52 protein-coding genes and 1 riboswitch (2 of these 53 cut by a window edge) are annotated in these 57,182 nt (G+C 62.6%); of the genes, 35 read left to right on the top strand and 17 right to left on the bottom strand.

Going from position 1 to position 57,182, the window contains the following annotated elements:
• The 5 genes from A4A58_RS14310 to A4A58_RS14330 form a co-directional block, all read left to right on the top strand.
• A protein-coding gene (locus A4A58_RS14310) for a flavin-containing monooxygenase (RefSeq protein WP_068733115.1) crosses the window boundary here: on the top strand, positions 1-801 show its 3' portion. 477 nt of this gene lie to the left of the window's left edge; only the last 801 of its 1,278 coding nucleotides appear in the window; its start codon lies beyond the left edge, outside the window; the stop codon is at positions 799-801.
• A gap of 49 nt (positions 802-850) precedes the next feature.
• Positions 851-1,525: a dienelactone hydrolase family protein gene (locus A4A58_RS14315; RefSeq protein WP_068733116.1), complete on the top strand. Its 675-nt coding sequence runs from the start codon at positions 851-853 to the stop codon at positions 1,523-1,525.
• Between the two features lie 79 nt (positions 1,526-1,604).
• On the top strand, positions 1,605-2,084 hold the full coding sequence (locus A4A58_RS14320; protein ID WP_068733722.1) for a GNAT family N-acetyltransferase: 480 nt from the start codon (positions 1,605-1,607) through the stop codon (positions 2,082-2,084).
• Between the two features lie 207 nt (positions 2,085-2,291).
• Positions 2,292-4,484, top strand: coding sequence for an anthranilate synthase component I (locus tag A4A58_RS14325; RefSeq protein WP_068733117.1), 2,193 nt, complete (start codon positions 2,292-2,294; stop codon positions 4,482-4,484).
• A gap of 120 nt (positions 4,485-4,604) precedes the next feature.
• The gene (locus A4A58_RS14330; protein ID WP_068733118.1) at positions 4,605-5,150 is read left to right on the top strand and encodes an adenine phosphoribosyltransferase; all 546 of its coding nucleotides are present in this window, start codon (positions 4,605-4,607) and stop codon (positions 5,148-5,150) included.
• A 178-nt stretch (positions 5,151-5,328) separates the two neighbouring features.
• Here A4A58_RS14330 and A4A58_RS14335 read toward each other — a convergent pair whose 3' ends face one another.
• Both A4A58_RS14335 and A4A58_RS14340 read right to left on the bottom strand, forming a co-directional pair.
• On the bottom strand, positions 5,329-5,997 hold the full coding sequence (locus A4A58_RS14335) for a hypothetical protein (protein ID WP_068733119.1): 669 nt from the start codon (positions 5,995-5,997) through the stop codon (positions 5,329-5,331).
• A gap of 48 nt (positions 5,998-6,045) precedes the next feature.
• Complete coding sequence (locus tag A4A58_RS14340; protein WP_068733121.1) at positions 6,046-6,801, bottom strand: hypothetical protein; 756 nt, start codon at positions 6,799-6,801, stop codon at positions 6,046-6,048.
• A 308-nt stretch (positions 6,802-7,109) separates the two neighbouring features.
• On the opposite strand from A4A58_RS14340, the gene A4A58_RS14345 reads away from it, so the two are divergent.
• From A4A58_RS14345 to A4A58_RS14360, 4 genes are read left to right on the top strand one after another with little or no spacing between them, the layout of a single operon-like run.
• Entirely contained in the window at positions 7,110-7,589 is a 480-nt protein-coding gene (locus A4A58_RS14345; RefSeq protein WP_068733123.1) for a MarR family winged helix-turn-helix transcriptional regulator, read from the top strand.
• A complete protein-coding gene (locus A4A58_RS14350) occupies positions 7,586-9,652 on the top strand; it encodes an FUSC family protein (protein WP_068733129.1) in 2,067 nt (688 codons plus the stop codon). The genes A4A58_RS14345 and A4A58_RS14350 overlap by 4 nt, the downstream gene beginning before the upstream one ends.
• On the top strand, positions 9,649-9,858 hold the full coding sequence (locus A4A58_RS14355; protein WP_068733131.1) for a DUF1656 domain-containing protein: 210 nt from the start codon (positions 9,649-9,651) through the stop codon (positions 9,856-9,858). The genes A4A58_RS14350 and A4A58_RS14355 overlap by 4 nt, the downstream gene beginning before the upstream one ends.
• On the top strand, positions 9,855-10,751 hold the full coding sequence (locus A4A58_RS14360; protein WP_068733133.1) for an efflux RND transporter periplasmic adaptor subunit: 897 nt from the start codon (positions 9,855-9,857) through the stop codon (positions 10,749-10,751). The genes A4A58_RS14355 and A4A58_RS14360 overlap by 4 nt, the downstream gene beginning before the upstream one ends.
• Positions 10,752-10,754: 3 nt before the next feature.
• Here A4A58_RS14360 and A4A58_RS14365 read toward each other — a convergent pair whose 3' ends face one another.
• Complete coding sequence (locus A4A58_RS14365; protein WP_244499766.1) at positions 10,755-11,801, bottom strand: helix-turn-helix transcriptional regulator; 1,047 nt, start codon at positions 11,799-11,801, stop codon at positions 10,755-10,757.
• Positions 11,802-12,037: 236 nt separating this feature from the next.
• Between A4A58_RS14365 and A4A58_RS14370 the strand changes: the two genes are divergently transcribed.
• The 3 genes from A4A58_RS14370 to A4A58_RS14380 are packed head-to-tail and all read left to right on the top strand — an operon-like array spanning position 12,038 to position 15,964.
• Positions 12,038-14,242: a TonB-dependent receptor gene (locus A4A58_RS14370; RefSeq protein ID WP_068733135.1), complete on the top strand. Its 2,205-nt coding sequence runs from the start codon at positions 12,038-12,040 to the stop codon at positions 14,240-14,242.
• Between the two features lie 4 nt (positions 14,243-14,246).
• A complete protein-coding gene (locus A4A58_RS14375; RefSeq protein WP_244499767.1) occupies positions 14,247-14,711 on the top strand; it encodes a hypothetical protein in 465 nt (154 codons plus the stop codon).
• Positions 14,708-15,964, top strand: a complete 1,257-nt coding sequence (locus tag A4A58_RS14380; RefSeq protein WP_068733140.1) for an MFS transporter — start codon at positions 14,708-14,710, stop codon at positions 15,962-15,964. The genes A4A58_RS14375 and A4A58_RS14380 overlap by 4 nt, the downstream gene beginning before the upstream one ends.
• On the opposite strand, the gene A4A58_RS14385 is transcribed toward A4A58_RS14380, so the two are convergent.
• Positions 15,936-16,904: an ABC transporter substrate-binding protein gene (locus A4A58_RS14385; RefSeq protein WP_433993626.1), complete on the bottom strand. Its 969-nt coding sequence runs from the start codon at positions 16,902-16,904 to the stop codon at positions 15,936-15,938. The two genes, A4A58_RS14380 and A4A58_RS14385, sit on opposite strands and share 29 nt — an antisense overlap.
• Before the next feature lie 396 nt (positions 16,905-17,300).
• Between A4A58_RS14385 and A4A58_RS14390 the strand changes: the two genes are divergently transcribed.
• Complete coding sequence (locus A4A58_RS14390; protein WP_204378179.1) at positions 17,301-18,392, top strand: glycosyltransferase family 4 protein; 1,092 nt, start codon at positions 17,301-17,303, stop codon at positions 18,390-18,392.
• On the opposite strand, the gene A4A58_RS14395 is transcribed toward A4A58_RS14390, so the two are convergent.
• Positions 18,389-19,315: a LysR family transcriptional regulator gene (locus tag A4A58_RS14395; protein ID WP_068733144.1), complete on the bottom strand. Its 927-nt coding sequence runs from the start codon at positions 19,313-19,315 to the stop codon at positions 18,389-18,391. The genes A4A58_RS14390 and A4A58_RS14395 overlap by 4 nt on opposite strands.
• A gap of 110 nt (positions 19,316-19,425) precedes the next feature.
• Here A4A58_RS14395 and A4A58_RS14400 point away from each other — a divergent pair, with 110 nt between their 5' ends.
• Together A4A58_RS14400 and wrbA are read left to right on the top strand one after the other, a co-directional pair.
• Positions 19,426-20,124 (top strand): pirin family protein, encoded by a 699-nt coding sequence (locus A4A58_RS14400; protein ID WP_068733729.1) that lies wholly within the window; start codon positions 19,426-19,428, stop codon positions 20,122-20,124.
• Positions 20,125-20,180: 56 nt separating this feature from the next.
• Positions 20,181-20,780 carry an NAD(P)H:quinone oxidoreductase gene (wrbA, locus tag A4A58_RS14405; protein ID WP_068733146.1) on the top strand — a complete coding sequence of 200 codons (600 nt, stop codon included), beginning with the start codon at positions 20,181-20,183 and terminating at the stop codon, positions 20,778-20,780.
• Between the two features lie 13 nt (positions 20,781-20,793).
• On the opposite strand, the gene A4A58_RS30315 is transcribed toward wrbA, so the two are convergent.
• Positions 20,794-21,012 carry a hypothetical protein gene (locus A4A58_RS30315; RefSeq protein ID WP_139069857.1) on the bottom strand — a complete coding sequence of 73 codons (219 nt, stop codon included), beginning with the start codon at positions 21,010-21,012 and terminating at the stop codon, positions 20,794-20,796.
• Positions 21,013-21,071: 59 nt separating this feature from the next.
• Here A4A58_RS30315 and A4A58_RS14410 point away from each other — a divergent pair, with 59 nt between their 5' ends.
• Both A4A58_RS14410 and A4A58_RS14415 read left to right on the top strand, forming a co-directional pair.
• Complete coding sequence (locus tag A4A58_RS14410) at positions 21,072-21,446, top strand: winged helix-turn-helix domain-containing protein (RefSeq protein WP_068733148.1); 375 nt, start codon at positions 21,072-21,074, stop codon at positions 21,444-21,446.
• Positions 21,447-21,595: 149 nt separating this feature from the next.
• Positions 21,596-22,162, top strand: a complete 567-nt coding sequence (locus tag A4A58_RS14415; protein WP_068733150.1) for a DUF2478 domain-containing protein — start codon at positions 21,596-21,598, stop codon at positions 22,160-22,162.
• Positions 22,163-22,251: 89 nt separating this feature from the next.
• Here the strand turns inward: A4A58_RS14415 and A4A58_RS14420 are convergent, their stop codons facing one another.
• The 3 genes from A4A58_RS14420 to A4A58_RS14430 all read right to left on the bottom strand — a co-directional run bounded on the left by A4A58_RS14420 (position 22,252) and on the right by A4A58_RS14430 (position 25,965).
• Complete coding sequence (locus A4A58_RS14420; protein ID WP_068733152.1) at positions 22,252-22,914, bottom strand: sulfite oxidase-like oxidoreductase; 663 nt, start codon at positions 22,912-22,914, stop codon at positions 22,252-22,254.
• A gap of 29 nt (positions 22,915-22,943) precedes the next feature.
• Positions 22,944-24,179, bottom strand: a complete 1,236-nt coding sequence (locus A4A58_RS14425; protein ID WP_081421889.1) for an MFS transporter — start codon at positions 24,177-24,179, stop codon at positions 22,944-22,946.
• 361 nt (positions 24,180-24,540) lie between these two features.
• Positions 24,541-25,965: an amidase gene (locus A4A58_RS14430; protein ID WP_068733731.1), complete on the bottom strand. Its 1,425-nt coding sequence runs from the start codon at positions 25,963-25,965 to the stop codon at positions 24,541-24,543.
• 132 nt (positions 25,966-26,097) lie between these two features.
• Here A4A58_RS14430 and A4A58_RS14435 point away from each other — a divergent pair, with 132 nt between their 5' ends.
• Positions 26,098-26,943, top strand: coding sequence for an alpha/beta hydrolase (locus A4A58_RS14435; RefSeq protein WP_068733156.1), 846 nt, complete (start codon positions 26,098-26,100; stop codon positions 26,941-26,943).
• Positions 26,944-27,029: 86 nt separating this feature from the next.
• On the opposite strand, the gene A4A58_RS14440 is transcribed toward A4A58_RS14435, so the two are convergent.
• Positions 27,030-27,461: a winged helix-turn-helix transcriptional regulator gene (locus A4A58_RS14440; RefSeq protein WP_068733158.1), complete on the bottom strand. Its 432-nt coding sequence runs from the start codon at positions 27,459-27,461 to the stop codon at positions 27,030-27,032.
• A 156-nt stretch (positions 27,462-27,617) separates the two neighbouring features.
• On the opposite strand from A4A58_RS14440, the gene A4A58_RS14445 reads away from it, so the two are divergent.
• Together A4A58_RS14445 and A4A58_RS14450 are read left to right on the top strand one after the other, a co-directional pair.
• Positions 27,618-28,493, top strand: coding sequence for an alpha/beta fold hydrolase (locus A4A58_RS14445; protein WP_068733733.1), 876 nt, complete (start codon positions 27,618-27,620; stop codon positions 28,491-28,493).
• A 20-nt stretch (positions 28,494-28,513) separates the two neighbouring features.
• The gene (locus A4A58_RS14450; protein ID WP_068733160.1) at positions 28,514-29,515 is read left to right on the top strand and encodes an NADP-dependent oxidoreductase; all 1,002 of its coding nucleotides are present in this window, start codon (positions 28,514-28,516) and stop codon (positions 29,513-29,515) included.
• Positions 29,516-29,525: 10 nt separating this feature from the next.
• Here A4A58_RS14450 and A4A58_RS14455 read toward each other — a convergent pair whose 3' ends face one another.
• Positions 29,526-30,536, bottom strand: coding sequence for a polyprenyl synthetase family protein (locus A4A58_RS14455; protein WP_068733162.1), 1,011 nt, complete (start codon positions 30,534-30,536; stop codon positions 29,526-29,528).
• A 236-nt stretch (positions 30,537-30,772) separates the two neighbouring features.
• On the opposite strand from A4A58_RS14455, the gene A4A58_RS14460 reads away from it, so the two are divergent.
• The 7 genes from A4A58_RS14460 (at position 30,773) to A4A58_RS14490 (ending at position 37,999) form a co-directional block, all read left to right on the top strand.
• The gene (locus tag A4A58_RS14460) at positions 30,773-31,000 is read left to right on the top strand and encodes a DUF2007 domain-containing protein (protein ID WP_068733164.1); all 228 of its coding nucleotides are present in this window, start codon (positions 30,773-30,775) and stop codon (positions 30,998-31,000) included.
• A gap of 4 nt (positions 31,001-31,004) precedes the next feature.
• Positions 31,005-31,781 (top strand): tRNA1(Val) (adenine(37)-N6)-methyltransferase, encoded by a 777-nt coding sequence (locus A4A58_RS14465; protein ID WP_068733166.1) that lies wholly within the window; start codon positions 31,005-31,007, stop codon positions 31,779-31,781.
• Between the two features lie 232 nt (positions 31,782-32,013).
• On the top strand, positions 32,014-32,898 hold the full coding sequence (locus A4A58_RS14470; RefSeq protein WP_068733168.1) for a S49 family peptidase: 885 nt from the start codon (positions 32,014-32,016) through the stop codon (positions 32,896-32,898).
• Between the two features lie 108 nt (positions 32,899-33,006).
• Positions 33,007-33,198, top strand: coding sequence for a hypothetical protein (locus A4A58_RS14475; RefSeq protein WP_068733735.1), 192 nt, complete (start codon positions 33,007-33,009; stop codon positions 33,196-33,198).
• Positions 33,199-33,604: 406 nt separating this feature from the next.
• Positions 33,605-34,537, top strand: coding sequence for a glycine--tRNA ligase subunit alpha (locus A4A58_RS14480; RefSeq protein ID WP_068733170.1), 933 nt, complete (start codon positions 33,605-33,607; stop codon positions 34,535-34,537).
• A complete protein-coding gene (gene glyS, locus A4A58_RS14485) occupies positions 34,537-36,627 on the top strand; it encodes a glycine--tRNA ligase subunit beta (RefSeq protein WP_068733172.1) in 2,091 nt (696 codons plus the stop codon). Before A4A58_RS14480 ends, glyS begins: the two co-directional genes overlap by 1 nt.
• A 271-nt stretch (positions 36,628-36,898) precedes the next feature.
• Positions 36,899-37,999 carry a hypothetical protein gene (locus A4A58_RS14490; RefSeq protein WP_068733174.1) on the top strand — a complete coding sequence of 367 codons (1,101 nt, stop codon included), beginning with the start codon at positions 36,899-36,901 and terminating at the stop codon, positions 37,997-37,999.
• Between the two features lie 265 nt (positions 38,000-38,264).
• On the opposite strand, the gene A4A58_RS14495 is transcribed toward A4A58_RS14490, so the two are convergent.
• Positions 38,265-38,630, bottom strand: coding sequence for a DUF1236 domain-containing protein (locus A4A58_RS14495; RefSeq protein WP_068733737.1), 366 nt, complete (start codon positions 38,628-38,630; stop codon positions 38,265-38,267).
• A 247-nt stretch (positions 38,631-38,877) separates the two neighbouring features.
• On the opposite strand from A4A58_RS14495, the gene A4A58_RS29665 reads away from it, so the two are divergent.
• The 7 genes from A4A58_RS29665 to A4A58_RS14525 all read left to right on the top strand — a co-directional run bounded on the left by A4A58_RS29665 (position 38,878) and on the right by A4A58_RS14525 (position 48,201).
• Positions 38,878-39,036 carry a DUF3096 domain-containing protein gene (locus A4A58_RS29665; RefSeq protein ID WP_081421867.1) on the top strand — a complete coding sequence of 53 codons (159 nt, stop codon included), beginning with the start codon at positions 38,878-38,880 and terminating at the stop codon, positions 39,034-39,036.
• Between the two features lie 118 nt (positions 39,037-39,154).
• Positions 39,155-42,130 carry a pyruvate, phosphate dikinase gene (ppdK, locus tag A4A58_RS14500; RefSeq protein WP_068733176.1) on the top strand — a complete coding sequence of 992 codons (2,976 nt, stop codon included), beginning with the start codon at positions 39,155-39,157 and terminating at the stop codon, positions 42,128-42,130.
• Between the two features lie 362 nt (positions 42,131-42,492).
• A complete protein-coding gene (locus A4A58_RS14505) occupies positions 42,493-43,914 on the top strand; it encodes a cell wall hydrolase (protein ID WP_068733178.1) in 1,422 nt (473 codons plus the stop codon).
• A gap of 350 nt (positions 43,915-44,264) precedes the next feature.
• The gene (locus A4A58_RS14510; RefSeq protein ID WP_068733180.1) at positions 44,265-45,518 is read left to right on the top strand and encodes an MFS transporter; all 1,254 of its coding nucleotides are present in this window, start codon (positions 44,265-44,267) and stop codon (positions 45,516-45,518) included.
• A 72-nt stretch (positions 45,519-45,590) separates the two neighbouring features.
• Positions 45,591-45,743, top strand: a riboswitch (FMN riboswitch).
• 95 nt (positions 45,744-45,838) lie between these two features.
• Positions 45,839-46,333, top strand: coding sequence for a 6,7-dimethyl-8-ribityllumazine synthase (locus A4A58_RS14515; protein ID WP_068733738.1), 495 nt, complete (start codon positions 45,839-45,841; stop codon positions 46,331-46,333).
• A gap of 137 nt (positions 46,334-46,470) precedes the next feature.
• Entirely contained in the window at positions 46,471-47,457 is a 987-nt protein-coding gene (gene acuI / locus A4A58_RS14520; RefSeq protein ID WP_068733182.1) for an acrylyl-CoA reductase (NADPH), read from the top strand.
• Between the two features lie 111 nt (positions 47,458-47,568).
• A complete protein-coding gene (locus tag A4A58_RS14525) occupies positions 47,569-48,201 on the top strand; it encodes a hypothetical protein (protein ID WP_068733184.1) in 633 nt (210 codons plus the stop codon).
• A gap of 5 nt (positions 48,202-48,206) precedes the next feature.
• Here A4A58_RS14525 and A4A58_RS14530 read toward each other — a convergent pair whose 3' ends face one another.
• Together A4A58_RS14530 and A4A58_RS14535 are read right to left on the bottom strand one after the other, a co-directional pair.
• Positions 48,207-49,358, bottom strand: a complete 1,152-nt coding sequence (locus A4A58_RS14530; protein WP_068733186.1) for a M48 family metallopeptidase — start codon at positions 49,356-49,358, stop codon at positions 48,207-48,209.
• A 26-nt stretch (positions 49,359-49,384) separates the two neighbouring features.
• Positions 49,385-49,945 carry a LemA family protein gene (locus A4A58_RS14535; RefSeq protein WP_068733188.1) on the bottom strand — a complete coding sequence of 187 codons (561 nt, stop codon included), beginning with the start codon at positions 49,943-49,945 and terminating at the stop codon, positions 49,385-49,387.
• 355 nt (positions 49,946-50,300) lie between these two features.
• Between A4A58_RS14535 and A4A58_RS14540 the strand changes: the two genes are divergently transcribed.
• Positions 50,301-53,255, top strand: a complete 2,955-nt coding sequence (locus A4A58_RS14540) for an autotransporter domain-containing protein (RefSeq protein WP_068733190.1) — start codon at positions 50,301-50,303, stop codon at positions 53,253-53,255.
• Between the two features lie 195 nt (positions 53,256-53,450).
• Here A4A58_RS14540 and A4A58_RS14545 read toward each other — a convergent pair whose 3' ends face one another.
• The 3 genes from A4A58_RS14545 to smc form a co-directional block, all read right to left on the bottom strand.
• Positions 53,451-53,831: a COG4315 family predicted lipoprotein gene (locus A4A58_RS14545; RefSeq protein ID WP_068733192.1), complete on the bottom strand. Its 381-nt coding sequence runs from the start codon at positions 53,829-53,831 to the stop codon at positions 53,451-53,453.
• A gap of 66 nt (positions 53,832-53,897) precedes the next feature.
• The gene (locus tag A4A58_RS14550) at positions 53,898-54,890 is read right to left on the bottom strand and encodes a small ribosomal subunit Rsm22 family protein (protein ID WP_068733194.1); all 993 of its coding nucleotides are present in this window, start codon (positions 54,888-54,890) and stop codon (positions 53,898-53,900) included.
• Between the two features lie 193 nt (positions 54,891-55,083).
• Positions 55,084-57,182, bottom strand: partial view of a chromosome segregation protein SMC gene (smc, locus tag A4A58_RS14555; protein WP_068733196.1) — the 3' portion only. 1,366 nt of this gene lie beyond the right edge of the window; only the last 2,099 of its 3,465 coding nucleotides appear in the window; the start codon falls outside the window, past its right edge — the gene reads right to left on this strand; the stop codon is at positions 55,084-55,086.

The following is a 57,182-nucleotide window of genomic DNA, read 5'->3' on the forward strand; positions in this document are numbered from 1 at the left end:
ACCGCCGATATCTTTGCTGGCCAGCGCGTGCTGGTGGTCGGTATGGGCAATACCGGCTGCGACATTGTCGTCGATGCGGTCCATCGCGCGGATAAAGTGTTGTGGAGCGTGCGCGGCGGCAATCATTTCGTGCCGAAGTTTCTCGCCGGAAAACCGGCCGACGAAGGCAATCACAAGCCGAAGCGCTTCATCATTCCGAAGAACCTGCGCTCAAAGCTGCACGAGCCGATCCTGCGCTTCATCGTCGGCGCGCCGGAGCGCTTCGGTCTGCCGAAGCCGCAGCACCGGCTCTATGACCGCACGCCGATCGTCAATTCGCTGGTGCTGCAGCATCTCGGCCAGGGCGATGTCGGTTTGCGCAAGCCGGTCCGCGAATTCAACGGCAAGTTGGTCGTGTTTGCCGATGGCCGCTGCGACGAGGTCGATCTGGTGTTGCTTGCGACCGGCTACCGGATCACGTTTCCGTTCCTCGGCGATCTCCGTGCACTCGATTGGCAGGACGCGATCGGTGCGCCGCGGCTGTTCATGAACGTGTTTCCATCGGAGGATAACGGCCTGTATGTGGCCGGGCTGCTGGAAGGCGCGGGCGTGGGCTGGGAAGGGCGTGCATTGCAGGCCCGCGTGATCGCAGCCTATCTCGCGGCCAAGGCCGCGCGGCCGGATGCGGCAGCAGCGCTGCGGCAGGAGATCACGCAATGGTTCGCGCAACCGCCACGGCGGGACGGCGGCGAACACGGACTGTTTGTCGATTTTCTGACCTACAAGCGAGACCTGCAGCGCGCGCTGGCCCGGTTGAGTTGACAGGTGAGGGGTCTATAAGTTGCCCCGAACCATTCCAGCGGAGGACATCATGGGAACATCGATCAGCTTCAAGCGCCCCGACGGCAAGGAAGCCAAGGGCTATCTCGCCAATGCCCAGGCCGGCAACGCGCCGGGCGTCGTCGTGATCCAGGAATGGTGGGGTCTGCAGGAGCAGATCAAGGGCCTGGCCGATCGTCTTGCGCTGGCCGGCTTCGATGCGCTGGCGCCTGATCTCTATAACGGCGTGGTCGTGCCCTATCACGACACGGACGCTGCCGGCAAAGAAATGAACTCGCTCGATTTCATGGATGCCACCACCCAGACGGTGCGCGGCGCCGCGCAGTATCTGTCGCGCAACGGCGCAAAAGTCGGTCTCACCGGTTTTTGTCTTGGCGGCGCTGTGACCATCATCGGCTCGTGCAAAATCCCTGAACTCAAGGCCGCCGTCGCATTCTACGGCATTCCGCCGGAGCAGGCGGCCAAGCCCGCCGATGTGCAGGTGCCGCTGCAGGGCCACTTCGCCAATCGCGATGACTGGTGCACGCCTGAAGTGGTCGACAATTTCGAGAAGGGCCTGAAGGCCGCCGGCAAGTCCGCCGAGTTCTTCCGCTATGATGCCGACCACGCTTTCGTCAACGAACAGCGCGTCAGCGTACATGACCGCGAAGCCGCCGAACTCGCTTGGGGCCGCGCGACGGCGTTCTTCAAGAAGCATCTGGGATAAACGATTGGCGGCGGCCGCGCCCTCGGCGCGTCCGCTCGCCGGCTTGATGCGTGATCGGTGAGCATGTACTCGGATGCCGATGACAGCCGACTTCACCATTTCCGATCTCCGCAACACGCCCCAATTCTTCGACACCGTCGCCGACCGCATCTGGCAGGCGTGGTGGAAACGCCATGGCGTGCCTGACGCCTATATCGTCGAGCGGCTGCGCGAAAACATGCAGGGGACGGACCTGCCGATCGCGCTGGTGGCCCATCGTGGGCCAGACTTTCTCGGAACGGCGTCGCTGCTGGTGTCCGATCTCGACGAGCGTCCGCAATACACGCCTTGGGTCGCGGCGGTCTGGACCGAGCCCGATGCCCGCAAACAGGGCATCGCCCCGGCGCTCATCGAGCGGGCCTGCCTGGAGGCCTTCTCCCGCGGTCATGCCCGGGTCTATCTCTGCGCTGCCCCGCCCCGTCGGGCCTGGTACGAGAGCATCGGCTGGACCCCGATCGAGGACGGCGTCGGGGCGCTCAAACTGACGGTATTCGTCCGGGAGCGGCCGGAGGCCGTTTAGTCCCTTGACCTTACGGGCCGGCCATGGTGATTTGCCCGCCATGAGCACCCCTGTCCGCAACAGACGTCGTTGGTGGCGCACCTCCTGAAGAGGTGGTCGGTGCGATTTGCTTATTTTCAATCGTCGAAGGCCGCCATCGCAGTGCGACGGCCTTTGCTTGTTTGTTCTGTGTGGCGCCCCCTCCGGCATGTTTCCTAAGAGGACACCATGAACAGGACTGTGTTTTCGCTCCCCGCTGACAGCGCCTACAAGACCCGTGCGGGTCTCTCCGTAGCGCGCCATGTCGATTATTTCACCGGCGGCACCGCGCTGGACGATCTGATCGTCCGGCTCGACCAGCGCCGCGGCGTGGTGCTGTCGTCGGGCACCACGGTGCCCGGCCGCTATGAGAGCTTCGATCTCGGTTTCGCCGATCCGCCGCTGCTGCTGGAAACCACTGGGACGGATTTCACGCTGACGGCGCTGAACAAGCGTGGCCAGGTGTTGATCGCCTTCCTCGCCGATACGCTGCAGGATCCCTGTATCGCGCTCGACGGGCGGACGATGTCGAAGCTCAAGGGCCACATCATCCGCGGCGAGGCGCCGGTCGAGGAAGACCAGCGCACCCGCCGCGCCAGCGTGATGTCGCTGGTGCGCGACATGGTCGCGCAATTGTTCTCCTCAGACGATTCCATGCTCGGGCTCTATGGCGCCTTCGCCTATGACCTCGTGTTCCAGATGGAAGACCTGAAGCAGAAGCGCACGCGCGAGGCCGACCAGCGCGACATCGTGCTGTATCTGCCCGACACGCTGCTGGCCTATGACCGCGCTACAGGCCGCGGCGTGCTGATGTCCTATGACTTCACCTGGAAGGATCGCTCCACCGAGGGCTTGCCGCGCGATACGCCCGACAGCGGCTACAACAAGGCGCCGCGTCAGGGCTTTGCCGATCACGCGCCCGGCGAATATCAGCGCACGGTGGAAAATGCCCGTGCCGCCTTTGCGCGCGGCGATCTGTTCGAGGCGGTGCCAGGTCAGTTGTTCGCCGAGCCCTGCGAACGTTCGCCGGCGGAGGTTTTCCAGCGCCTCTGCGTGATCAATCCGTCACCTTATGGCGCGCTGATGAATCTCGGCGACGGCGAGTTTCTTGTTGCGGCATCGCCTGAGATGTTCGTGCGCTCCGACGGTCGCCGCGTCGAGACCTGTCCGATCTCCGGCACCATCGCGCGCGGTGTGGATGCCATCGGCGATGCCGAGCAGATTCGCCAGCTCCTGAATTCGGAGAAAGACGAATTCGAACTCAACATGTGCACCGATGTCGACCGCAACGACAAGGCGCGCGTCTGCGTTCCCGGCACCATCAAGGTTCTCGCGCGGCGGCAGATCGAGACCTATTCGAAACTGTTCCATACCGTCGATCACGTCGAAGGCATGCTGCGGCCCGGTTTTGATGCGCTCGATGCGTTCCTGACCCACGCATGGGCCGTGACCGTGACCGGTGCGCCGAAACTGTGGGCGATGCAGTTCGTCGAGGACAATGAGCGCTCGTCGCGGCGCTGGTATGCCGGTGCGATCGGCGCGGTGTCGTTCGACGGCGGCATCAATACCGGCATCACCATCCGCACCATCCGCATGAAGGACGGCCTCGCCGAAGTTCGTGTCGGCGCGACGCTGCTGTTCGATTCGGATCCCGTCGCCGAAGAGAAGGAATGCCAGACCAAGGCTGCAGCCCTGTTCCAGGCGCTGCGCGGCGATCCGCCGAAGCGGCTGTCGGCCTTCGCGCCGGATGCAACCGGCTCGGGCAAGAAGGTCTTGTTGATCGATCATGACGACAGTTTCGTGCATATGCTGGCGGATTACTTCCGTCAGGTCGGCGCGACCGTTAGTGTGGTTCGTCATGTCCATGCACAGACCGTCCTGAACCGCGAGAGTTTCGATCTGCTGGTGCTGTCGCCGGGGCCGGGACGTCCCGCCGATTTCGGCATAGGCAAGACACTCGATACCGCGCTGGACAAGAAACTGCCGGTGTTCGGCGTGTGCCTGGGCGTGCAGGCAATCGGCGAATATTTCGGCGGCGTGCTGGGTCAGCTCGCGCAGCCGGCGCATGGTCGGCCATCACGGGTGCAGGTGCGGGGCGGACGGTTGATGAACGGTCTGCCCAATGAAATCGTCATCGGCCGCTATCACTCGCTGTTTGTCGAGCAGGACAGCATGCCCGATGTGCTCACCGTGACGGCCTCGACCGAGGACGGTGTCGCCATGGCCATCGAACACAAGACGCTGCCGGTCGGCGGCGTGCAGTTCCACCCGGAATCGCTGATGTCGCTTGGCGGCGAGGTCGGCTTACGCATCGTCGAAAACGCATTTCGTCTCCGTTCTTCTCCCTCCCCCCTTGCGGGGGAGGGAAGGGGTGGGGGGTAGTCACAAACGACGTCGCCCGCGGACCCCCACCCCAGCCCTCCCCGCAAGGGGAGGGGGCTACGGCGCCAGCTGCAATTTGGTACATTCACTTATCGAACTTGAATCCGAGAAATCACCCTGATGACACCCGAACTCGCGCACGATCTCAAAGCCTCTGTCCGCACCATTGTGGATTATCCGAAGCCGGGCATCCTGTTTCGCGACATCACCACACTACTGGGTGATGCGCGCTCGTTCCGCCGCGCGGTGGATGAGCTGGTGCAGCCCTGGGCGGGCCTGAAGATCGACAAGGTCGCCGGCATGGAAGCGCGCGGCTTCATCATCGGCGGCGCGGTGGCGCATCAGCTCTCGGCCGGCTTCGTGCCGATCCGCAAGAAGGGCAAGCTCCCGCACACGACCGTGCGCATCGCTTACTCTCTTGAATACGGCATCGACGAGATGGAAGTGCATGCCGACGCGATCAAGCCCGGCGAGCGCGTGATCCTGGTCGATGATCTCATCGCCACCGGCGGCACGGCCGAAGGCGCGGTGAAACTGATGCGCCAGATCGGCGCCGAGGTGATGGCGGCCTGTTTCATCATCGACCTGCCGGATCTCGGCGGCGCGGCGAAGCTGCGGGCGATGAATGTGCCGGTGCGGACGTTGATGACGTTCGACGGGCATTGATCTTTCTTAACCTCTCCCCGCTCTGCGCGGGGAGAGGTCGGCGCGCAACGCCGGGTGAGGGGCAGGGCACGACCCTTACATCGACTACGGTCTTTGCGGATCGAAGAGCCCCTCACCCCACCCCTCTCCCCGTAAGGGCGGGGCGAGGGAGCTATCATCGCAGGCTTTGGAGTACGCGTTACGATCCCTGCAGCAAAAGTCCCAGCTCGATCTCCCGAAAGCTGAAATAATTCTTCCTGATCCACTGATGCAGCTCGGTGGATGAATCCTGCTCCGAGCGCAGATAGCCGGTGAAGGAGAAGTTCAGCCGGTCGATATAGGTCTTGAGGAACACCGGCAGCGCCGCGATACGCAGCATGCGGCCCTGCGCCAGCACCACCGGGATTTCGCCGCGCAGCACGTGTTCGTTGTCGATCACATAAAGCGAATTGCGGGTGAACTGCTGCTGCAGCATCTCGTAGCCGCGCAATGAGGCACGGTCGCTGTCGCCCATGAAGAACACGATGGGCGCCACGCCGCGGCGTGCGGCTTCCTTGGCGAAACCGATCTCGCCGGTCATTTTGAAGAATTCGTCGAAGGCGAAATAGCCGAGGTCGATCACCTTGGCGACGTCGTCGTTGATGATGAGCCGGTCCATCAGCGACATCTTGCCGAACGTGTCATTGACGTCGGCGGTCTCGGTCAGCTTCGGCAGGAAATCCAGCAGCGACGGTTCTTTCAGGCTGACATCGAAACCGATGACATCGCCGCGCTGCAGCTTCAGGAATTCGCACAACAAGCGCGCGACAAGGGTCTTGCCGACCATCGGTCGCGTCGAGCAGATGATATAAACGGGCGTGCGTCGCATCGGCGCAATATCAGGCGAATCCGACGCCGCTCCAATCGTTAAATGGACTTACTTCTCGCCAGGGCTGCGGGCGCCGGGCTTGTCGTGGACGATGTCGGTCAGCTTGATGCGGTCGAATTCGCTCCAGACATTGGCCAGCCAGTGCCGGACATAGCCGCGCAGCACGAACGAATAGTTCGCGGTCTCGTCATGCGGTCCCTTGTTGGCGACGAATTTCAGGAACGGCACGCTGGAGACTTCGACCTGCTCATAGGCCATTTCGTTCAGTTTCGGGATGGTGATCTCGGTGGCGCCCTTGATCCGGTGGAAATAGGAATTGTAGGTCGCCTGATCCCATTCGAAGAAGCTGGTGTTGTTGATGAAGTTCTTCACCAGGAAATACTTGGCGCCGTCCATGAAGCCGGCGGTCTCGGCGATCTCGTCCAGGGAGGCGATCGACGGGCCCAGGATGTGAAACACGGCAAAGGTGATCTGGCCGGACTTGGCGGCATCGAGGAAGCCGATATCACGCAGATCGGCCAGCGCCCGCGACAGCAGGCCTGCGCGGACGTCGATCACGGTCACCGAGGGTGATGCGCTGTTGAGCGTATCGAAGATCTTCATCTGGTCAGCCGTGGTCGTCATGTCGACGATCTCGGTAATGTCCGAATGGAACCGCTTCAGCGTGCCACGCGGCGACTCGGTGTCAAAAGCGCGCGTCGGGACGTTATTGGCGCTGAAATAATCCAGAACCGTCCGTGAAACCGTGGTCTTGCCGACCCCACCTTTGTCCGCGCCGACGACAATCACTGCTGGCTTCGCCATGGAATTCCTTTGCCGCTTTCAAATGGAGCATCCGCGCGATGGAGATTCGCGCGCCGGAGAACACTACCCGATGCCTGCTTTGGGCGCGAACATGGCAGAAACAAGGGGGATTTCAATCGTTGAAAGATATGGCCCACGGAAATCATTGGGAAATTCTCAATATTTGGCTGCCGGCGTTGTTTCCCACATTAGAACCTCCCGACCAGACTTGCAGGTCCTGGGGTTGCCGCGCGGCGCTCACCACACCGTGATTAATGCGGTGCACAAAATAGATTGCAGGCTAATCGATAGCATCCTATCTAATTTCCATGCCCCACTCCCAAACGCATATCCAGGCCGAGCTGGGCCTCTTGGTTGCGCGATTGGCACGGGTCTGGCGCCGCAAGGCTGACCAGACCCTGTCGGCGCACGGCCTGTCCGAAGCCACGGCCCATCCGCTGCTGATCCTGTCGCGGCCTGGACGGGAGAATGTGCGTCAGGGCGTGCTCGCCGATGAAATGGGGCTTGAGGGCCCGTCGGTGGTCCGGCTGATCGATCTGCTGGCCGCCGAAGGGCTCGTCGAGCGCCACGAGGATCCGACCGATCGCCGCGCCAAGGTGCTGCATCTGACTCCGCTCGGCGAAGCCAAGGCCGAGGAAATCAGGCGGGTGATGCGCCGGCTGCGCGGTGATCTGATGAAAGGGATCGCGCCGGACGAACTCGCCATCGCTTTCGATGTGCTCGGACGGATAGAGCAATCGGCCAATCGCCTGTATGAGGCCGCCGAGGAGGCGGACGCACTGCCATGACCTCCACTGCTGCCCAGCCGCCGTTTCTCGTCCGCCACGCCGATATCATCTTCTCTGTGAAAACCTTTATCGCGGGCATGATGGCTTTGCTCATCGGCTTTGCGATGGATCTGCCGCGGCCCTATTGGGCGCTCGCCACGGTCTATATCGCCTCGCAGCCGCTGGCCGGAGCCACGCGTTCGAAGGCGCTGTTTCGCGTCATCGGCACTCTGGTCGGCGCCTCCGCAAGCGTCGTGCTGGTGCCGAACCTCGTCAATTCACCCGAGCTGCTCAGCCTCGCTATCGCGCTGTGGGTCGGCCTCTGCCTCTATGTCTCGCTGCTGGACAGGACGCCGCGCGGCTACCTGTTCATGCTCGCGGGCTACACCTGCGCGCTGATCAGCTTTCCCTCGGTCAATGAACCCGCCGCGATCTTCGACACGGCTGTCGCGCGCAGCGAAGAGATCATCGTCGGCATTCTCTGCGCGACATTGGTCTCGACCATCCTGCTGCCGCGCAGCGTCGGTCCGGCGGTTGCAGCACGGGTCGATACCTGGCTCGCCGGCGCGCGCAGACTGACGCAGGACGTGCTGGCTGGTCGCAGCGCCGATCCGGCGACCCGCGACCTGCGCCTCAGGCTTGCTGCCGATGCCGTCGATATCGATACGCTGGCCGATCATCTGGCCTATGACCGGCTCGGCGGACGCGAAACCTCGCGCTGGATGCGCGCGCTGCGCACCCGCATGCTGACATTCCTGCCGTTGCTGTCCTCGATGGGCGACCGCATTGACGCGCTGGGCGGGGATGCGCGGGCGCACCATCCGCAATTGATGGCGCTGGTCGACGACGTCTCCGCCTGGATTGCAGACAACGGCATCGCGCGTGAGCCGGCTGACAGGTTGCGCAGCATGATTGCCGTACAGCAGCCGACCCTGAGCGCGTCGTCGTCGTGGAACGAGATCATGATCGCGAGCCTGTTGCTGCGGATGCGCGAGCTCGTCGATATTTCCGCGGATTGCCGGGTCCTCAATCAGGCGATTGCCGAAGGCGGCCGTCCGCCGGGCGCGAAACTTGCTTTTCAGGCCGAAGCCGGCGTCGCGCCGGTGCGGCATGTCGATCACGGCATGGCGTTGTGGTCTGCAGCTGGCGTGTTCGTCACGATTCTGGTCTGCTGCGCCTTCTGGATCGCCACCGGTTGGACGGATGGCGCGACAGCGCCGACCATGGCGGCTGTCGGCTGCTCGTTCTTCGCCAGCATGGACGATCCGGCGGTAGGGCTGCGCGGCTTTGCCAAATGGACGCTGGCGGCGATGGTCATCATCGCGCTCTATCTGTTCGCGATCCTGCCGGCGATCACCGATATCGAAGTGCTGGTCGCCGCGCTGGCGCCGCCGTTCCTGCTGTTCGGCTATCTGATCGCACGCCCCGCGACCTTCTTCGTCGGCATGCTGCTGGCGGCGAATACCGCAACGCTGATGGCCCTGCAGACGACCTACAATGCTGACTTCGCGAGTTTCGCCAATTCCAGCGTGGCTTTCTTCGTCGGCACCGAGCTGTCCGTCATCTCGATCCAGTTGATCCGCTCGGTCGGTTCCGAATGGAGCGTGAAGCGCTTGATGCACCGCGGCTGGGTTGCCATCGCGCAGGCCGCCGAACAGCGCGGCAATCGTGACCGTGCGGCCTTTGCCGGGCTGATGCTGAATCGGATTGGTCTCCTCGCGCCGCGGCTGACGGCGCTGAAAGATTCCGAACTGCGCATGGTGGATAACCTGCGCGAATTGCGCGTCGGGCTGAATATCGTCGATCTGCGCCGGGCGCGTCATCATCTCTCGTCGCCGACGCTCCATGCGATGGACACGATGTTGGACGAACTGGCCGTGAGCTTCCGCAACTACAAAGGCGGCGCGATGTCGGAGCCGCTGCTGGCGAAAGTCGATCACGCGCTGTCTGAGGCAATGGGTGAGCGCGGGGCAGGGCGCGCGGACGCGCTGATCGGCCTCGTCGGCATTCGCCGCGGTCTGTTTCCGACGGCACCGGCCTATCTGCCCGAATCGGGGCTTCATGCCGGGAGTGTGGCCGCATGAGATATGAAATCGATCTGTTCGGTGTGCTGTTGCCATCGCTGATGCTGTGGCTGGTCATCACTTACGCCATCGGCGCGCTGCTGCGTCCGTTGATCGAGCGCTCGGGCCTCTATCGCTATGTCTGGCACCGCGCGCTGTTCGATCTTGCTCTGTACGTCTGCCTGCTGGGCGGCGTGGTCTATTTATCCTCCGGATTGCTGTCATGAAAAACGCTGTGAGTTTCGTTCGTCGTTTCGCCGTCACCGCGCTGGCCGTCGTCGCCGCGCTCGCGGTGGGGCGCTATCTCTGGGTCTATTACATGGATGCGCCGTGGACACGTGACGGCCGCGTCCGCGCCGACGTGGTCACCGTGGCGCCGGATGTGTCCGGTTTCGTCACCGAGATCTTGGTGCGTGACAATCAGAAGGTGACGCGCGGCGATGTCATCATGCGGATCGACCGCGCGCGCTTCGGGCTGGCGCTGCAGCAGGCCGAGGCGGTCGTGGCCGGTCGCAAGGCCAGCCTTGAGCAGGCCGATTTGGATCTGAAGCGCTACAATGACCTTACCACCGCGGCGGTATCGCAGCAGAAGAAGGAGCAGGTGCTGGCGACGCAACTCCTCGCCAAGGCATCACTGGATCAGGCTGTTGCCGATCAGGCGGTGGCGCAGCTCAATCTCGATCGCAGCGAGGTTCATGCGCCCGTCTCGGGCGTGATCTCCAACATGGACCTGCGCCCGGGCACCTATGTCACGGCCGGCAAGGGCGTGATGGCATTGGTCGATACGGCGAGCCTGCATGTCGATGGCTATTTCGAAGAGACCAAGCTGTCTCGGATTCATGTCGGCGATCCCGTCCATATTCACTTGATGGGCGATGCCGCCAAGCTTACCGGCCATGTCGAGAGCGTCGCCGCCGGCATCGAGGATCGCGACCGCGCGGAAGGCAGCAACCTCCTGGCCAATGTGACGCCGACCTTCAGCTGGGTTCGCCTCGCCCAGCGCGTGCCGGTGCGTATCGCGCTGGATCCGGTGCCGGCCGGCGCGACACTGGTCGCAGGGCGCACGGCCACGGTGGAGATCCTGCCGGGCAACGGGACGACGGTGGCGAAGGCGAATTGAGGATCAAGCGAGCGTGTCCGGCTCCGGCGCAGTATCCAGCAGCATGGCCTCGAACCGTGCGCGGATCTCGCGGGGCGTGGCACCGAAGCGCTTCTTGAAGGTGCGGTTGAAATAAGAGAGGTCGCCGAAGCCGACCTCGAAGGCGATGGTGCTGACGGCGCGATCCCCGCGGTTGCCGTCGCGCAGCATATGGAAGGCGCGCTCGAGCCGACGCTCCAGCAGATAGTCCGAGAATGTCCGGCCTTCGGCCTCGAACAGTTTCTGGAAGTAGCGTGCGGTCACGCCATGCGTCGTCGCCAGCCGTTCCAGTGATAGCGTCGGCTGGCTGAGGCTGGCCTCGATATCGGCCTTAAGCGACAGCAGGCTGATGGTCGGCCGATCCTGGCGCCATGCCGCGCGCCGCGCCGGCGCATCGGCCTCATCGATCATGGTGGCGACGAGGCCGTTCATATAATCGATGGCAAGGCCCGTCAGCGCGGCCGAATTCATCGGCAGCAAGCCGCGCATCACCGCGGCGGCGTAATGGCCGAGCGCGATCAGTCCGCCATTGTCATGGGCGATGTGGCGCAACCCGGTATGGCCGTTGCTGGGGAGTAGCAGGCAGTCGACACGGCTCACATCATTCATGATGAAGGTGGTGGCGCGGCCGGGATCGAGAATGATCGCCTCGCGTGGCATGCATGTCTGGCGCTGGCCATCCTGCTGGACGATCACGACGCCGTCCGAGGGGCGCAGCACAAGAATGTCCTGCAGCGAGTCGACGCCAGTCGTGGCGGTATCGTCGTCGGGCATGGTCCAAAGCGGTGCGGGATCGAAACACGACATCAGTCCGAGATGCGGCTGCATCCGCAGGATCGCCTTCGACTGGAACGGCGCTGCGCGAAACGATCCCAGCGAATTGCGCTGCACGGTCTTCCACGGCAGGCGGCTCTCAAGCGGCTTGCGCAGGGTGTCATCGATATCGTCGGCAACCAGCCAGAGCGGCACGAGCGGACAATCGGGAGCGGCATCGACGCAGGATGAGGACCGCGACTGATGCGCGTTTGCCACAGCATCGAATCCAAACCGCTTCGTTCGCTCCAGTCCGACTATCAATTCACCGAGTCCAAGTCATGCAATGGGCTGTGCCGTATCGCTGTGACGATAGACGGAATGCACAGGCGTAAGAAGAGTAAAGCCGCGGCTGGAATTTACATTGATTCCAAACTACTGCGGCCTCGGTCGAATTGACCGGCTCGGTTTCTCCAGTGCTTCGTCGCCACGAACATACGGAAGATTCCGAGCTCATGCGTTACAGCCAGTTCCTTCTCATCCCCGCCGTCGGGTTCATGTCGTCGCAAGCCGTGGCGCAGCAGAGCGCTGGTGTCACGCTCGACGAGATCACGGTAACGGCCGCGCGTGCCCAGCGCTCGATTTCGGATATTCCGCAGACCGTGCAGGTGATCGACCAAAAGGAAATCGACGAACAGCTCAAGCAGAGTGGCAGCGCATCCGCGCTGCTGGCCAAATTGCTGCCGGGCTTCTCGGTGTCGAACCAGACCATCTCCGGCGCTTCCGAAAGCTATCGCGGCCGCGACCTCCTGGTGCTGATGGACGGCGTGCCGCTGACGACGCCGCTCCGCGACGTCTCGCGCGTCCTGTCGCTGATCGATCTAAATTCCGTCGAGCGCATCGAACTGGTCGCTGGTGCATCGAGCCTCTATGGCGCCGGCGCGACAGGCGGTACGGTGAATTTCGTCACCAAGAAAGCGCAGCCGGGCGGTCCGCGCGTCAGCGTCAACACGGCGCTGCGCACCTTCACCGCAGATCCCGGCGGTTCGCTGGCACCCGAGCTGTCGGCCAGCGTCAGCGGCAAGCACACTAATGGCATCGACTATGTGTTCGTCGGCAGCGGCCGCGGCGCGCAGAAGACCTATGATGGCGCGGGCCGTGAACAGCCATCGGACGCCATGCTCGGCCAGGGAGGCGGCGATCGCCTTGCCAGCGGTAATTTCCTGGGCAAGATCGGTTACGATTTCGATGGCGGCAAGCGCATCGAAGCCTCGATCAGCCAGTTCTATCTCGACCAGACGCCGAAATACCTCACCGACTATTCCGGCGCCTATGCGAAGCCGGATTTCACCAAGCCCTATACCGGGCAGAGCGTGCTCGAAGATTCGCGCTCGTTCCAATTGCGCTATAGCGATACCGACTTCGTGCTCGGCAATCTCAGCGTGGTCGGCTTCTATAACGACATCAAGAAGCGCTTCAACTATTCGGAGTTCTCCTATCCCTATAACTCGCTGGTCTATTATTCCGGCAACCCGCTGAGCCCGACCAGCCCCGCCAACCAGACTACGCTGTATTCCGAACGCGGTGGCGTCAATCTGACGATCGATACGCCGCTCGACCGCATCTGGAACGGCGCCAAGGTGACCTGGGGTACCGACGTCGTCCATGACAAGACATGGCAGACACTGACCGATGGACGCGATGTCTTCACGCCGTTGACCCAGGTGACGACCGCCGGATTTGCATTGGTACAAGTCCCGATCACCGATCGGCTGACCGCGCGCGGCGGCGTTCGCTACGAGCATTTCGATCTCAGCGTCGACGACTTCCTGCGTCCGGCCGCCTATGCCGCGATCTCGCCCGTGACGCGCTTCGTTCTGCCGGCGCTCAATGTTATCGGCGGCCAGTACGAATATGCCTCGCCGACCTACAATCTCGGCGCGACCTTCAAGCTGAACAACAAAATCGATCTGTTCGGTGGTTTCTCACAGGGCTATGCGCTGCCGGATGTCGGCGCCTATACGCGCCGCGCCGGCCTGTCATCCACGGCCTTTGCCTGTCCGGTAGCGACGCCGAACTGCCTGCCGTTGGCGCGCCAGACCATCTCCTTCACCTCGATCGCGCCGGAAGCCCAGATCGTCAATAACTACGAGATCGGCATTCGCGGCGGCGACGGCCCCTACAAGGGCAGCATCACCGGCTTTGTCAGCACCTCCGAGAAGGGCGTGACGTTCGATCCGGTTACCAACCTGATCTCGCAGCAGAAGGAAATGATCTACGGCGTCGAATATATCGGCGAGATGGCGATCAACCGGAGTTTCACGCTGGGTACCACGATCGGCTACAAGGAAGGTCGCTACGACACCAACAAGGACGGTGTGCTCGACTCGTGGCTGCCCAACAACCGGATCGGCAGTCCGGTGCGCGGTCTGATCTTCGGCGACTACCGCTTCGACAACGGCATCAAGCTGCGCGTCGAGGGCGAGGGCTATGCCGCTCGCAATCGCGGCATCAACCTGACCAATACGGTCTATCCCATTGAAGGCGGCTTTACGATGAATGCCGCGCTGAGCGGGCCGGTCTATGGTGGCGAGGCCTATGCTGCGGTCAACAACCTGTTCGACGCGGAATTGCAGAACCCGACCGCAACCTCAGTGCGCAACCTGCCGGTCTATTCCTGGGGCCGCACCGTGACGGTCGGCTATCGCAAGACGTTCTAAGGGCGTGATCCCGAAAAGTGGTCGCCGCTTTTCGGATCAGATCACGCTCAAACAAGACAAACCTTCCAAGGCCACTTCCCAGGGAGTTCTAATTGCCATCATGGTGGATCTGGAGATTGATGGGAGCCTGCTGACGCTACGGTTCCTGCCGCCTTACGCGGAGTCGGACGAGCGCGATTATCTGGCCGCGCTGGCCCGGGTCGGCGAGCATGATGCGCCATTCGAACTTCTGACCGTGTTCGGGGGCGGCGGGAAACTGTCCGTCGCCGGTGAGCGGGAGCAGGCGCTGTGGTTCAAGGCGACGCGCGGCCATATCTCCGCGCGCTGCCGTGCTGTGGCTATTGTACGCCCCGGCGCCAACAAGAAGATGGAAGAGACGTTTCAGAAACTCTGGCCGATGCCGCTCGTGGCACTCGAAGACGAGAGCGCCGCGCGAGCCTTCCTCGCCGGACATCGGGGTATCGCATGAACACCGTCGAGCTTCACGCGGCGGATCCGGTTGCGATTATGGGACGCAAGCGGCTGTTCGTCGTGCTCGGCGGGCTGTATCTCGCTCAGGCGATCCCGTCCTACCTGTTCGCGGCGGCCCTGCCGCCGATTATGCGCGAGGCCGGTGTGTCGCGCAGCGAGATCGGCTATCTCAGTCTCTGGTTCCTGCCGCTGCTGCTGAAGTTTTTCTGGGCCCCCGTCGTCGATCGCATTCGTCCCTTCGCGCGGGCGCATCGTGCCGGCTGGGTGATCGTGACGCAGACGGGCGTGATTATCAGCCTGCTGTGTCTGATCCCGCTCGGCGCAACCAATATCTGGGGCATCATCACGGTCGGCCTGTTCGGTTCACTGCTGATCTCGACCCAGGACATCGCCACTGACGGCTATGCCGCGAAATATCTCGCGCCGGAGGATCGCGCCATCGGCAATGCGATTCAGGGCGGCTCGGTGGCCTTCGGTGTCGTGATCGGTGGCACGCTTGGGCTGGTGCTGTATGCGCAGATCGGCTGGACCGGGATGCTGCTGACCATCGCCGGCTTCTCGCTGATCCCGCTCTTTGCCGCCTTCGCGATGCGCGAGGATGAAGCCGAACAGATCGATCCCGCGAAGCCGCGACCTTCGGTGATGGCCTTCCTGCGTCGCCGCGAGGTGCGCAACATTCTCTGGATCGCGCTGATCTACCGGATGAGCGAAGGCCTCGTGAAGGCGATGGAAGGCAGCTACCTCGTCGATGCCGGCGTGCCGTTGACGCAGATAGGCTATCTCTCGGGTGGTGCCGCGACGACGGCGGGCCTCGCGGGCGCGGCCGGTGCGGCATGGCTGCTGCAGCGTTGGGGCACCGGTTGGACGCTGGGCCTGCTGGGCATTCTCCGCACCATCTGCTTCGCGCTGTTTACGGCGCATGCGCTGGGTGTGATCTCGGGCTTCTGGCCGATTTTCGGTGCGGCCGGCTTCCAGACCCTGATCCGCTATATGGAGATCGTTGCGCTCTACAGCCTGTTCATGGCCGCAGCGTCGAAGGATCAGCCGGGCACCGACTTCACGATTCTCGCCTGCGCCCAGCTGATCATCTATTTCATCGGCTCGATGCTGTCGGGCCGCATCGCCGATCTGTTCGGCTATGGGACGCTGTTCAGCGTCGCCACACTGTTGTCGCTGATCGCGGCGATTGCGACGATGCGCATTCTCGCCGCGCAGACATCCGCTAGTTCGAGGCCGGCGCAGCCTGCGTGAAGCTGCGGTCCACCGCCTTGCTGACATCGACCTGCTTCGACAGAATTCCGTAGCGCGCGGCGCGATCCGAGGCTTCCTGGAATTCCTTCACCACGCCATCGTCGATGGCGATCGGTCGTGTGTCCTGCGCCTTGTAGGCGCGCACCAGCACGTCTTCCGGCAGTTTGGTCAGTTCGGCGGTGTTTTTCGCATAGTCTTCGATATGCTCGCGCGACCAGTTACGCGCCTTGTTCAGCCGTTGCAGGAAGTCCGTGACGGCCTCCCGCTTGGTGGCGATGGCCTGATCGGAGGCGATGATGAAGGTCAGCGTCGGCGTGAGACCGGCACCGTCGGCGACCACGCGTGCGTTATCCTTCAGCACGGCGTAGGAGATGTAGGGCTCCCATACGGCCCAGCCGTCGATCGAACCGGCGAGAAGTGCAATCTTGGCATCGACGGGACCGAGCGGCGCGAAGGTCGCGTCGGTGATCTTGTAGCCGGCTTTCTCCAGCGTGGCGTCGATCAGGAACTGGCCCCAGCCGCCGCGTGTGCCGGCGAGGCGCTTGCCCTTGAGATCGGCGGCCGTCTTGATCGGGGAGTCGTTGCGCACGAGGATCGCCTGCGTATCGGCATTGGCGCGCACGCCGCCGATCGCCTTGATCGACGAGCCGTTGGCATAGACCGTCAGGAAAGCGAGGTCGCCGGTGTGGCCGATATCGAGCGCGCCGGCATTGATGGCTTCGAGGATCGGCGCGGCCGCAGGGAATTCCGACCACTGGATCTTGTAGGGCAGATCCTTGGTCAGTCCAGCTGCTTCCAGCAGCGAACGATTGCCACCTTTCTGATCGCCGACGCGCAACGTGATCTGGTCGGCTGCGAAAGCGGACGTAGCAAGCGCTGCGCTGAAGGCTGTGGCGATGAGCGTTGATAGCAAACGGCGCGAAGTAGAAGAGGCGGTCATGGTCATTTTCTCTGATGCAATGGCGTGCATCAAAGCTACGTTCAGTGCGGTTCCAGTCAATGAAATGGCTGACTGAATATGATCGCGCGGAGGCAACGAATGTAGCGTTGCTGGAAGTGGCGTGGAAGTTTTGCACTCTCTCGAAATCTGCTGTGTTTTGGCCCACTTTCAACCTGGGTGCGCATTCCAGCGCAACTCTGCCGCCTTTCCGCCAGAATTCGCTTCCGCGGGGCATTTGGTGCGCCGCAGAATAGCCACGAGCGTCAGCCGAAATAGGGAATGGATTACTCCGAACAGACAAAAACCCTGGCGCTATTTCGCAATCGGGCCGTTTGGAGCGCGACGGATTTGGAAGTCGCCCGGCATTCGGGCCGGGAGCATTTCAAAGTGGGGTGTGTGCTTCAATTGATTTCGTCGCTGACCGTGGGCGGGTCCGAGCGACTGCTGATCAATTTCGCTGCCAGTTGCACGCCGGGAGAGGACATTCCGCAGGTTTTCGTCGTCATCAACGACTTTTTCCATCCCGACCTCGCTGCCGAGCTCTCCGCGACAGGTCATCCGGTCTACTTCCTCAAGCGTCCACCGGGGAACCGCAATCCACGTGTCATTCTAAGCTTACTCAACATCGTCCGCCGTCACGATATTCGTATCATCCATGCGCATGACAGCGGCGCCAAGCACTTCGCCATGTTAAGTAAATTGTATCGTCCGATGAGTGTCGGCTACACGATTCACAATACCGGCCTCGTCAACGCGTGGGACCGCGTAAAGCTTCGGCTGCATCAGCGGTTCGTCGATTGGAACATCGCGATCTCTGCTGCGGTCGAGCGTGAATGTGAAGCTGTCAAACTGAAGCGCCTGTTCAAGGTGCATAACGGCATCCCGCTCGCGACATTCGATAAGGTGGCGCGGCAACGTCGCTTCGGCTCGCCGCTGCGGCTGATCAACGTGGCCCGCATCTATCCGAAACAGAAGGGCCAGGACATTCTGATCAAGGCGGTCAGTCTCTGCGCGGCACGCGGGCTCGACATTCGCTGCGATTTTGTCGGCAGCCCACCGGAGGGCGACGAGTCGACCCTCCTGAGTTTGAAAGCGCAGGCGATCGCCGAAAATGTCGCCGATCGTATTCGCTTTCTGTGTGGGCGCACCGATGTGTGCCGTCCGCTGGACGAGGCCGATATCTTCGTCCTGCCATCGCGTTTCGAAGGTTTCGGACTGGTGCTGCTCGAAGCCATGGCGGTCGGCCTGCCTGTCATCGCCGCGGATGTCGATGGCCCGGCCGAACTGCTGGTGGATGGCTCGAACGGTATCAAATTCAAGGTCGGATCCGCCGAGGATCTCGCCGACAAGATCGCGGCGCTTGCGGCGCAGCCTGAGCTTGCCGCGAAGATCGCAAGGACGGCGAAGGATTTCGTCACCGAATTCGATATCGCCAATATGCGCGACCAGTATTTCGGCATCTACGGGCAGATGATGAAGGCGAGCTAGCCTGATGTCCTGCGTGGGCGCTTGCCGGTGGCGGCGAGTTTGTCAGCCAGAAATTCCAGCAGCACCTCGACGCGGGCAGGGCGCGGGCCGCCCGGTGGCGTGACGAGGTAGACACCGCTCGATGATTGCGACCAGTCCTGCAACACGGCTTCCAGTGCGCCGCTCGCCAATGCGTCGCCGACGATGAAATCCGGCAGGTCGCTGATCCCCAAGCCGGCGATCAGCGCAGGCAGCAGCGCCTCGCCATTGTTGACGCGGAGCGGCCCGGCCGGCCGAACGCTGGCCTGTTCGCCGGCCGCATTGATGAAGTGCCAGACGCCGGGGGTCGAGAGATAGGTGTAGCCAAAGCATTTGTGGTCGGCGAGGTGCATGGGATGCGTCGGCCGGCCGTATTTCGCGAAGTAGGACGGCGCGGCCACGATGTAGCGACGCACCGGACGCAGCCGCCGCGCGATCAGGGATGAGTCCGGCAGTGCGGCGATACGGATCGCGGCGTCAAAACCTTCGCCGATCAGATCGACGGTCGCGTCGCTGAGGCTGAGGTCGATGGAGACCTCCGGATACAGTGCCAGAAATTCCGGCAGCAGCGGCGCCACTGTATTGGTGCCATAGGTCATCGGCACGGCCAGCCGTACCAGCCCGCGCGGTGTCGCCGACTGCGCCAGTGCCTCGTTCTCGAGCGCTTCGCCGTCCGCCAGCAATTGCGCAGCCTTCACCGCCAGCGTCTTGCCGGAGTCGGTCAGCGCCAGCCGCCGTGAGGTCCGGTTGAACAGTCGTGCGCCCAACCGATCCTCGAGCCGGCCGACCGCCTTGGAGACGGTGGCCTTGGACAGGGTCAGCTCGGCCGCCGCCGCCGCAAAGGACCGCAGCTCGACCACCTTGGCGAAAATCGCCAGCGCCTCGAAGTCGGGAAGTTTGGGCATCTCAAAATCCGAAACGATGAGTTTCCATCATTTCTATTTATGCACCATCTGCGAGGGCATATCCAGGTGCCCACGGGATGCAGATGCATCGACCGTCGGAGACTTTTCTCATGATCGACCTCAGACCTTTCGACAAACTCGGCGGCGCCGACCACGGCTGGCTCAAGGCCAAGCATCACTTCTCGTTCGGCAGCCACTACGACCCCGAGAATATGGGCCATGGCAGCCTGCGCGTCTGGAACGACGACGAGATCGCGCCGAACACCGGTTTCCCGGCTCATCCGCATTCCAACATGGAAATCATCACTTATGTCCGCGAAGGCGCGATCACGCATCAGGACAGTCTGGGCAACACGGGCCGCACCGAGGCCGGCGACGTCCAGGTGATGAGTGCGGGCTCGGGCATCCGGCACTCCGAATACAATCTGGAGGCGTCGACCACGCGGATCTTCCAGATCTGGATCGAGCCTACGCAGACGGGCGGCCAGCCTTGCTGGGGCGCCAAGCCGTTTCCGAAGGCCGATCGCTCCGGCCAGTTCGTCACCATTGCCAGCGGCTTCAAGGACGACGCCGGGGCACTGCCTATCCGGGCTGACGCCCGGGTGCTGGCCACCACGCTGAAGGCCGGTGAGACCGCGCAATATCCGCTGGGTAGCTCGCGCAACGGCTACCTCGTGCCGGCGGCCGGCGCGATCGAGATCAACGGCATTCGCGTCAACGCCCGCGACGGCGTCGCCATCCGCGATGAGGCCAATGTCACGATCAGGGCGCTGGAAGATTCCGAACTCGTTCTGGTGGACGCGGCCTGACGGCGCCCACCGATCATTAACCCGACCTATTCATCCCAATCCAACGGAGACTGACCATGACCAAAGTACTCGTTCTGTATTATTCCGCTTACGGCCACATCGAAGCGATGGCCAATGCCGTCGCTGAAGGTGCACGCGAAGCCGGCGCCACCGTCGACATCAAGCGCGTGCCTGAACTGGTGCCTGCCGAGGTTGCCAAGGCGTCCTACTACAAGATGGACCAGGCTGCCCCGATCGCGACCATCGACGATCTCGCGAATTACGATGCGATCATCGTCGGCACCGGAACCCGCTTCGGCCGCATGTCCTCGCAGATGGCCAACTTCCTCGATCAGGCCGGTGGCCTGTGGATGAAGGGCGCGCTGCATGGCAAGGTCGGCGGCGCCTTCACCGCGACCGCGACCCAGCATGGCGGCCAGGAAACCACGCTGTTCTCGATCATCACCAACCTGCTGCATTTCGGTATGACCATCGTTGGCCTCAACTACGGCTTCCAGGGCCAGATGAAGCTCGACGAAGTCACCGGCGGCTCGCCCTATGGTGCCACCACCCTGACCGGTGGCGACGGCAGCCGCCAGCCTTCGGCCAACGAATTGGCCGGTGCCCGTTATCAGGGCAAGGCGATCGCCGAGACCGCGAAGAAACTTCACGGCTAAGCTGCGTGGCTAACTAAAAAGAGATGGCTGACAAGAGAAAGGCGGCGTTCTGATTGCAGAGCGCCGCCTTATCTATACTGGAACAAACGGATTCGATTTCATTATGCTCGACGTGTATTTCATCTATCAGCTGGCCCGGCGGCCGCTGCACGCGATAGCCCGGAAATGGTTTTGTCGCGGCATCGCGCATGTGACCAGGGGCGAAGTCGTTTGCCCCGAATGCCGCCAACACTGAAACGTTCCTTGATTGTTGGACTGGCAAGGTTGCGTCTGGGGACGTAGACTTCGGCTATGTCCAAGCCAGCCAGCCCGCCCGCGCCAGCCCTCAGTATCCGCATCGACCTCGATCCCGAGGGACGAATCGGACCGGGCAAGATTCAGCTTCTCGAACATATTCACGCCACCGGTTCGATTTCCGCCGCTGGCCGCGCCATGGCGATGTCCTACAAGCGCGCCTGGGATCTGGTGGATGAACTCAACCGGATCTGCGGGCAGCCTGCCGTCGAGCGCCAGACCGGCGGCAAGAATGGGGGCGGGGCGATCCTCACGCCATTCGGCCTGACGCTCATCAAGCGCTATCGTGGCATCGAAAACGCAGCGACCACCGCCGCGCGCAAGGAGCTGCTGGCGCTGAAGGGCGATATCGGCAAGAAGCGCAGATTCTAACCGGTCAAGCCGGCGGTATCACCGTTGTATCCGGATAAATATATCGTGACGGTCACCCCGATCGCGCTTTCGAATGGCTCTATTCTGGAATAGGATTGATCGATCCTTGGTCGCTCGTGGCGCGCCGTGGTCTAAACTGGAACTTCGCAATGTTCGACGCCCAATGCGATCTGGCTGCGCTTGTCTATGACAAGGATCAGGATCCCGACGCAGTGTTGCACACCTTCGCGGCGGATTTGAGCAAGCAGGGCATTCGCGCCGTCGGATTGGTGCAGCTCGGGCATCGCGAATTCGACGTGCCGAAGCTCACTGCAGTGATGCTCCATACCGGTGCGCAGGTGCGCTTGTTTCAGGATCTCGGTCCCGGCGCCAAGGGTTGCAAGCTCGATGTCGGGCAATTGCTCGATGCCGGCACGCAGGTTGCCGATGCCATCGACGAGGGCGCAGATCTCGTCATCATCAACCGGTTCGGCAAGCAGGAGCGCGAGGGCAAGGGGCTCGCTTATCTGATCGAGCGCGCGCTCTCGAGCGATATCCCGGTGGTCATCGCCGTGCCGTCGCATCGCTTTGCCGAATGGATCGCATTTGCCGATGGCATGAGCGTCAAACTGCATTGCGATCGCGAGTCGCTCGACGGCTGGTGGGCGAAAGTCTCTTGCCGCACCGAGGGACTGATACGTCAGGACCATCGCAGCGTTTGCGAAGTGCTGAAGTAGAATTTCTCTTCATAGCCGTAGCAAGCGACCTGTCGCGGCATCACTGCGAGAATATCGCGCGCAATCACGTTTCCATCAACGCGTCGCTATCAATCGTCCGAATATCGCTGCTCTTGCCAGGGATCGCCGCGGTTGTGATAGCCGCGGACTTCCCAGTAGCCCGGCTTGTCGTCGCCAACGAATTCGATGCGCTGTAGCCACTTGGCGCTCTTCCAGAAATACAGATGCGGCACGATCACACGCACGGGGCCGCCATGGTCGCGCTCGATCGGTCTGCCTTGCCACGAATGCGCCAGCAGCGCGTCTTCGGCGGCGAAATCTTCCAGCGACAGATTCGTCGTGTAGCCGTCATGGGATTCCAGCACCACGAAGCGCGCCTCGGGCTTCGGCTGGCAGGCATCCAGCAGCGCACGCGTCGACAGTCCCTCCCACTGGTTGTCGTAACGCGACCAGGTGGTGACGCAATGAATGTCGGAGATGAAGGTCGATTGCGGCTGCGCGGAAAACTGCGTGAAATCCCAGAACAGCGGCGTCTCGACGGCGCCGTAGACATCGAGGCGCCAGCGCTCGCGGGGGATGTCGGGCGTGATGCCCAGATCCAGCACCGGCCAGTCCTGGGTCAGGTGCTGGCCGGGTGGAAGCCGATGTTCTCCGGGGCGCGCAATCTTGCCGGTGAGAAACCGGCCCTCGCGCGCCCAGCGCTGTTTGGTCTGCGTCAGCTTGGATTCCGGCGGGGTGTGGTCCTCGGTCATGCTGACGCTCCTTCTCTAGACTGGGGCCGTCACTCGTGACGATGCATCGCCGACTTGTGCTTGGTGTCGCGCATGGTGGCGTAAATCAGCAGCGACAGGAAGATCATGCCCGACAGATAATAGTAGAACCACTGTTCATGACCGATCTGCTTGAAGTAAAGCGCGATCGCCGGCGCCGTACCGCCGAAGATTGACACCGTCAGCGCATAGGGCACGCCGACGCCCAGGGCGCGGATATTGGTCGGGAATAGTTCGGCCTTCACCACGGCGTTGATCGAGGTATAGCCGGCCACGAACACCCAGGCGCCGCAGATCAGCAGGAACGCTATGAACGGCGACTTGGTGGCCTGCAACGCTGTCAGGATCGGAACGGTCGCCAGCGTGCCGGCAACGCCGAAGAAGATCAGCAGCGGCTTGCGGCCGATGCGGTCGGAGATCGCGCCATAGATCGGCTGCAGCAGGCAGGCGAACACCAGCGTGCCGAAGATCACCGTCGTGGTCTGGTCCGCGGTGAGGCCGACCGAGAGTTTCACGAAGGTCTGCATGTAGGTGGTGAAGGTATAGAACGCTGCGGTACCGCCGGCGGTGAGGCCGACAACCAGCAGCAATTCGCGCGGATAGGCCATCAGCGCGCGCAGCGAACCCATCGGCTTGGCCTGCTTCTTCGCTTCAACGAACTGGTCAGTCTCGTGCATGTCGCGCCGCATCACGGCGGTGAAGACCGCAAGACCCGCGCCGATCACGAACGGAATGCGCCAGCCCCAGTCCTTCAGCTCCTGCTCGGTGAGGAACACCTTCTGCAGCAGCAGCAGAACGATGATCGCGGTTAGTTGGCCGCCGATCAGGGTGACGTACTGGAAGCTCGAATAGAAGCCGCGATGCTTGGGATCGGCAACTTCCGAGAGATAGGTGGCGCTGGCGCCGTATTCGCCGCCGAGGCTGAGGCCTTCGATGATGCGGGCGAGCGCAAGCAGGATCGGTGCCGCGATGCCGATAGTGGCATAGGTCGGCGTGCAGGCAATGATCAGCGAGCCGAAGCACATGCACAGGACCGAGATCGTCAGCGATATACGACGGCCATAGGTGTCGGCGAGATAGCCGAACAGCCAGCCGCCGAGCGGCCGCATCAGGAAGGTGGCGGCAAACAGTACGGCCACATTGAGCTGCTGAACCACGGGGTCGGAGTTGGGGAAGAAGGCCGGCGCGAAATACAGGGCGAAGGCTGTGTAGGCGTAGAAGTCGTACCATTCGACGAGATTGCCCATCGAGCCGATGAAGATCGCCTTGATGCGTTTTTTGGCGTCGTCAAAATGGAGTTTGCCGTCCGCCGGTGGTGCGAATGTATCAGCCACGTAGAGCCCTCGTATTCCGTGAAATGAAATGTCCCGTTGCCACGCGCGGCACGAAAAGCCAATGCCGCGGAATGCATTGCTGCTGGCAGGATCGTGCTGTCAGGCGATGCGTGCATCCCGGCCGCGGCCACGCATGACTAGCCGCGATGTGCGACAATGTGGCTTAGACAAAAGTCTATGTAGGGTAGCGGTACTCCGGGCGGCCCTGCCCAAAGGCATTGTCATGGCCGGCACAAGGCCGGCCATGACAACAGAGTACGAGGGTGGAGTTCCGTTACTTCGCCGGGCGCGGATCGATCGGCGTGGAGTCGCGCAGGCCCAGAATGTCTTCCAGCACGCGTGCGCCGGCGAGCAGCGAGGCTTCGCCGCGCGGCGGGCCGACGACCTGCAATCCGACCGGCAGACCCGTCGATGTGAAGCCGCAGGGCATCGACAGCGCCGGGCAGCAGGTCAGCGTGATCGCATAGACGATGCCCAGCCACTGTACGTAGTTGTCGAATTTGGTGCCGTTGCATTCGGCGAGATAGCGCTGCTCGATCGGGAACGGCGGCGTGATGGTCGCCGGGCACAGCAGCAGGTCGTATGTCTGGAAGAACTCATAGGCCCGCGCAGCCAGCGTGACACGCTGCGCTTCCGCCTTCGCCAGGTCATCAACCGTGAGCTTCAGGCCCTGCTCGATGTTCCAGATTACTTCCGGCTTCAGCTGATCGCGCTTGTCGCGGAGCAGCTGGAGCTTCGAGATCGCGAAGTCATAGGCGCGCAGCACGTGGAAGCATTCGTGGGCTTCGCGCAGGTCGGGATGCGCTTCCTCGACGATGACGCCAGCGTCGGCGAATGCCATCGCTGCCTTGCGGGTGATGGCGACCACTTCGGGATCAACCGGGGTGATGCCGAGATCCGGCGAATAGGCGATCCGCTTCGGCTTGGTGCCGGCGCGCACGGCGGAGCGGAATGAGGTCGGCAGTTTCGGCAGCGAGATCAGATCGGCAGGATGTTCGCCGCTCATGGCGTCGAGCATCAGCGCGAGGTCTTCCACGGTGCGGGCCATCGGGCCCTGCACGCTCACCATCCGGGCGAGCGCCACGGCGGGCGTCGACGCCACACGGCCGACGCTCGGACGTAAGCCGACGATGCCGCAGAAGCTGGCGGGGTTGCGCAGCGAGCCGCCCATGTCGGAGCCATGGGCAATCCACGCGGTGCCGCTGGCAAGTGCTGCCGCGGCACCGCCCGACGAGCCGGCGGCCGACTTCGAGAGGTCCCATGGATTGAGCGTTGCGCCGAACACTTCGTTGAACGTATTGGCACCCGCGCCGAATTCAGGCGTGTTGGACTTCGCATAGATCACGCCGCCGTTTTCTTCGAGGCGTTCGACCAGAACGTTGGACTTGGTTGGCACAACGTCCTTGTAGATCGGCGATCCCTGTGTGGTGCGCACGCCGGCCACCGCGGTGAGATCCTTGATGGGCACCGGCAGGCCGGCGAGGATTCCGCGTTCGCCGAGCGGCTTCTTCATCAGTTCTTTCGCAGCGTCGCGCGCGCGGTCGAAACACAGGATCGGCAGCGCATTGACCTGGCCATCAACTTCCTTGATGCGGGCTTCCAGCGCGTCCAGCAGATCGAGCGGCGTTACCGTCCCGGCATTGAGTTGATCGACCACGGCACAGGCCGTTGCTTTGATGAGATCTTGCTGAGAGGCCACGCACTTCTCCAATTTTGGATGCAGAGCAATTCGTATGCTTGGGATGTCGATCCCGACGTAGCCGTGTAGACCATTTTCTGGATAAATGGGACTCGCAGGCAGTGTCGCCTCACACAATGCAGGGATGCAACCATGAGTAAGCCTTTCGGCGATTCCAACTGGCGCGCGATGTCACGCGAGCAGCTCGATGCCGGTCTGAACAACTCGACCGCCGTTGCGGGCAGCGCCGACATCACCGCCGGATGGGGCCAGCGCTCCGACGCCATGAAGGCGAAGTATCCCGCGCATCTCGACACTGCCTATGGCCCGCGTGAGCGCAACAAGTTCGATTTCATCAAGGCTGCCGAGGGCGGCCCGACACTGCTGCTGATCCACGGTGGCTACTGGCAGATGCGCTCGAAGGACTTCTTCACCTGCTTCGCCGCGGGTCCCATCGCCCATGGTATCAACGTCGCTGCGATTGGTTACACGCTCGCGCCGGATGCGACTCTCGATGAGATCGTGGCCGAGATGCATGCCGGTGTCGATGCGCTGGTTGAGAAGCTGCCGTCGCTGGGCGGCGATCCGAACCGCATCGTGGTGTCCGGCTGGTCCGCCGGCGGTCATCTCACCTCGACGACGCTGTCACATCCGAAGGTGAAGGGCGGCGTCGCCATTTCGGGCATCTACGATCTCGAGCCGATCCGCGCGTCCTATCTGAACGAGAAGCTCAAGCTCGACGAGGCGATGTCGAAGCGCCAGTCGCCGTTGCTGCAGGATGGCGGCCCGAACAAGCCGCTCGCGCTGGTGGTCGGCGGCGGCGAATTGCCGATCCTGCGCCAGCAGACCGCGGACCTCGCGGTGCATCGTGCACAGCATGGCCTGCCGGTGAGCTACGAGGAGATTCCGGGCGCCGATCACTTCTCGATCATGAAAGAACTGGAATCGCCGACGGGGCGGATCACGACGCTGATCAAGGAATTGGTAGCGCGGATTTAAAAGCGACCAACATCTCAAACCGGAAGCGTATTGCGGACGCGGTGCAGCGCTTGTTGCACTGCTTCATCGGCTGTAGCGCGCGCGGTTCATTCGATTGCGACGACGCGAATGGGACGTGTTCCGACCGGGGCGCCGGTTGCGCGGTCGATGGTAACGGGATCGATCTCCGTTCCGGTCTCTGCGTCGAAGAACCGGGTGACGTCGCCCCCGCCGCGATGCTTGCGTCCCCACGCGCCGATCGCAAACAGCACCGGCAGAAAGTCGCGGCCAGCGTCCGTCAGCACATATTCGTCCCGTGGCGGACGCTCGGAATAGCGGCGTTTCTCCAGCAACCCCTCGTCGGTCAGGGCTGAAAGACGCCCCGTCAGCATCGTCGGCGCGATACCGAGGCCTTTGCGGAAATCATCGAAGCGGGTCAGCCCCGCATGGGCGTCGCGCATGATCAGCATGCTCCATGCGTCCCCCACTACCGCGAGGCTCCGGGCAATCAGGCATGGCTGGTCCGAAAGATTCTTCATGTCAGTATCTTTTTAGTAGTGACTTACTATTCTTTCGATAGTAACACCGCCTACAAGGATGTTCCACGATAAAACGAAGGCAGAAGCGATGAGTACAGGAGAGCGCAGCCGCATCGGGCTGATGACAGCACAGGTGCTGCGGCAATGGAGCAAACAATGACGAGTGCTCCTGGCAACGTCGGATCTGCTGTGCGCTACGTTGAGGCGCCCAATCTCTCCATCAACGTCGAAGGGACTGCCTTTGCCTATCGAGACCTGGGCCCCCGGGGCGGCGTGCCGCTCATTCTCCTCAACCATTGGGGAGCGGTGCTGGATAATTTCGACCCGCGGATCGTTGACGGCCTCGCCAGCAAACATCGCGTGATCGCGACTAACTATCGCGGCATCGGTGCGTCGGCCGGCGCGGCACCTGTGACCATCGACGAAATGGCGCGCGACGCGATTGCCCTGATCCGCGCGCTGGGTTTCGAGAAGGTCGATCTGCTCGGCTTTTCCCTCGGCGGATTTGTGGCGCAGGATATCACGCTGAAAGCACCTGACCTCGTGCGAAAGCTCATCCTGACTGGCACCGGTCCTGCGGGCGGCAAAGGTATCGACAAGGTTGGAGCGGTATCCTGGCCGCTCATGATCCAGGCTCTGCTGACGCTGCGCGACCCGAAATTCTATCTGTTTTTCACATCCACGGCGAATGGTCGCCAGGCCGCGAAGGCCTTTCTGAAGCGGCTGAAAGAACGCAAGACGGACAGGGACAAGGGCCCGGCTCCCGGCGCTTTTCTGCGGCAACTCAAGGCAATCAAAGCCTGGGGCCGACAGGCGCCTCAGGATCTCGGCCGTATCAAGATCCCCGTCCTGATCGCGAATGGCGACAACGATATCATGGTCCCGACTGTGAACAGCACCGACTTGGCCGAACGCATCCCCGGAGCGCAACTGGTGATCTACGAAGACGCCGGGCATGGCGGGATATTCCAGTACCACGCCGATTTCGTGCCGAAGGCTCTTTCCTTCCTGAGCGACTGGCGCCGCTGCTAACCTGAAATTGGAGAAAGCCCATGAAGGCATTCGTCGTTGATAAGTACAAAAAGAAGGGCGCTCTGCGCCTGACCAACGTGCCCGAACCGGAATTGCAGGACGATGATGTCCTGGTCGGGATTCACGCCACGGCTGTGAACCTTCTGGATTCCAAGCTCCGGGATGGAGAGTTCAAGCTCATTCTTCCCTATCGTCCACCCTTCGTCCTCGGGCACGACGTCGCCGGAACAGTTGTCAGGACTGGACCCGGTGTCAGGCGCTTCAAGGTGGGCGACGAGGTCTATGCGCGGCCGCGCGATCATCGGGTCGGCACATTCGCCGAATTCATCGCCATCAATGAAGCTGACGTGGCGCTGAAGCCGAAAAACCTCAGCATGACGGAAGCGGCATCCATCCCGCTGGTGGGGCTGACGGCGTGGCAGGCGCTGGTCGAAGTGGGCAAGGTGAAGCCCGGCCAGAAGGTCTTCATTCAGGCCGGCTCCGGTGGTGTCGGGACTTTTGCAATCCAGCTCGCCAAGCATCTCGGCGCTACAGTTGCGACGACAACCAGTGCAAAGAATGCCGAACTGGTCAAAAGTCTCGGGGCGGATGTGGTCATCGACTACAAGACGCAGGACTTCGAGAAGGTCCTGTCGGGCTACGATCTTGTGCTGAATAGTCAGGATCCAAAGACGCTCGATAAATCTCTGGGTGTGCTCAAGCCGGGCGGCCAGCTCATTTCCATTTCCGGTCCGCCCGATCCGGCTTTCGCCAAGGAAGCCGGTCTGAACCTGTTCCTGAAACTGATCATGCGCCTGCTGAGCCGTGGCGTGAGGAAAAAAGCCAAGCGCCTCGGTGTACGCTATTCATTCCTGTTCATGCGCGCACAGGGGCAGCAGTTGAGTGAGATTACGTCCCTGATCGAATCCGGCGTGATCCGACCGGTCGTCGACAAGGTGTTCCCGTTCGAGAAGACCGGGGATGCACTGGCTTATGTCGAGACCGGGCGCGCGAAGGGGAAGGTCGTGGTCGCTGTGCAGTAACGTCTGGCGCTTAATGCGTCCGTGCCAGGCAGAACGCCACGACCTGCTCCAGTGCAGTCTTCATCGGTGACGACGGAAACAGCGCCAGCGCATCGACGGCCATGGCGCCGTAATGCTGGGCGCGGTTGATCGTGTCTTCCAGTGCGCGGTGCTTGGTCATCAGGCCGATGGCGTGATCGAGATCGCCTTCGCCGATCTCGCCGCGCTCCAGCGCCTTGATCCAGAATTCGCGCTCGGCGTCGTTGCCGCGGCGGAAGGCGAGCACCACGGGGAGCGTGATCTTGCCCTCGCGGAAATCGTCGCCGACATTCTTGCCGAGCTTGGCGGCCTTGCCGCCGTAATCGAGCACGTCGTCGATCAGCTGGAAGGCGATGCCGAGATTCATGCCGACCGAACGGCAGGCGGTCTGTTCGGCCTTCGGGCGGTTCGCGATCACCGGGCCGACTTCGCAGGCGGCGGCGAACAGTTCGGCCGTTTTGCCGCGGATGACGGCGAGATATTCGTCTTCGGTGGTGGCGGTGTTCTTGGCGGCGGCGAGCTGCATCACTTCGCCCTCGGCGATGGTGGCGGCTGCCGAGGAAAGAATATCGAGCGCGCGCAGCGAGCCGACCTCGACCATCATGCGGAAGGCCTGGCCGAGCAGGAAGTCGCCGACGAGCACCGAGGCCTCGTTGCCCCACAGCATCCGCGCCGACAGCTTGCCACGGCGCAGTTCGCTCTGGTCGACTACGTCGTCATGCAACAGCGTCGCGGTGTGCATGAATTCGACGGAGGCCGCGAGCTTGATATGGCCATCGCCGGTGTAGCCGGTGAGATTGGCCATCGCGAGCGTCAGCATCGGGCGCAGCCGCTTGCCGCCCGACGAGATCAGGTGGTTGGCGACCTCGGGGATCATGGTGACTTCCGAGCCGGTCCGCGACAGGATCGTCGCATTGACGCGCTCCATGTCAGAGGCGACAAGGCTGACCAACTGGTCGATCGACGCTGTCGCGTGACTCTCGAAGGGAACAATCACCGCCACGCTGGGCTCTCCGAATTACAAGGGCGCTTCGTCGGGCCATGAAAAAGGCAGGCACTGGCAGCGCTTATATTCAAATAGGGCGAATTCACGTTGAAAACAGGTGTCCCCATCTGCTGAATTGCCGTCGACCGATATCGGGCCGCACAATAGAAACTGCGCAGCGGCGCGGCAAGGGCATCGGAACCTTGACTTCCCCATAGATACACACCCGGTTACTGGCAGGGAGCGACCTCCAATTGCGCGAAATCATGCGGACGAACGATGTGGTGCTGGTCTCGGCGGTGGGCGCGCTGCTCGACGGCGCGAATATCCACCATCTGGTGCTGGACCAGAATATGAGCGTGATCGAAGGATCGCTGGGCATCATTCCGCGCCGGATTCTGGTGCATGAGGACGATGACCTGCAGGCGCGCCGCGTGCTGACGGATGCCGGACTGGCCCACGAGCTGCGGCCGCAGGATTGATGTGATGGCTGACGCGATCGTGACCACGGCGGACGGCTTCCTGGGTGGCCAGTTGCGGCTGCGGCAGCCGAAATCCGGCCATCGGGCCGGCCATGACGCGATCCTGCTGGCTGCTGCAACGTCGGCACAAGCCGGTCACAAGGTCGTCGATTTCGGATCGGGCGTGGGGACGGCCGGTCTGGCACTCGCCAAGCGGGTGCCCGGCCTATCCCTGACGCTGGTCGAGATCGATCCGCAACTCGCTGAACTGGCGAGAGAAAACGCCGCAGCGAACGGTGTTGCGACGGCTGTCGTTACGCTCGATATCGCCGCGAGTGCCGATGTTTTCGCTGCCGCAGGCCTGCCGCAAGACAGCGCCGACGTGGTGTTGATGAATCCGCCCTTCAACGACCCTGCGCGCCATCGCGCTTCGCCGAACAAATCGCGCGAGATCGCCCATGTCGCGACGGAGGACACGCTGCAGACATGGATTCACGCCGCGCGCCGGGTGCTCAAATCCGGCGGCGTGCTGACACTGATCTGGCGCGCGGATGGTTTGGCCGATGTGCTGGCCGCGCTGGACCGCGGGTTCGGGAGTGTCGCAATCATGCCGGTGCATGGTGACACGACAGCGCCGGCGATCAGGGTGTTGGTGCGTGCTGTAAAGGGTGGCCGCGCGCCTGCGGCAATTGAGCCGGGCATCTCGCTGCGGGATGAGAATGGTGCGCCTGATCTCCATATCCAGCAGGTGCTGGCAGGGCAGGCGGTTCTGCCATGGTCATCGCTTCCGACATCGCCCTAGGCGATGCCGCAGTCAGTATGGTTTATCGAGGAGCTGTTTCGGAGCGTTTCTGCGGCGCAGACGTGAAATGAATCGCCGTCAGGAGCGTGCCGATGATCAGCATGAGCAGATAGATTTTCATGTCTTCTCCCGCTGCTGCGTAAAGGCCTGTTATGGTTTTCAAACGCTGAAAGCGTCTCTCGGTTCAATGACAGCAGCGTGATAAAAGTTGGTTAATGTTGAGGAAATTTGAATGAGCGAATCCAATATAAAGGCGGCGATCACAAGGCTGCTGCCTGCGCGTTTCCGTCGCGCTTCTGCAGTCGTTCCGGTGGTGCGTCTGTCCGGCACGATCGGCGCCGTCACGCCGCTGCGCCCGGGATTGTCGCTCGCAGGCGTCGCGAGGCTACTGGACAAGGCATTCGCGACAAAGAATGCCAAGGCCGTTGCGCTGGTGATCAATTCGCCGGGCGGCTCGCCAGTGCAGTCGCGGCAGATCTATCTGCGCATTCGCCAGCTCGCGGCGGAGAAGAAACTACCGGTGTTCGTGTTCGTCGAGGACGTCGCCGCATCCGGCGGTTACATGATTGCCTGCGCGGGCGATGAAATTTTTGTCGATCCGTCCTCGATCGTCGGCTCGATCGGCGTGGTCGGCGGCACCTTCGGCTTTCAGGAGCTGATCAAGAAGATCGGCGTCGAGCGCCGCCTCTATACCGCGGGTGAGCACAAGGCGATGCTCGATCCGTTCCTGCCGGAAGATGCCGATGATGTGGCGCGGCTGAAATCGCTTCAGCGCGAAATCCACGCGATCTTCATCAACCTCGTGAAGGAGAGCCGCGGTGCCCGGCTGAAGGGCGCCGAGGATGTGTTGTTCTCCGGGGAATACTGGGCCGGCGAAAAATCCATCGCGCTTGGCCTCAGTGATGCCATCGGCGATCTGCGCTCGGTGCTGCGTGCCCGCTATGGCGACAAGGTGCAGATGCCGGTGATCGCACAGCCATCCGGCATGTTGTCGGGTCTGCTCGGCCGCAAATCGGGAGCGGGCTCGCAGCTTTCGATGGACGGCCTGTCGGGACTGCCGGATCAACTGATCTCAGCGCTGGAGACTCGTGCGCTGTGGTCCAAATACGGCTTTTAGCAGGACGGTATTGCGCGGCATTTGGTGTCGCAAAAGCCAATTGCGGGAAACCGGCGGTTGCGCGAGACTATCGGCAGGGGGCTTGAGATGAACGACAGGAATCGACAGATGCCGCCGCTGGTCGCACTCGCAGGCGCGCTTGGGAGCGCAGCCCTCGTCCGCTGGGCCTATAGAACCGCCAAGCGGATCAATCATGAGTTGGAAGAAGCCCGCCAAGCGCGGGTAGCCGAACGCAGCGGGACCACGGAAGTCCCGACCCTGCGCCGTGATCCCGTCACGGGCGCCTACCGGCCGGGCTAGCCGCCGTAAACTGGGCGCCAAAACATTTGCGCCGGCCTGAGGACGGGGCACGTCCTCAAGACCGGCGACAAAGTTGGGCTTTCAGGCTTGGAGGTCCCTTGGCCCTGGACATTTGGACAACTTAAGACTTGGAGGTCTCCGGCCCGTGCGACTGTCGTCGTTCGGGCCTTTCGATGGGGCAAGTCCCGACGTCCGGGTTCGTTCCCACCGATGCCATCAGGATAGCGCGCGGGGCTTAACGACTGCCCCTGCGTATCAGGCCATCTCCCGGCGCAGTTACCCGCCGGTTACCGCCAAATCCACCCCGCTTGCCTTGATTCCCGAAGGCCGCGCCGATACGGTCCGCGCGCTTTGATCCGCCTTGATCCCCTTGGCGAATCCCCGGAAAAACGGCCCAGAAACCACCATGGACTCCCTGCCTCCGCACATGCGCCCGGAACGCTCGTTCCAGGGCTTCATTCTCGCTCTGCAGCGCTTCTGGGCCGAGCAGGGCTGCGTGATCCTGCAGCCCTATGACATGGAAATGGGCGCCGGCACCTTCCATCCCGCGACCACCTTGCGCGCGCTGGGGCCGAAGCCCTGGAAGGCCGCCTATGTGCAGCCGTCGCGTCGGCCGAAGGACGGCCGCTATGGCGAGAACCCGAACCGGCTGCAGCATTATTATCAGTTCCAGGTGATCATGAAGCCGTCGCCGGCGAATTTGCAGGATCTCTATCTGCAATCGCTGAAAGCCATCGGTATCGACACCGCCTTGCATGACGTGCGCTTCGTCGAGGACGACTGGGAGAGCCCGACGCTGGGCGCCTGGGGCCTTGGCTGGGAATGCTGGTGTGACGGCATGGAAGTCAGCCAGTTCACTTACTTCCAGCAGGTCGCGGGCGTCGAATGCGCGCCGGTCGCCGGCGAGCTCACTTACGGCCTCGAACGTCTCGCAATGTATGTGCAGGGCGTCGACCGCGTCTACGATCTCAACTTCAACGGCCGTGACGGCGCCGACAAGGTGACCTATGGCGACGTCTTTCTGCAGGCCGAGCAGGAATATTCCCGGCACAATTTCGAACATGCCGATACCGCGATGCTGTTCGAACAGTTCAAGATGGCCGAGGCCGCCTGCAAGAAGTATCTCGATGCGGGCTGGAAGGGCGGCAAGCGCGAAGAACATCTGATGGCGCTGCCGGCCTATGACCAGTGCATCAAGGCCAGCCATGTCTTCAATCTGCTCGATGCACGCGGCGTGATCTCGGTCACCGAGCGCCAGAGCTACATCATGCGCGTCCGCGAACTCGCCAAGGCCTGCGGCGAAGCGTGGGTGCATACCGAAGCCGGAAGTGCTGCCTGATGCCTGATCTCCTTCTCGAACTGTTCTCCGAAGAAATTCCCGCCCGCATGCAGGCCAAGGCGGCGGAAGATCTACGCCGCATGGTGACCGATCGTCTGGTGGCCGAAGGCCTCGTCTATGAAGGCGCAAAAGCCTTCGCGACGCCGCGTCGTCTGACGCTGACGGTGCATGGCATTCCCGCACGCCAGTCGGACCTCAAGCAGGAACGCAAGGGACCGCGCGTCGGCGGCGCCGAAGCCGCGATCCAGGGCTTCCTCAAGGCGACCGGCCTCAACTCGCTCGATGAGGCAAAAATCCAGCGCGACCCGAAGGGCGATTTCTACATCGCGCTGACCGAAAAGCCGGGCAAGCCCACGGTCGACGTGCTGGCCGAGATCCTGCCGATCATCATCCGCACCTTCCCGTGGCCGAAGCAGATGCGCTGGGGTGCGGCTTCCGCGAAATCGAGCGCGCTGACCTGGGTGCGCCCGCTGCATTCCATCGTCGCGACCTTCGGCATCGAGACCGAAGAACCGGAAGTGGTGCAGTTCGACCTGAGCGGCGTCAGCGTCGGCCAGACCACCTACGGCCATCGCTTCCTCGCTCCCGACGCGATCCAGGTGCGCCGCTTCGACGACTACGTGGCGAAGCTGCAGTCCGCCAAGGTCGTGCTCGATCCCGAGCGCCGCAAAGAAATCATCCTCGCCGATGCGCGGCAGCTCACGTTCGCGCAGGGCTATGAGCTGGTCGAAGACCCCGCGCTGCTCGACGAAGTCGCCGGCCTGGTCGAATGGCCGGTGGTGCTGATGGGCTCGTTCGACAAGGATTTCCTGTCGATCCCCGACGAGGTGATCCGCGCCACCATTCGCGCCAACCAGAAATGCTTCGTGGTCCGCGATCCCAAGACGCAGAAGCTGACCAACAAGTTCGTCATAACAGCCAATATCGAAGCCAGTGACGGTGGCACCGCGATCATCGCCGGCAACGAGCGCGTCATCCGCGCGCGCCTGTCCGATGCGAAGTTCTTTTACGAGACGGACCTGAAGACGAAGCTGGAATCGCGACTGCCGAAGTTCGAGCAGATTGTGTTTCACGAGAAGCTCGGCACACAGGCCGCGCGTATCGCGCGCATTGAAAAGCTCGCTGCCGAGATCGCCCCGCTGGTCGGCGCCGATGCCACGAAGACCAAGCGCGCGGCGCAACTCGCAAAGACCGATCTGCTCACCGAAGTGGTCGGCGAGTTTCCAGAGTTGCAGGGCCTGATGGGCAAGTATTACGCGCTGGCGCAAGGCGAAGACGCCGCTGTCGCTGCCGCTTCCGAGGATCACTACAAGCCGCAGGGACCGACCGATCGCGTGCCGAGTGATCTTGTCAGTGTCGCCGTGGCGCTGGCCGACAAGCTCGATACGCTGGTGGGTTTCTGGGCGATCGACGAAAAGCCGACGGGATCGAAGGACCCGTTCGCGCTGCGCCGTGCGGCGCTCGGTGTGATCCGTCTGATCATCGAAAACAATCTGCGCCTCAAGCTGAAGTCTGTCGCGTTGTCTCATGCATCGACGATGACCGGCTATGACGAGAGCAAACCGGCCGACCTGCTCGCCTTCTTCGCCGACCGCCTCAAAGGCCAGCTTCGCGATCAGGGCGCCCGTCACGATCTCGTCGACGCGGTGTTCGCGCTCGGCGGTCAGGACGATCTGTTGATGGTCGTTCGTCGCGTCGAAGCGCTCGGCAAGTTTCTCGACAGCGACGATGGCAAGAACCTGTTGGCCGGCACCAAGCGCGCCAACAACATCCTCGCCATCGAAGAGAAGAAGGAGAAGCGCAAGTTCGACGGCGCGCCGGATGCTGCGTTGTTCAAGCTCGATGAAGAAAAGGCACTGGCCAGGGCGATTGCCGAAGTTGGGCTGGAAGCGAGCGCGGCTGTTGCCAAAGAAGACTTTGCCGGCGCGATGACTGCCATGGCCAAGCTGCGCCCGGCAGTGGACGCCTTCTTCGACAGAGTGAAGGTCAATGACGACGACGCGGCGGTCCGCGAAAATCGTCTGAAGCTGCTGAACGAGATCCGCGCGGCAACGCGTGCGGTGGCGGATTTCTCGAAGATCCAGGATTGACGCGGGGCGCACCGTCCTCTCCCCACGTCATGGCCGGGCTTGACCCGGCCATCCATCTTCCTTCGTCATTTGCGGCAAAGGTGGGTGCCCGGGTCAAGCCCGGGCATGACGGAGTTGGTGGGCACGACGGAGCCAGGACGACTCATGTGGCGCCGTTCAGAAATATCCTGACACCTTCCGAAACATTTACCTTCCATTAACCATCCCTTGAAATGGTCCGGTTCCGTAACGGTTTCTTAACCGTCGCTTCCCAGCGCGGACAGGACTGCTCATGACTTCGGTCAATACCGGCCTCAATCCCTATGCCAATTACGGTTCCGCCTATGCGCGAGCCGCCGCCACCGCGCAGCCGTCGCTGGCCAATGCGCTCAACAGCAATGAGAGCGCATCGTCGTCCTCGCCGGACGCGGCGACCAATCTGACGCTGTCGGATGCGGCGCGGGCGAAGCTTGCGAGCTCCGGCTCCGACAAGGACATCGCGACCGTCATCACGGATCTGCGGGCGAAGCTGGCGGCCCAATATGTGGCCGCGAAAGCGATCGGGCCGCTGGATAACAACGGCAAGCTGACGATCGATCTCTCGACACTGGATCGCCGTTCGCTCTACGCCATGGCCACCAACAATGGGGGCACCTTCACCGCCGACGAACAGACGGTCGCCAAAGCTGAACTGGGCAATCGTTTCAACGCAGCGCTGGCGCCTGCCACGGGTACGGCTAAGCTCACCGGCGATTTCAGCGGCATCTACACCGCGGCACTGGATTATCTCGATGCCGCCGGCAGCGAAGAGAAAGCCTCGGCGTCCTGGTCCGCGCAGCGCGAGGCCATGCTGAAGGGCATTCAGGCGACCGAGCAGACACCGACCAAGGCGCCATCAGGCATCGCCAACGATCCGGTCGCAGCCTATCTCGCGCAGCCCGATACAACGACGCCCGTGCAGGACATCGCCACCGTTGCGAAGAGCGTGCGCGCGGCGCTGGATGCGCAGGCCAAGGCGGCGCAGGAGGCGGGCAAGGGCGAACTGGTTTACGACAGCCGCCGCAAGACCGGCCAGCTCGCGGATTTCTCCGCCGTCGACAACCGTTCGCTGTCAGCGATCTCGCTCAATCAGGATGGTCTGTTCTCGAAGGAAGAAAGCTTCGCCGCCAAGCAGGTGCTCGATTCACGCAATCGCACCAGTATTCTCGAAGCGCTGCAGGCGAGCCAGAAGAGCGGCGATCCCAGCCAGTTCAGCCTCGGCATTCTCAATACCTATTCGGCGATGAGTGATGAGGAGCGGACCGCATCCAACTGGACGCCGAGTTTCCGCGATAACGCCGTGGCGAGCTACAAATCGACCAACCACATTCTGTCGCTGCTGAAGAGCGGATAAGCGTCGATACAGGAAGGTGCTGCAATACTCCGTCCTCATCCTGAGGAGCGGCGTCTTCGCCGCGTCTCGAAGGATGGCTGCAAACGCCGGCGCTCACCCATTCATGGTTCGAGACGCGCGAAGTCGCGCTCCTCACCATGAGGCGGAGCTTGTGGCGTCATGCGCAAACAAAAAAGCCCCGCCCGGTGGGGGATGACCGGGGCGGGGCTTCTTCGCCCGGTCGCCATTCGCGGCGCCCGAACGAATCTTTTTTCAACGTGACGTGCTAATCGACGACCTGCACGATGCGGCGCGAGCGCGGCTCCACCAGCACCGTCTGACCATTCACCACCGTGTAGCGATACGGCGTCGTCGCGACCGTCTGCGGCACGTCGTAATACATCACGCCGGCTTCCGGCAGCGTGGTGCCAACCACGATGCGATCGGGCACAGTGAAGGTCGGCACGCGTTCGCGCACCACATATTCACGGAATGCCGGACGCGCCTGCACTGTGATGCCATCCGGATCGTTGTTGTCGACGATCACGCGATCGCCCCCCGATACGCCGACGGTGACGCCCTGAGCCTGCACTGCCAGCGAAGTGCCGAGCGCGCCGACAAGGGCCGCTGCTGCAATAAGTTTGTTTCGCATGATCGTCTCCTTCGTGAACGATGTCCGGCTTGCCGCGCCGGTCTGTGCCATCCAGCCTGGTTTGATTTATTCACCGTCCGCCAATGCATGCCGCCAGCGATCGTTCCGGAATTTTCCACGCGCAATTGCTGGTTTTTGATGCACTGCATGCAGGTATGCGGGAACCCATTGATGGGCAGGGCGTCTTTATGCTGCTAAATCCCCGCGGCGCATCGCGCCCGAATCGATTCCCTCACGGAGATCCTCCATGGTCATCACGGCAGCTCACATCCAGCCGATTGTCGCGCTTATCGCTGGCGTTCTGATTCTGATCATGCCGCGATTTCTGAATCTGGTGGTGGCGATTTATCTGATCTTCATCGGACTGGCCGGGCTCGGTGTCTTCAAGCTGCTCAAAATCGGCTAAATTCTGACACGGCCGTTACCTACAGCGGTACCTCCGGGCTGCTTGCGCCACGTCCCTGAAACGTGGTGTAACGCGGCACATTTCCCTGTCGTTTCCTCTCGCGGATTGATTGAGAACCATGGCCAAAACCGCCTCGAAGTCCAAGAAAGCCCCTGCGAAGTCAAAGCTGTCCAAGGCTGCGCCCAAAGCAGCTTCGGTGGCCCGCAAGGCGCTTAAGAAGCCAGTTGCAAAACCTGCAGCAAAATCCGCGGTGAAGGCCAAAACGGCTGTGAAAGCCAAATCTGCTTTTAAGGCAAAGGCCGCGCCGAAACCGGTTGCAAAGGCTCCCCCATCGAAGAAAGCGGTTGTAGCCAAGACTTCGGCGACCAAGGCAGTCAAGAAGGCCACCAGCAAGCCGGTGACTGACGTCATCAAGGCGGGCAAGTGGGTTTATTCGTTCGGCGGCGGCAAGGCCGAGGGCAAGGCCGGCCTGCGCGACCTGCTCGGCGGCAAGGGCGCGAACCTCGCCGAAATGGCCAATCTGGGCCTGCCGGTGCCTCCCGGCTTCACGATTCCGACCTCGGTCTGCACTTATTTCTACGCGAACGGCAAATCCTATCCGAAGGAATTGCAGTCGCAGGTGGAGAAGGCGCTCGAGGCCGTCGGCAAGATCACCGGCAAGGGCTTCGGCGACGAGAAAAATCCGCTGCTGGTTTCGGTGCGCTCCGGCGCCCGCGCCTCGATGCCGGGCATGATGGACACGGTCCTCAATCTCGGTCTCAACGACACCACGGTGGAAGCGCTGGCCGAACTGTCGGGCGACAAGCGTTTCGCCTATGACAGCTATCGCCGCTTCATCACCATGTATTCCGACGTGGTGCTCGGCTTCGAGCATCATCACTTCGAAGACATTCTCGACACCTACAAGGACAACAAGGGCTACACGCTCGACACCGATCTCGACGGTGACGATTGGGTCAAGCTCGTCGGCCAGTACAAGGAAGCCGTCGCGCGCGAAACGGGGAAGGACTTCCCGCAGGATCCGCACGAGCAGCTCTGGGGCGCCGTCGGCGCCGTGTTCTCATCCTGGATGAATACCCGCGCGGTGACCTATCGCCGCCTGCACGATATCCCGGAGTCGTGGGGCACCGCCGTCAGCGTGCAGGCCATGGTGTTCGGCAATATGGGCGAGACCTCGGCCACCGGCGTTGCGTTCACGCGCAACCCGTCGACCGGCGAGAGCAAGCTATATGGCGAATTCCTGATCAACGCGCAGGGCGAGGACGTGGTGGCGGGCATCCGCACGCCGCAGGACATCACCGAAGACGCGCGGATCGAGAGCGGTTCGGACAAGGCGTCGATGGAAGCGGCGATGCCGGAGGCGTTCAAGGAATTGACGCGCATCTATACCCAGCTTGAGAAGCACTACCGCGACATGCAGGACATGGAGTTCACGATCGAGCAGGGTCGGCTCTGGATGCTGCAGACCCGCAATGGCAAGCGTACTGCTAAGGCGTCGATTCGCATCGCGGTCGAACTCGCCAATGAAGGCGTGATCTCGCAGAAGGACGCCGTATCGCGCATCGATCCGGCCTCGCTGGATCAGCTCCTGCATCCGACCATCGATCCATCAGCTAATCGCGACGTTATCGCCACCGGTCTTCCGGCATCACCGGGCGCCGCCTCGGGCGAGATCGTGTTCTCGTCGGATGAAGCCGCCAAGCTGCAGGCCGATGGCAAGAAGGTCATTCTCGTGCGCGTCGAAACCTCGCCGGAAGACATTCACGGCATGCACGCCGCTGAAGGCATTCTCACCACCCGCGGTGGCATGACCTCGCATGCGGCGGTGGTTGCGCGCGGCATGGGCAAGCCCTGCGTCTCCGGCTGCGGCACTGTCCGCGTCGATTACGGCCGTGGTACCATGAGCATCGGTGGCCGCGTGTTCAAGGCAGGCGACGTCATCACCATCGACGGTTCGGTTGGCCATGTGCTGTCCGGCCGCATGCCGATGATCGAGCCGGAATTGTCGGGCGAATTCGCAACGCTGATGGGCTGGGCCGACAAGGTCCGCAAGCTCAAGGTCCGCGTCAACGGCGACACGCCGGAAGATGCGCGCACGGCGATCAAGTATGGCGCCGAAGGCATCGGCCTTTGTCGTACCGAGCACATGTTCTTCGAAGAGACCCGCATCCGCACCGTGCGCGAGATGATCCTCGCCGAAGACGAGCAGGCCCGCCGCGCCGCGCTTGCCAAGCTGCTGCCGATGCAGCGTGCCGACTTCGTCGAACTGTTCGAGATCATGAAGGGCCTGCCCGTCACGATCCGTCTGCTCGATCCGCCGTTGCACGAATTCCTGCCGCACACCCAGGGCGAGGTCGAGGAAGTGGCCCGTGTCATGAACACCGATCCGCGCAAGCTTGCGGACCGTGCGCGTGATCTCGCCGAGTTCAACCCGATGCTCGGCTTCCGCGGCGTACGCATTGCGATCGCCTATCCGGAAATCGCCGAGATGCAGGCGCGCGCGCTGTTCGAAGCCGCGATCGAAGCGGGCAAGCGCACTGGCGAACAGGTCGGCCTCGAAGTCATGGTGCCGCTGATCGTCACCAAGATGGAGTTCGATCTCATCAAGGCGCGCATCGATGCCACTGCGGTGTCGGTGATGAAGGAGACCGGCGGCAAGCTGAACTATTCGGTCGGTACCATGATCGAACTACCGCGTGCCTGTCTGCTGGCCGGCGAGATCGCCGAGACCGCCGAGTTCTTCTCGTTCGGTACCAACGATCTGACGCAGACCACCTTCGGCATCAGCCGTGACGACGCTGCAAGCTTCCTCGGTACTTATATCGCCAAGGGCATTCTGCCCGTCGATCCGTTCATCACGGTCGACCGCAGCGGCGTCGGCGAACTGGTGAAGATCGGCGTCGCGCGTGGCCGCAAGACTCGCCCCGATATCAAGGTTGGTATCTGCGGCGAGCATGGCGGCGATCCGGCATCGGTAGCCTTCTGCCATGAGATCGGCCTCGATTACGTATCGTGCTCGCCCTATCGCGTGCCGATCGCGCGTCTCGCTGCAGCACAGGCTGCGCTCGGCAAGGAAATCTCCAGCCAGGCGTAAGTGCTTTTCGATTTCATGATCTGAAAAATGGCCGGGAGTTCCCCGGCCATTTTTATTTGCGTGCCTCATGCCGTGTTTGTTCGTGCGTCGGAATGGAACTCGCAAATATTTTCACGCGCGCGCAAATTTCTCTTCATCATCTTTGTCAACGCGATGTTTACTACTTTTGTGGAGGCCCAGTTTACCAAGGCTTTCGAATGATTTTGCGCTGCGCTCGTACAGCTTGCGTGTGACGTCGTTGCATCGCCGATTAACTCCGCGGCAACTTTGATTCCGTACTAACGAAATAGATCGAAATGTACGGATGTGCTGATGAGTGCCGTGCAGGGCGATGCTGGTGTAAGCGTTGCGTGAGCGTATCGATGTTAGTACTGCGTAACCGGCCGAAGGGCGCGCGTGGCGCGTTCTTCGGCTTCGGTCTCTGCGTTTTCGCATTGGCCCCGACAGAATCTGGATATCAGGACATCGCCTCGCTGCTGGCTCGCCAGCCGGGCGTGACCGAACGCTGGCAGAAGCGCGTGTTCGCGCCCGCCGTCTCCTCCATCCAGGTTGCGACATTCTCGTTCGGCCGCCCGATGGGAACGGCCTCGCGCAATCCGACCTTGCAGCTCGCCAGCCTCGACAATTCCGGCATCGACATCACCGGTGCACTGACCCGCAATCCGCTGGCGCAGCCGCCGCGCCGCTATGAAGCCGCCGATTTTCCGAAAGTGGATCGCTCGCTGAAGGGCGATCGCCTGGCCATCCGCGCGCCGGAGACCGTGGCGCCCGATGAGCCGGCCAGACAGGATTCATTCGACGACAACAGATCGGTGATGGGCGCGAAGACCGTCGATGCACTGCCATCCGCGCAGCATGCGCCCCTCGATCCCGAACTCGATGAAGCGCTGCGTGCCCCGCCGCTCGCTCAATACGACGCATCGCAGCCCGTGCAGCCCACAGAGGACGCCAAGACCGATGCAGCGGTGATCCCCGTCGAGCCGGCGCCGGCCAAGGACGGCTTTTCTGTGAAGACCGCGAGCCTGTTTTTCGGAAGCTCGTTGCTCGGCGCATCGGTCGAGACAATGGAACGCTGGCAGCCCGGCGAAGAGCCGACCATCGTAATGCCAGGCACAGCCGTGCCGGGCATAGCTATGCCGGGCTCGACGCTTGATCCTGACATGAAGGCTACAGCGATGGTGCCGAATGCGGCGATCAACCCGACCGACGGCGGTGAAAGCGTTGCCGGCAAAGGCGAGGTCAACAGCGCCAATCAGCGTGCGAAGACGCCGGCCGAACGTATGGGCCTCACCGAGCAGACCCGCGGCAAGCAGGAAAAGTGTCTGACGGAAGCCATCTACTTCGAGGCCCGCGGCGAAGCGGTGCGTGGCCAGATGGCGGTGGCGCAGGTGGTGATGAACCGCGTGTTCTCGGGCTTTTATCCCACCACCGTGTGCGGCGTGGTCTATCAGAACAAGCATCGCCGCCTGGCCTGTCAGTTCACCTTCGCCTGCGACGGCATTCCGGATGTGGTGAAAGAGCCGGATATGTGGGAGCGCGCCCGCAAGATCGCGAAGGCGACGCTGGACGGCCGGATCTGGCTGCCGGAAGTCGCGAAGTCCACGCATTACCATGCCTATTGGGTGCACCCGTCCTGGGTCCGCGAGATGAAGAAGATGTACAAGACCGGCGTGCACTCCTTCTATCGCCCGCGAAATTGGGGTGACGGCAGTGAGGCACCAAGCTGGGGTACGGCGGCGCAGACAGCGGAAATTTCCGCCAAGCTCTCCGAAATCAAGCCGTAAGAACTTTACCTCCGAGCCTATCGAAGAGCGGTGCCATGCCCGGCGCCGCTCTTTACCTTTTGAGCACAGGCTTGTTGCGCACGGACTTCTCCCACGTCATGGCCGGGCTTGACCCGGCCATCCAGTTTTTCGCTCGAAATTAGATGGATGCCCGGGTCAAGCCCGGGCATGACAGCGTTTGTGGCCCCAATTGCATCGCTGCATTGCGAGGACCCAAATCGGCGCCAGGGGTCTTTAGATTTCCATGCGAATGCATTAATCTCCGTTCAGTCCGGGGACGGGCAGCGAGCTGTTTGCTGCGCCCTGCAAGCCGGCTGAATTTTCAATCCGAATTGATCCGGGGAAACGACATGGCGGCAATCGACGGCGCGACGCGCCCGGCATCTGGTTTTGGCTGGCGTACGCCGCTGGTGATCATCATCTGCGGATCGCTGATCGGCATGCTCACCTTCGGGCCGCGCTCGAGTGTCGGCTTCTTCATGCAGCCCTTCAGCCAGGAGTTCGGCTGGGGCCGTGACGTTTTCGCGCTCGCCTTCGCCGTGCAAAACCTGCTCTGGGGCATCGGCCAGCCTTTCGCCGGCGCCGTCGCCGACAAGTTCGGCAGCGTGCGCGTGATCTGCCTCGGCGCCTTCCTCTATGCGGCTGGTTTGCTGATGATGCGCTATTCCTCGACACCGCTTGAGCTGAATATCAGTGCTGGACTGCTGATCGGTTTTGGCCTGTCCGGTTGCTCGTTCAATCTGGTGCTGTCCGCCTTCGGCAAACTGGTGCCGCCGGAATGGCGCGGTATCGCGCTCGGCGCCGGCACCGCCGCAGGCTCGTTCGGCCAGTTCATTTTTGCGCCTTTCACAGTGGCGATGATCGACAACACCGGCTGGCAGGCGACGCTCACCGTGTTCGCGGTGCTGATGTTGCTGGTGATCCCATTGTCGCTCGCCTTGGCGACTCCGACCGCGAGTGCCGCGTCCGCCGACGCGCCGGTGGCGCAGAAGCAGTCGTTCAAGAGCGCACTCACGGAAGCCTTTGGCCATCGCTCCTATGTGCTGCTGGTGCTGGGCTTCTTCACCTGTGGCTTCCAACTCGCTTTCATCACCATGCATCTGCCGGCCTATCTGGTCGATCGCGGCTTGCCCGCGGCTGTGGGCGGCTGGGTGATTGCCATCATCGGCCTGTTCAACATCATCGGCTCGCTGACGGTCGGCTATGTGCAGGGCAAACTGCCGAAGCGCTATATCCTGTCCTTCATCTATTTCACCCGCGCGCTGGCGACGGTGGCCTTCATCATGCTGCCGCTGACCACCACCTCGGCGCTCGTCTTCGGCGCCATCAGCGGGCTTGCCTGGCTCTCTACCGTCCCGCCGACATCGAGTCTCGTGTCGCTGATGTTCGGCACGCGCTGGCTGGCAACGCTCTATGGCTTTGCCTTCTTCAGCCATCAGGTCGGCGGTTTCCTCGGTGCCTGGCTGGGCGGTGTCGTGTTCGACAAGTTCGGCTCCTACACGCCGGTGTGGTGGCTGTCGGTGCTGTTCGGCGTGTTGTCGGCGCTGATCAATCTGCCGATCGTGGAAGAGCCGGTGAAGCGTCCGATTGCACAGCCGGCATGATCTGCATTCTCCGGCGTTGACTCGCTGACCTTCAGCGATAAAAATTGATCTTTGCCGCTCCGATCGGGGCGGCTTCGTTCTCAGGGCGGGGTGAAAATCCCCACCGGCGGTAATTGAGCGCAAGCTCAGGAGCCCGCGAGCGCCTGACGGTTCACGCCGTCAGGGTCAGCAGATCCGGTGCGATGCCGGAGCCGACGGTCATAGTCCGGATGAAAGAGAACGGGTATGCGCAGGGAATCCGCCTAGGCGGATGCTCGGCGTGTGACCGTACGTCCTGATTCTGGTCTCAAACCGCGAGAGCATCCATGAATCAGCCTGTGATGAAATTCAAAGCCTCCTCTTCCCTCAACTCTGCACCAGCGACCGGGCGAATCGCCTTCATCCAGTCGTGCTGGCACAAGGACATCGTCGATCAATGCCGTGTCGGTTTTGTCGCCGAACTTGCACGGCATGGTGTGCCTGACAGTCAGATCGATGTCTTCGAAGTGCCCGGCGCCTTCGAAATTCCGTTGCAGGCGAAATTGCTGGCGCGCACCGGGCGCTATGTCGCGATCGTCGCCACCGGGCTCATCGTGGACGGTGGCATCTATCGCCATGAATTCGTCTCTGAGGCGGTGATCAACGGGTTGATGCGGGTGCAGCTCGACAGCGATGTGCCGGTGATCTCGGCGGTGCTGACGCCGCAGCATTTCCACGAACATGCCGAACACGTCAGGTTCTTCCGCGAGCATTTCGTCGTGAAGGGCACCGAGGCGGCGACGGCCTGTGCAGCGACCATCGCCAATATCGCGGCGACCCGGCAACTGGCCGCCTGATCGCCGCAACACCGCGTTATGCCGTACGGCCGGGCAGGGCTGCAAGGCTCCTGACCGCCTGGTGCGGGTGGCGTTTCCCGCCACGGCACGGCATAATTCGGCAGCAGAAATCACAAGCAAAATTCGGGAGAAGCGTGTTGGGAACGTTCAAGGCTGTCCGCATCGACAAGGCTGACAAAGGCACCACGGTTGCGCTGACGCAGTTCGATGAATCCGAATTGATGGACGGCGACGTCACCGTGCGGGTCGAATGGTCCACGGTGAATTACAAGGACGGCCTCGCCGTCACCGGCAAGGCGCCGGTGGTGCGCCGATTCCCGATGATCGCCGGCATCGACTTTGCCGGCACGGTGGAAGTCTCGTCCAATCCGAACTGGAAGCCCGGCGATAAGGTCATCGGCAATGGCTGGGGCATGGGCGAAACCCATCTCGGCGCCTATGCCGAAAAGACCCGAGTGAAAGGCGACTGGCTGGTGCGGCTGCCGGACGGCATGACCACCCGCGATGCCATGGCGGTCGGCACCGCCGGTTACACCGCGATGCTTAGCGTGCTGGCGCTGGAGAAGCACGGGCTGAAGCCCGCCGATGGCCCAATCGTCGTGACGGGCGCCGCCGGCGGCGTCGGCTCGGTGGCGATCGCCGTGCTGTCGAAGCTCGGTTACCAGGTCATCGCCTCGACCGGCCGGACCTCGGAGGAGGGTTATCTCAAGGGCCTCGGCGCCAGCGAGATCATCGACCGCAACGAACTCTCGGGACCGGCCAAGCCGCTGGCCAAGGAGCGCTGGGCCGGCGGCATCGACAGCGTCGGTTCGACCACCCTGGCGAATCTCCTGTCGATGACGAAGTATCGCGGCGCCATCGCGGCCTGCGGTCTCGCGGCCGGCATGGACCTGCCATCTTCGGTTGCACCCTTCATTTTACGCGGCGTGTGTCTTCTCGGCATCGATTCTGTCATGTGCCCGATCGAGCTGCGACAGCAGGCCTGGGCGAGGTTGGCGACGGATCTGGATCACACAAAACTCGCTGAAATCACTCAGGAAATTTCGCTGGACCAGGTGATCGACGCCGGCGCCAAGGTGCTGGCCGGGCAGGTGCGCGGGCGAATCGTGGTAAAGATCGGCTAACGACGTTCAGACTTTACCAACCAACCTGCTCCATTGTTGCCACGGTTGGTATGGTAAGCAGCGGGTAAAGACATCAGGCGGTCATCCGCGCTCGGTTGTTCGGAGTATCCTATGGTTGCGCGTTATGTGTTGGGAGCGGTGCTTGCCGCCACGGTGGCGACCCCCGCGCTGGCTGGGTCGATGACGGCCGAAGAGGCCCGCAAGTTTGTTGCCGGCAAAGTCTTTGCCTTTACCTGTTTCGACGGCACCCGCGGCGCAGACCGCGTGTTCGACGATGGCGGTGCGGCGGGCGCGGTGCAGTTTTCGGGCTCCGGTCCGGCGCGTAACATGCGCCTGCCGGGCAATACGCTTCAGGTCCGCGGCGAAGCCATCTGCGCCTCGATCAAGGGCATCCCGTTCGAGCCGTGTTTCAATCTCAACAAGAATGACGAACGCAGCTTCCGTGGCTCGGTCTCCGGCATGGGCTTCGCCTATTGCGATTTCCGCCACCAGGGCGGCCGGGGCCAGATGCTGATGGCGCGTTCGCTGTCGGCCCCGCGCTCGCTGCGCGCGCCGTCCACCACCCGTTCGGCCGATGCTTCCGCTGGTGCCGACAATACGGTGACCCGCGTCTCGACCCCGCGCGTCGAGAGCAGCAAGATCGACGCCGTCGGATCGATCAAGTCCGAGCCGGCCAAGGAAATTGCCAAGACGCCGGAGCCTGAAAAGACCGAAGCGCTCGAACTGCGTAAATCCACCAACTAAGCAAGCTAGGCGTGGCGACTCCAGGGGCCCCGTAGCGGCTCCTGCGCGCTGCCTGCAAGCGATTTGCCGTTGCTCCATGGACCGGACCTCGGCGGCAGCGGCGGCGTCTCCGTGCCGTTTGAAACCTCTGCTGCGTCCGTATCGGACGGCAGTGCCATCCGGCCGGGATCGTGTCCTCCGGCGAATTTCACCAGTGCCGCGACCCGCGAATCCACCGACGGATGCGTCGCGAACAGATCGGCAAAACCCTCGCGGGGATTGTCGATGCACATCTCCATCACGGCCGATGTCGCGCCGGGCAGTTCGCCGCGGTTCTCGATCTTGCGCAGCGCCGAGATCATGGCGTCGGGATTCTTGGTCAGCTCCACCGAACCCGCATCGGCCAGTAGTTCGCGCGAGCGCGACAGCGCGAAGCGCACCACCAGCGACAGCGCCCAGGCCAGCGCGATCAGTGCCACAGCGATGATGATGACAATGACTGCACCGCCGCCGGAACCTTTGTTGTTGTCGCTCGAGGACGACGAGCGTGAAGGGCTGCCGCCGAAGCGGAAACCGGAATTGATGAATATCCGGAAGAACAGTTCGGCCGCGAAGCCGACCACGCCGGCGATGATGACGGCGACTACCATCAACTGCACGTCGCCGTTGCGGATATGCGTCAGCTCGTGGCCGAGCACCGCTTCCATCTCGTCATCGTTGAGCGCGCGCAGGAGGCCCGTCGTGACCGTGACAGAATATTGCCTGGGGTTCAGGCCGGTGGCGAAGGCGTTCAGCGCATCAGAGTCCATCACCTTGAGCTTCGGCATCGGAATGCCGCGTGAGATGCAGAGATTCTCAAGGAGATTATAGAGCCGCGGCTGCTCCTGCCGCGTCACGCTTTCGCTACCGGTGATGCTATCGATCATCTTTTGATGACCGAAATAGGCGATGACGATCCACAACACTGCGCCGATAGTGGCGAAGGGAAGCGCCTTGATCAGGTCGCGCGTTGCGGCGTTGATGTAATACGCAACCGAGCCATTGCTGTTGACCACCACCTCGCCGATCAGCGCGCCGGCGAACACCATCACATAGATTAGCAGGAATAATCCTGCGAGCAGCAGCATCGAACGCGTCTTGTTCGAGGCGATATGCGTATAGAGACCATAGGCGGCCATGATGCGCTGCTCGGTTCAGGCCGTGATCAGAACTTGACCTGCGGCACGGCTTCGACCTCCTTGCGGGTCTCGCCGAGATCGAAGAACTCCTTCGGGTGGAAGCCGAAGGTTCCGGCGAACAGAGCCGCGGGCATCTGCTGGATGCCGGTGTTGTATTCGGACACGGCATTGTTGAAGAACCGGCGCGAGGCGGCGATCTTGTTCTCGATGTCCGAGAGCTCGGTCTGCAGCTGCTGGAAGTTCGTATTGGCCTTGAGGTCCGGATAGGCCTCGGACAGCGCGATCAGCCGGCCGAGCGCGCCAGAGAGCTGGTTTTCCGCCGCGCCGACCTGCGCCGGGCCCTGTGCGTTCATCGCCGAATTGCGCGCCTTGATGACGTCGTCGAGGGTGCCGCGCTCATGCGCGGCATAGCCCTTCACGGTTTCGATCAGGTTCGGGATCAGGTCGTGGCGCTGCTTGAGCTGCACATCGATATCGGCAAAGGACTGGTTGACCCGCTGGCTCAGCGCCACCAGCCGGTTGTAGGCGGCAAATGCCAGGACAATCAGGACAACGATGACGCCAAGAACGATCCAGCCGGTCGACATGTAAGAACCCCCAAAGAAACCATCAAACCCAAAGCCTAGCCGATCATGCGGCCGCAGAGCAGGGGCCGCAGGCAGTTGCGGCACGGATTGGTCGCGGCGAGGGTGGAATACGTTCAAGGTGGCGAGGCCTGGCCAATGACCGGCGTTGCCCCCACGCCTTCCTGCTGATGACGAGAAGAAAGTCAGCGCTGCAATCCTAGGGATACTATCCCCGGCATACTTCGTTGCAGTTGTGCATCAGTCTGCGAGAGTCTTGTACGTGACGCCTGCGGGTTAGCGCCGGTGCGCTATCCGTCATCCAGCCGTCATCCGCTAAACCTAATGAAACCCTAACTTTTGAGGCTGGGGATTTCTGATGTTGGAATGGCGTAACGGCGCGAGCCGGCTTGCGATGGGTGTGGTCGTGGCGGCGCTGGTGGCGCCGATGGCGGCGGAAGCGACGACATTCACAGTGCCAGCCGGCACAACCGATACGGCCACGAAGACCTTGGCGGACGGTGAGACCGGCACGGTGGCGGCGGGCGGGACGCTGCGCTCCACCTCCGGCACTGCGAATATCGGCCTGACCGGCACCAGCATCGTCGTCACCAACTCGGGTATCATCGAGAACACCAGCACAGGCCGTGCGATAGATATGACCGGTGGCGGCACCAGCCGGGTCATCACCTTCCTCAACAACATCGGTGCGATTCTGCGGGCCTCGCAGAACGATGCTCTCCGGATCAACACGGCGCTCAGCGCTGGCAGCATTGTCATGATCGACAATGCGGGTCTGATTCAGGCCGGTGGCACCGGATATACTGGCTTGGGACAGGCGCTCGACCTGCGGGCCATTGCGGCGACAGGGGTGTCCTCGACCATCATCAACCGCGCCACTGGCGTGATCGAAGCTCTCACCGACGACGCGATCCGTACCGGCCAAGGCACGATTGTCGAGAACTACGGGATCATCCGCAGCTACGGCACCAACACATCGAGCGGTTCGGCCGATGGCATCGATAATTCGCGGACCGGCGTCGTCGTCAACAATTATGCCGGCGCGCTAATCTCTGGCGCGCGGCACGGCATCACCGCGGACACCGATATTATGGTCGTCAACTATGCCGGCGGCACGATCCTCGGACGCAATGGCTCCGGCGTGGGCTCCGACGGCACCGGTACCGTCACCAACTACGGCCGCATCACCGGCACCTATGCGGGCGTCGGGAATATCTTTACGAACGCCGGAGTTGCGTCGGTCGATGGCGACGGCGATGGCGTCGATCTCGATTTGGCAGGCACTGTTGTCAATTACGGGATCATCGAAGGTACCGGTGCTGGCGGATTCGATAGTGGTGGTCGCGCCAATGCCAGCGAGGGCATCTCGATCGGCGGTGGCACGATCACCAACTTCGGGACAATCAGCGGTGCGAATTACGGCATCGTCGTCAATAATGATTCGGTCGTATCGCGCAGTGGCGTCGACGCTACCACCATCACCAACAATGCCGGCGGCACGATCGTCGGCCTGAACGGTTTCGCGATCCGGCTGGAAAACAAGACCGGTACGGCGATCGACAACGATACGATCGTCAATCGCGGCACGATTATCGGCAATGGCACGATCCCTGATCCCAACGCTGTGGTGTTGCTGAAGAGCGGTGCCGTCGACACCAATTCCGTCGGCACCCTCAACGGCGTCACCTATACCGGCACCGGCTCGGCCCGCTTCATCCGCGGCGATGGCTCCGCGATCCAGATGGGCGAAGGCGCCGACGTGCTGACCAATTACGGCACCATCATCGGCAATACCGGTCGCGCCGTGAACATGGAAGGCGGCAACGACACCGTCAACGTCATGAAGGGCTCACGCATCGTCGGTCTGGTCGATGGCGGGGTCGGCACGGATACGCTGAACTACAACAAGGCGGGCCTCACCGACGCCAAGCGCGCTGCGCTGCAGGCCGGCCAGACCGTGAATATCGGCGGTACACTCTACACCTCGTTCGAGGTGATCACCGGAACGTCGTCTTCGTTCGCGTCCTTTGCCGGCGCGGGTTCGTTGGGCGTCGCCTCGCTGTTCGACAATCTGCCGGCCAGCGCCACCAGCAGTTCGGTGGTCAATCTGCTCGACAGCGTTGCCAGCTCGGCAGATGTCGGCGCGGCGCTGGCGCAGCTCACGCCCGCGGCCTATCAGGGCCTCGGCCGCATGACCATGAATGACGCGTTCCAGACGACCTCGCTGGTCGGCCAGCACCTGACGCAGAACCGCCTCGGCGGCCTCGGCACCGACATGTCCGGTGTGGGTAACGCGCTGGCGATGTTCGACGGCGGCATGTTCGACAAGAATTTCAGTGCGGATCGTGCGCTGGCCGCGGTGACGGCGTTCCCTGGCAGCGCAAGTTCTGCGCTGGCCGATGCCGGCTGGGGCGCCAATGCAGCCGATGCGATGGCCTATGCGCCGGTGACCAAGGCTCTGCCGGGTCTGCGTCCGGTCGCCGTCGCTGCCGAACAGGGCCTGTTCATCACGTCGGGCGCGAGCTTCGCCCGCGAAGGCGCACGAACTGACGCACCGGGCTTCAAGTCGAACACGGTCAACGTGCTCGCCGGCTACGACCGGCGCATCACGGACAGCATCGTCGCCGGCGTGTTCGGTGGCTACGCGCTGACCCGCGGCGATATCGATGATGTCGGCAGCCACACCAAGATCTCGACCGGGACCATCGGCGGCTATGGCACCTACCAGGCGCCCGGCTGGTTCGCGACCGCCATGGGCCTCTATGGCTTCAGCGACTACGACACCACGCGCGTGGCGGTCGGCACGACGAACACCGCGGCGTTCAGCGGCGATCATTATTCGATCCGCGGCACGGTGGGCACCGATCTGCGCGTCAGCGGCTGGGTTGTCACACCAGAGATCGGCCTGCAATATACGCGGGTGATGACCGACGGCTTCGCCGAACGCGGCGGTGCGGCGGCCCTCGTGGTCGGCTCGGACAGTTCGGAATCGCTACGCTCCAGCGTCGGCGCACGCTTCGCCTATGACTACGCGCTGAATGGCGGTGTGCTGACGCCGGAATTGCGGCTGGCCTGGCTGCATGAATTCAGCGACGGCGTGCGCGGCATCAATGCGAGCTTCGCCGATACGACATTGCCGGGCTCGTTCATCACCGCGACCGGCAGCGCGCTGCGCGATCGCGGTGTGATCGGTGCCGGCGTGTCGGGCAAGCTCGCGCCGCTCACGGTGCTGTCGGTGAACTATGATGCGATCGTCGGCAGCAATGACGCCGTCGCGCATCAAGTGATGGGCCGCATCCGGCATTCATTCTGATCTTTCTTCCCCTCTCCCCCAGCGCAGCGAAGCTGCGCGCCGCGGGAGAGGGTGCCTTCGCGGAGCGAAGGCGGGAGAGGGCCTTGCTTATGGCGCCCCCTCTCCCGTCTCGAACCCGCTTCGCGTGTTCGATCCACCCTCTCCCGCCAAACGTCGCTACGCTCCGTTCGGGGGAGAGGGGAAACAAGAAGCACCTTACGGCTTCGCAATATGCCAGGTGCCGTTCAGGAAGCCGTCGCCATTGGTGTCGCCGGCGGCCGTGTCCTTCTTGAAGGTGTAGAGCGGCTTGCCCTTATAGGCCCACATCTTCTTGCCATCGTCGCGCACCACGATGGTCATGTCGGCACTCGGCTTGGCATCGTCCATCGCGAACAGCGGCGGCCAGTTTTCGGCGCAGGGGCCGTTGCACATCGACTTGCCGCCGGCGTCCTTATCGAAGGTATAGAGCGTCATGCCCTTGGCATCGACGAAGGTCTTGCCTTTCGCGGTGTCGGCGGTCTTCAGCATCTGTGCTGAGGCGGCGCTTGAGGCAAGCATGAGAGTCAGAGCCGCGAGGGCGGCGAATGATTTGGTCATTGCAGCGTTACTCCTGATGAATTGCGACGCAGTCGCGTCAGGAGAACAAACGCCATCTGTAGAGAATTATTCCGCGGATGATTCCGATGAATCGAAAACCGCATCGCCCCAGTCGAGCTTGCGGAACTTTGCATACTTCGCCTTGTCGCGGCGTGGTGCGTTTGCGGCGATAACGCCTACATTTGTGCAGAGTTTTGCCGTGATTTCGATCTTTGTCGTTACCGGTTGCGTCAGCACGCGCGACGGCCGCTGCGCGACAGGCGCACGCGACAGCGCGACATAGATAAATTTTTCGTCCTCATAGGGAAGTTCTGCAGATTTGAGTTGTTTATGGACTCGGGAGCGCTGCAGCCGCTGGCTGAAGTGGCACCAGTCGGGCTTCACCAGCGGACATGCATTGTCATGCGGGCAGGGCGCGATCACATGTGCGCCAGCGTTGATAAGCTGCGCACGGGCGTCGAGGATGCGTTGATAGCCTGAGGGTGTGCCGGGCTCAACGATGAGCAGCGTATCATTCGTCTTCGTCCACATCGCCGCGACGAGTTTTGTCCGCGCGGCATCGTTGAGTTCATTGATGACGTAGCTCGCGATGACGAGATCGGCGGATGGGGCATCGGCGATTGTCGCGGCGGCATCGCCGAGCTCGTAACGCAGCGCGGGGATGCGGTGGCTGTCCTCTGCCAGACCAAGCGCAAGCGTGCGCAACGCGGGATTGGCATCGAGCAGTGTGAACGAAGCGAGCGACGCGAAGGCTTCGGCGCAGGCCCATGTCGCCGTTCCCGGCCCGGCGCCGCAATCGAGTAGCGTGGTCGGTGCGAAGTCCGGTCGTGTCTCCTGCAGCGCATTGAGGCTGGCGATCACAGCCGCATAGGTCGCCGGCATCCGTGCCAGCGCATAGGCCAGCGCGTCGGTCTCGTTGCGGATGGTCGTGGAGCCGCCGCCGGAGCGATATGTCTTCGAGATTGCGTCGGATCGCGCTGCTGCGTCGTTGCGCGAGAAGCCGTGCAGGCGCGCGTTGAGAGCGGCGGTGAGTTCGGCGGGGAGATCGGGGGCGGTCATGCTGGACGCGCTTGCTTTCTTCCCCTCTCCCCCGCGAAGCGAAGCTTCGCTAGGCGGGAGAGGGTGGATCGAACGTGCGTAGCACGTTCGAGACGGGAGAGGGGTAACCACAAACTCCGAGCTCTGTACACCCCTCTCCCGCCTTCGCTTCGCTCAGGCACCCTCTCCCGCAAGGGGAGAGGGGAAAGGAAGCTTACGCCACTTCCTGATCGAGGATCTTCACCGCGTTTTCGAGATCCACGGAGACCAGCTGCGACACGCCGCGTTCCGCCATGGTGACGCCGTACAGGCGGTGCATGCGCGCCATCGTGATCGGGTTGTGCGTGATGGTGATGAAGCGCGTTTCGGTCGAGGCGCACATTTCATGCAGCAGGCTGCAGAAGCGCTCCACGTTGTGGTCGTCGAGCGGCGCGTCGACTTCGTCCAGCACGCAGATCGGCGACGGGTTGGTCAGGAACACCGCGAAGATCAGCGCCAGCGCGGTCAGGGCCTGCTCGCCGCCGGACAGCAGCGACAGGGTCTGCGGCTTCTTGCCGGGTGGCTTGGCGACGATTTCGAGACCGGCCTCGAGCGGATCGTCGCTCTCGATCAGCTTCAGCTCGGCTTCGCCGCCGCCGAACAGTTCGACGAACATGCGCTTGAAGTGGCCGTTGACGATGTCGAACGAGGTCATCAGCCGTTCGCGGGCTTCCTTGTTCAGGCTCTGGATGCCGGTGCGCAGCTTCTTGATGGCTTCGACGAGGTCGTCGCGCTCGGTGGCCAAACCATTGTGCGTGCCTTCGACTTCGTTGAGCTCTTCCTCGGCGCGCAGGTTGACGGCACCGAGACGCTCGCGATCGCGGCGCAGCTTTTCCAGGTCGGCTTCGATATCGGCCAGCGGCGGCAGCGTGTCGTCCTGGCGGACTTCGGCCAGCGCCGCGACGCCTTCCGGCTCGACTTCGAGCATGTCGCGGATTTCGCGCTCGATGTCTTCCAGGCGGCGCTTGCCGCTTTCCATGCGCTCTTCGGTGCGGGCGCAGGCTTCGCGGGCGGCGGAGAGCGCTTCCAGCGAGCCGCGGGCGTCGCGGTCGGTCTCGCGCATGGCGTTCTCTGCCGAGGCCAGCGCATTGGCGGCGAGCTGACGGGCCTGTTCGGCGCTCTCGACTTCCGAGATCAGCGCGCGGCGCTTCTGCAGATAGATCGCCGGGGCGTCTTCGAGTTCGGCGCGCTCGCGCGTCACTTCGGCGACGCGCGCGGCGACGGTTTCGATCTGCGATGCGGCGGAGGTCTTGCGGTTGGCCCAGTCGGTGCGCTCGGCGATGATCGCCTGCAGGCGGCGGTCGGCGAGTTCAGCCTCGCGGGCCAGCGCCTGCGATTCGGCGCGGACCTGCGCGGCGCCGCGGCGATGACCTTCGATCTCGCCGCGCACGCTGGCGAGTTGGGCTTCGGCGTCGGAGCTCTCCGGCAGATGTTCCAGCGCGGCATGTGCGCTCTCATGGGCGGCTTCCGCCTCCATGCGATCGTTTGAGAGGCGCGACTGCGCTTCGGTCAGCGTCGCGCGGCGGGCCGCGTGACGGTTGATCTCACGCTCGGCATTGGCATGGCGCTCGCGCGCCTGGTCGATGTCGCGGCGTGCGTTGCGCAGCGCGTCGCGCGATGCGCCTTCGGCCGAGGCCGCAGTCTTCAATGCCTGCTCGGCGCTTTCCAGCGCTTCGCGCTTGGCTGACGCGTCGATCCTGGCGTTTTCCAGATCGGCTTCGATATCGGTCAGGCGGGCGCGTTCGGCGAGACGGCGCGCGGCGCCGGTGGGCGCATGCGCGCCGGCGACGAAACCGTCCCAGCGCCAGACGTCGCCTTCCAGCGACACCAGCCGCTGGCCGGTCTGCAGTTGCGACACGAGCGCTGCGCCCTGATCCTTGGAAACGACGCCGATCTGCTTGAGGCGGCGCTGCAACTCAGCCGGCGCATTGACATGCGAGGCCAGCGACTCGACGCCGGCGGGCAGGACGGGATCGTTGGCGTGATCGCCGGCATTGGTCCAGCGCATCGGCGCCGAGGGATCGACGGGCGCGTCGAGATCGTCGCCGAGCACGGCGCCGAGCGCCTTTTCGTAGCCCTTGGTGACGCTGACGCCGTCGATGATCGGCGGCCACAGGTTCTTGGTTTCGCCGTTCAGGATCTTCGAAATCGTGCGGGCTTCGGTCTCGAGCCGCTGCACCTTCCGGTCGGCGTCATTGAGCGGAGCGCGCGAGGCTTCCAGCGTCTGCCGGGCGGCGATATGGGCGGCTTCGTTGTCGGCCACGCTGCCTTCGG

The sequence above is a fragment of the Tardiphaga robiniae genome, from assembly GCF_001618955.1.
Classification (GTDB): domain Bacteria; phylum Pseudomonadota; class Alphaproteobacteria; order Rhizobiales; family Xanthobacteraceae; genus Tardiphaga; species Tardiphaga robiniae_A.

Coding starts and splice junctions, on each gene's coding strand:
- A4A58_RS14465 (WP_068733166.1), top strand. CDS start 31,005: ATGGCTGACGCGATCGTGACCACGGCGGACGGCTTCCTGGGTGGCCAG.
- A4A58_RS14440 (WP_068733158.1), bottom strand. CDS start 27,461: ATGAAGAATCTTTCGGACCAGCCATGCCTGATTGCCCGGAGCCTCGCG.
- A4A58_RS14395 (WP_068733144.1), bottom strand. CDS start 19,315: ATGCCCAAACTTCCCGACTTCGAGGCGCTGGCGATTTTCGCCAAGGTG.
- A4A58_RS14325 (WP_068733117.1), top strand. CDS start 2,292: ATGAACAGGACTGTGTTTTCGCTCCCCGCTGACAGCGCCTACAAGACC.
- A4A58_RS14330 (WP_068733118.1), top strand. CDS start 4,605: ATGACACCCGAACTCGCGCACGATCTCAAAGCCTCTGTCCGCACCATT.
- A4A58_RS14385 (WP_433993626.1), bottom strand. CDS start 16,904: ATGACCGCCTCTTCTACTTCGCGCCGTTTGCTATCAACGCTCATCGCC.
- A4A58_RS14530 (WP_068733186.1), bottom strand. CDS start 49,358: ATGGCCGCCTATGGTCTCTATACGCATATCGCCTCGAACAAGACGCGT.
- A4A58_RS14490 (WP_068733174.1), top strand. CDS start 36,899: ATGACTTCGGTCAATACCGGCCTCAATCCCTATGCCAATTACGGTTCC.
- A4A58_RS14335 (WP_068733119.1), bottom strand. CDS start 5,997: ATGCGACGCACGCCCGTTTATATCATCTGCTCGACGCGACCGATGGTC.
- wrbA (WP_068733146.1), top strand. CDS start 20,181: ATGACCAAAGTACTCGTTCTGTATTATTCCGCTTACGGCCACATCGAA.
- A4A58_RS14550 (WP_068733194.1), bottom strand. CDS start 54,890: ATGACCGCCCCCGATCTCCCCGCCGAACTCACCGCCGCTCTCAACGCG.
- A4A58_RS14345 (WP_068733123.1), top strand. CDS start 7,110: ATGCCCCACTCCCAAACGCATATCCAGGCCGAGCTGGGCCTCTTGGTT.
- A4A58_RS14315 (WP_068733116.1), top strand. CDS start 851: ATGGGAACATCGATCAGCTTCAAGCGCCCCGACGGCAAGGAAGCCAAG.
- A4A58_RS14410 (WP_068733148.1), top strand. CDS start 21,072: ATGTCCAAGCCAGCCAGCCCGCCCGCGCCAGCCCTCAGTATCCGCATC.
- A4A58_RS14480 (WP_068733170.1), top strand. CDS start 33,605: ATGGACTCCCTGCCTCCGCACATGCGCCCGGAACGCTCGTTCCAGGGC.
- A4A58_RS14400 (WP_068733729.1), top strand. CDS start 19,426: ATGATCGACCTCAGACCTTTCGACAAACTCGGCGGCGCCGACCACGGC.
- A4A58_RS14445 (WP_068733733.1), top strand. CDS start 27,618: ATGACGAGTGCTCCTGGCAACGTCGGATCTGCTGTGCGCTACGTTGAG.
- A4A58_RS14525 (WP_068733184.1), top strand. CDS start 47,569: ATGGTTGCGCGTTATGTGTTGGGAGCGGTGCTTGCCGCCACGGTGGCG.
- A4A58_RS14425 (WP_081421889.1), bottom strand. CDS start 24,179: ATGGGCAATCTCGTCGAATGGTACGACTTCTACGCCTACACAGCCTTC.
- A4A58_RS14320 (WP_068733722.1), top strand. CDS start 1,605: ATGACAGCCGACTTCACCATTTCCGATCTCCGCAACACGCCCCAATTC.
- A4A58_RS14540 (WP_068733190.1), top strand. CDS start 50,301: ATGTTGGAATGGCGTAACGGCGCGAGCCGGCTTGCGATGGGTGTGGTC.
- A4A58_RS14340 (WP_068733121.1), bottom strand. CDS start 6,801: ATGGCGAAGCCAGCAGTGATTGTCGTCGGCGCGGACAAAGGTGGGGTC.
- A4A58_RS29665 (WP_081421867.1), top strand. CDS start 38,878: ATGGTCATCACGGCAGCTCACATCCAGCCGATTGTCGCGCTTATCGCT.
- A4A58_RS14495 (WP_068733737.1), bottom strand. CDS start 38,630: ATGCGAAACAAACTTATTGCAGCAGCGGCCCTTGTCGGCGCGCTCGGC.
- A4A58_RS14450 (WP_068733160.1), top strand. CDS start 28,514: ATGAAGGCATTCGTCGTTGATAAGTACAAAAAGAAGGGCGCTCTGCGC.
- A4A58_RS14470 (WP_068733168.1), top strand. CDS start 32,014: ATGAGCGAATCCAATATAAAGGCGGCGATCACAAGGCTGCTGCCTGCG.
- A4A58_RS14515 (WP_068733738.1), top strand. CDS start 45,839: ATGAAATTCAAAGCCTCCTCTTCCCTCAACTCTGCACCAGCGACCGGG.
- A4A58_RS14360 (WP_068733133.1), top strand. CDS start 9,855: ATGAAAAACGCTGTGAGTTTCGTTCGTCGTTTCGCCGTCACCGCGCTG.
- A4A58_RS14475 (WP_068733735.1), top strand. CDS start 33,007: ATGCCGCCGCTGGTCGCACTCGCAGGCGCGCTTGGGAGCGCAGCCCTC.
- A4A58_RS14380 (WP_068733140.1), top strand. CDS start 14,708: ATGAACACCGTCGAGCTTCACGCGGCGGATCCGGTTGCGATTATGGGA.
- A4A58_RS14435 (WP_068733156.1), top strand. CDS start 26,098: ATGAGTAAGCCTTTCGGCGATTCCAACTGGCGCGCGATGTCACGCGAG.
- A4A58_RS14510 (WP_068733180.1), top strand. CDS start 44,265: ATGGCGGCAATCGACGGCGCGACGCGCCCGGCATCTGGTTTTGGCTGG.
- glyS (WP_068733172.1), top strand. CDS start 34,537: ATGCCTGATCTCCTTCTCGAACTGTTCTCCGAAGAAATTCCCGCCCGC.
- A4A58_RS14505 (WP_068733178.1), top strand. CDS start 42,493: ATGTTAGTACTGCGTAACCGGCCGAAGGGCGCGCGTGGCGCGTTCTTC.
- A4A58_RS14415 (WP_068733150.1), top strand. CDS start 21,596: ATGTTCGACGCCCAATGCGATCTGGCTGCGCTTGTCTATGACAAGGAT.
- ppdK (WP_068733176.1), top strand. CDS start 39,155: ATGGCCAAAACCGCCTCGAAGTCCAAGAAAGCCCCTGCGAAGTCAAAG.
- A4A58_RS14420 (WP_068733152.1), bottom strand. CDS start 22,914: ATGACCGAGGACCACACCCCGCCGGAATCCAAGCTGACGCAGACCAAA.
- A4A58_RS14370 (WP_068733135.1), top strand. CDS start 12,038: ATGCGTTACAGCCAGTTCCTTCTCATCCCCGCCGTCGGGTTCATGTCG.
- A4A58_RS14350 (WP_068733129.1), top strand. CDS start 7,586: ATGACCTCCACTGCTGCCCAGCCGCCGTTTCTCGTCCGCCACGCCGAT.
- A4A58_RS14545 (WP_068733192.1), bottom strand. CDS start 53,831: ATGACCAAATCATTCGCCGCCCTCGCGGCTCTGACTCTCATGCTTGCC.
- A4A58_RS14535 (WP_068733188.1), bottom strand. CDS start 49,945: ATGTCGACCGGCTGGATCGTTCTTGGCGTCATCGTTGTCCTGATTGTC.
- A4A58_RS14355 (WP_068733131.1), top strand. CDS start 9,649: ATGAGATATGAAATCGATCTGTTCGGTGTGCTGTTGCCATCGCTGATG.